Annotated in this window: 39 protein-coding genes and 1 rRNA gene (1 of these 40 running past the window's edge); 6 read left to right on the plus strand and 34 right to left on the minus strand. The window is 71.1% G+C overall.

Annotation, left to right across the window (positions count from 1 at the left end):
- The 8 genes from der to ACFYP5_RS35680 all read right to left on the minus strand — a co-directional run.
- Positions 1–1149: the 5' portion of a ribosome biogenesis GTPase Der gene (der, locus tag ACFYP5_RS35645; protein ID WP_389043547.1), read on the minus strand. The gene continues 321 nt to the left of window position 1, outside the view; the window shows 1149 of its 1470 coding nt (coding positions 1–1149); the start codon lies at positions 1147–1149; the stop codon falls past the left edge of the window.
- A 67-nt stretch (positions 1150–1216) separates the two neighbouring features.
- Positions 1217–1804, minus strand: a complete 588-nt coding sequence (locus ACFYP5_RS35650; RefSeq protein ID WP_389043624.1) for a lysophospholipid acyltransferase family protein — start codon at positions 1802–1804, stop codon at positions 1217–1219.
- A 65-nt stretch (positions 1805–1869) separates the two neighbouring features.
- Positions 1870–2586, minus strand: a complete 717-nt coding sequence (cmk, locus tag ACFYP5_RS35655) for a (d)CMP kinase (protein ID WP_389043550.1) — start codon at positions 2584–2586, stop codon at positions 1870–1872.
- A gap of 125 nt (positions 2587–2711) precedes the next feature.
- Positions 2712–3797: a prephenate dehydrogenase gene (locus tag ACFYP5_RS35660; RefSeq protein WP_389043552.1), complete on the minus strand. Its 1086-nt coding sequence runs from the start codon at positions 3795–3797 to the stop codon at positions 2712–2714.
- Positions 3794–4156 (minus strand): chorismate mutase, encoded by a 363-nt coding sequence (aroH, locus tag ACFYP5_RS35665; protein ID WP_389043553.1) that lies wholly within the window; start codon positions 4154–4156, stop codon positions 3794–3796. The genes ACFYP5_RS35660 and aroH overlap by 4 nt, the downstream gene beginning before the upstream one ends.
- A gap of 140 nt (positions 4157–4296) precedes the next feature.
- Positions 4297–4887: a TetR/AcrR family transcriptional regulator gene (locus ACFYP5_RS35670; protein WP_389043556.1), complete on the minus strand. Its 591-nt coding sequence runs from the start codon at positions 4885–4887 to the stop codon at positions 4297–4299.
- A gap of 4 nt (positions 4888–4891) precedes the next feature.
- Positions 4892–5254 carry a DUF1304 domain-containing protein gene (locus ACFYP5_RS35675; protein ID WP_389043558.1) on the minus strand — a complete coding sequence of 121 codons (363 nt, stop codon included), beginning with the start codon at positions 5252–5254 and terminating at the stop codon, positions 4892–4894.
- 77 nt (positions 5255–5331) lie between these two features.
- Positions 5332–5529, minus strand: a complete 198-nt coding sequence (locus tag ACFYP5_RS35680) for a YidB family protein (protein ID WP_389043559.1) — start codon at positions 5527–5529, stop codon at positions 5332–5334.
- Positions 5530–5708: 179 nt separating this feature from the next.
- Between ACFYP5_RS35680 and ACFYP5_RS35685 the strand changes: the two genes are divergently transcribed.
- The gene (locus ACFYP5_RS35685) at positions 5709–6413 is read left to right on the plus strand and encodes a DNA polymerase beta superfamily protein (RefSeq protein WP_389043562.1); all 705 of its coding nucleotides are present in this window, start codon (positions 5709–5711) and stop codon (positions 6411–6413) included.
- A 25-nt stretch (positions 6414–6438) separates the two neighbouring features.
- Here the strand turns inward: ACFYP5_RS35685 and ACFYP5_RS35690 are convergent, their stop codons facing one another.
- From ACFYP5_RS35690 to ACFYP5_RS35755, 14 genes are all read right to left on the minus strand, one after another.
- Positions 6439–7251 carry a DNA polymerase beta superfamily protein gene (locus ACFYP5_RS35690; RefSeq protein ID WP_389043564.1) on the minus strand — a complete coding sequence of 271 codons (813 nt, stop codon included), beginning with the start codon at positions 7249–7251 and terminating at the stop codon, positions 6439–6441.
- Positions 7252–7254: 3 nt separating this feature from the next.
- Positions 7255–8277, minus strand: a complete 1023-nt coding sequence (locus ACFYP5_RS35695) for an ADP-ribosylglycohydrolase family protein (protein ID WP_389043566.1) — start codon at positions 8275–8277, stop codon at positions 7255–7257.
- Entirely contained in the window at positions 8274–9008 is a 735-nt protein-coding gene (locus tag ACFYP5_RS35700) for an NUDIX domain-containing protein (RefSeq protein WP_389043568.1), read from the minus strand. Before ACFYP5_RS35700 ends, ACFYP5_RS35695 begins: the two co-directional genes overlap by 4 nt.
- A complete protein-coding gene (locus tag ACFYP5_RS35705; RefSeq protein WP_389043571.1) occupies positions 9005–10084 on the minus strand; it encodes an AAA family ATPase in 1080 nt (359 codons plus the stop codon). The genes ACFYP5_RS35700 and ACFYP5_RS35705 overlap by 4 nt, the downstream gene beginning before the upstream one ends.
- On the minus strand, positions 10081–10734 hold the full coding sequence (gene pnuC, locus ACFYP5_RS35710; RefSeq protein ID WP_389043573.1) for a nicotinamide riboside transporter PnuC: 654 nt from the start codon (positions 10732–10734) through the stop codon (positions 10081–10083). The genes ACFYP5_RS35705 and pnuC overlap by 4 nt, the downstream gene beginning before the upstream one ends.
- Positions 10735–10865: 131 nt before the next feature.
- Entirely contained in the window at positions 10866–11981 is a 1116-nt protein-coding gene (locus tag ACFYP5_RS35715) for a pseudouridine synthase (RefSeq protein WP_389043576.1), read from the minus strand.
- A complete protein-coding gene (scpB, locus tag ACFYP5_RS35720) occupies positions 11981–12631 on the minus strand; it encodes an SMC-Scp complex subunit ScpB (protein ID WP_389043578.1) in 651 nt (216 codons plus the stop codon). Before scpB ends, ACFYP5_RS35715 begins: the two co-directional genes overlap by 1 nt.
- A complete protein-coding gene (locus ACFYP5_RS35725; protein WP_389043580.1) occupies positions 12628–13887 on the minus strand; it encodes a segregation and condensation protein A in 1260 nt (419 codons plus the stop codon). Before ACFYP5_RS35725 ends, scpB begins: the two co-directional genes overlap by 4 nt.
- Before the next feature lie 105 nt (positions 13888–13992).
- Positions 13993–14586 carry a hypothetical protein gene (locus tag ACFYP5_RS35730; protein ID WP_389043627.1) on the minus strand — a complete coding sequence of 198 codons (594 nt, stop codon included), beginning with the start codon at positions 14584–14586 and terminating at the stop codon, positions 13993–13995.
- Entirely contained in the window at positions 14583–15701 is a 1119-nt protein-coding gene (locus ACFYP5_RS35735) for a ParA family protein (RefSeq protein ID WP_313936586.1), read from the minus strand. The genes ACFYP5_RS35730 and ACFYP5_RS35735 overlap by 4 nt, the downstream gene beginning before the upstream one ends.
- 369 nt (positions 15702–16070) lie before the next feature.
- The gene (gene ald, locus ACFYP5_RS35740; RefSeq protein WP_389043629.1) at positions 16071–17186 is read right to left on the minus strand and encodes an alanine dehydrogenase; all 1116 of its coding nucleotides are present in this window, start codon (positions 17184–17186) and stop codon (positions 16071–16073) included.
- 144 nt (positions 17187–17330) lie between these two features.
- Positions 17331–19394 carry a tetratricopeptide repeat protein gene (locus tag ACFYP5_RS35745; protein WP_389043581.1) on the minus strand — a complete coding sequence of 688 codons (2064 nt, stop codon included), beginning with the start codon at positions 19392–19394 and terminating at the stop codon, positions 17331–17333.
- 200 nt (positions 19395–19594) lie between these two features.
- A complete protein-coding gene (locus tag ACFYP5_RS35750) occupies positions 19595–20221 on the minus strand; it encodes an NUDIX domain-containing protein (RefSeq protein WP_389043584.1) in 627 nt (208 codons plus the stop codon).
- Positions 20222–20310: 89 nt separating this feature from the next.
- Entirely contained in the window at positions 20311–21984 is a 1674-nt protein-coding gene (locus tag ACFYP5_RS35755) for a CTP synthase (protein WP_389043586.1), read from the minus strand.
- A gap of 409 nt (positions 21985–22393) precedes the next feature.
- Here ACFYP5_RS35755 and ACFYP5_RS35760 point away from each other — a divergent pair, with 409 nt between their 5' ends.
- From ACFYP5_RS35760 to ACFYP5_RS35770, 3 genes are all read left to right on the plus strand, one after another.
- Complete coding sequence (locus ACFYP5_RS35760; protein ID WP_389043588.1) at positions 22394–24196, plus strand: glycoside hydrolase family 15 protein; 1803 nt, start codon at positions 22394–22396, stop codon at positions 24194–24196.
- A gap of 129 nt (positions 24197–24325) precedes the next feature.
- Entirely contained in the window at positions 24326–25735 is a 1410-nt protein-coding gene (locus tag ACFYP5_RS35765; protein WP_389043589.1) for an FAD-binding oxidoreductase, read from the plus strand.
- A 95-nt stretch (positions 25736–25830) separates the two neighbouring features.
- Positions 25831–27474: a PucR family transcriptional regulator gene (locus tag ACFYP5_RS35770; protein ID WP_389043592.1), complete on the plus strand. Its 1644-nt coding sequence runs from the start codon at positions 25831–25833 to the stop codon at positions 27472–27474.
- Between the two features lie 74 nt (positions 27475–27548).
- Here ACFYP5_RS35770 and ACFYP5_RS35775 read toward each other — a convergent pair whose 3' ends face one another.
- From ACFYP5_RS35775 to ACFYP5_RS35795, 5 genes are all read right to left on the minus strand, one after another.
- Entirely contained in the window at positions 27549–28646 is a 1098-nt protein-coding gene (locus tag ACFYP5_RS35775) for a glycosyltransferase family 4 protein (RefSeq protein WP_389043595.1), read from the minus strand.
- Positions 28647–29122: 476 nt separating this feature from the next.
- Complete coding sequence (gene recN, locus ACFYP5_RS35780; RefSeq protein ID WP_389043597.1) at positions 29123–30868, minus strand: DNA repair protein RecN; 1746 nt, start codon at positions 30866–30868, stop codon at positions 29123–29125.
- A gap of 118 nt (positions 30869–30986) precedes the next feature.
- Positions 30987–31892, minus strand: coding sequence for an NAD kinase (locus ACFYP5_RS35785; protein WP_389043600.1), 906 nt, complete (start codon positions 31890–31892; stop codon positions 30987–30989).
- A complete protein-coding gene (locus ACFYP5_RS35790; RefSeq protein ID WP_389043601.1) occupies positions 31889–32704 on the minus strand; it encodes a TlyA family RNA methyltransferase in 816 nt (271 codons plus the stop codon). The genes ACFYP5_RS35785 and ACFYP5_RS35790 overlap by 4 nt, the downstream gene beginning before the upstream one ends.
- Before the next feature lie 7 nt (positions 32705–32711).
- A complete protein-coding gene (locus ACFYP5_RS35795) occupies positions 32712–33011 on the minus strand; it encodes a hypothetical protein (protein ID WP_389043602.1) in 300 nt (99 codons plus the stop codon).
- A 42-nt stretch (positions 33012–33053) separates the two neighbouring features.
- On the opposite strand from ACFYP5_RS35795, the gene ACFYP5_RS35800 reads away from it, so the two are divergent.
- On the plus strand, positions 33054–33401 hold the full coding sequence (locus ACFYP5_RS35800) for an SCP2 sterol-binding domain-containing protein (protein WP_389043604.1): 348 nt from the start codon (positions 33054–33056) through the stop codon (positions 33399–33401).
- Positions 33402–33546: 145 nt separating this feature from the next.
- Here ACFYP5_RS35800 and ACFYP5_RS35805 read toward each other — a convergent pair whose 3' ends face one another.
- From ACFYP5_RS35805 to ACFYP5_RS35820, 4 genes are all read right to left on the minus strand, one after another.
- Entirely contained in the window at positions 33547–34365 is an 819-nt protein-coding gene (locus tag ACFYP5_RS35805; protein ID WP_389043606.1) for an ABC transporter ATP-binding protein, read from the minus strand.
- 77 nt (positions 34366–34442) lie between these two features.
- The gene (locus tag ACFYP5_RS35810) at positions 34443–35480 is read right to left on the minus strand and encodes a FecCD family ABC transporter permease (protein ID WP_389043631.1); all 1038 of its coding nucleotides are present in this window, start codon (positions 35478–35480) and stop codon (positions 34443–34445) included.
- A gap of 65 nt (positions 35481–35545) precedes the next feature.
- A complete protein-coding gene (locus tag ACFYP5_RS35815; protein ID WP_389043609.1) occupies positions 35546–36556 on the minus strand; it encodes a FecCD family ABC transporter permease in 1011 nt (336 codons plus the stop codon).
- A gap of 202 nt (positions 36557–36758) precedes the next feature.
- Positions 36759–37787, minus strand: coding sequence for an HAD-IIA family hydrolase (locus ACFYP5_RS35820; RefSeq protein WP_389043612.1), 1029 nt, complete (start codon positions 37785–37787; stop codon positions 36759–36761).
- A gap of 72 nt (positions 37788–37859) precedes the next feature.
- On the opposite strand from ACFYP5_RS35820, the gene ACFYP5_RS35825 reads away from it, so the two are divergent.
- Entirely contained in the window at positions 37860–39137 is a 1278-nt protein-coding gene (locus tag ACFYP5_RS35825; protein WP_389043615.1) for a DUF1015 domain-containing protein, read from the plus strand.
- 58 nt (positions 39138–39195) lie between these two features.
- Here ACFYP5_RS35825 and ACFYP5_RS35830 read toward each other — a convergent pair whose 3' ends face one another.
- The 3 genes from ACFYP5_RS35830 to rrf form a co-directional block, all read right to left on the minus strand.
- The gene (locus ACFYP5_RS35830; RefSeq protein ID WP_389043633.1) at positions 39196–39882 is read right to left on the minus strand and encodes a tetratricopeptide repeat protein; all 687 of its coding nucleotides are present in this window, start codon (positions 39880–39882) and stop codon (positions 39196–39198) included.
- Positions 39879–41207: a hypothetical protein gene (locus ACFYP5_RS35835; protein ID WP_389043616.1), complete on the minus strand. Its 1329-nt coding sequence runs from the start codon at positions 41205–41207 to the stop codon at positions 39879–39881. The genes ACFYP5_RS35830 and ACFYP5_RS35835 overlap by 4 nt, the downstream gene beginning before the upstream one ends.
- A gap of 252 nt (positions 41208–41459) precedes the next feature.
- Positions 41460–41551 (minus strand): 5S ribosomal RNA (gene rrf / locus ACFYP5_RS35840); the annotation flags it as partial.

The following is a 41551-nucleotide window of genomic DNA, read 5'->3' on the forward strand; positions in this document are numbered from 1 at the left end:
GCGGCCGGTGAGGGCCGAGACGTTGACCCGGGGGGCCCACGCGATCTGCGCGAGCTCGGTCTCGATCTCGCGCTCCAGGTAGTAGCGGCGCTCCTCGTCGAGGGTGTCCCACTTGTTGTACGCGACCACGAGCGCGCGCCCGGCCTCCACGGCCATGGTGATGATGCGCTGGTCCTGGACGCTGATGGACTCGCTGGCGTCGATCAGGACGACGGCGACCTCGGCCTTCTCGACGGCGGCCGCGGTACGCAGCGAGGCGTAGTAGTCCGCGCCCTCCTGGAGGTGGACGCGGCGGCGGATACCGGCCGTGTCGATGAACTTCCAGGTGATGCCACCGAGCTGGATCAGCTCGTCGACCGGGTCACGGGTGGTGCCGGCCATTTCGTTGACGACGACCCGGTCCTCGTTCGCCACCTTGTTCAGCAGTGACGACTTGCCGACGTTCGGACGTCCGATGAGCGCGATGCGGCGCGGGCCGCCGAGCGCGGTGCCGAAGCTCTGGGCCGGGGCCTCGGGCAGTGCTTCGAGGACGGCGTCGAGCAGGTCGCCGGTGCCACGGCCGTGCAGCGAGGAGACCGGGTGCGGCTCGCCGAGACCGAGCGACCAGAGCGCGGTGGCGTCGGCCTCGCCGCTCTGGCCGTCGACCTTGTTGGCGCACAGCACGACGGGCTTGCCGGCCCGCCGCAGCAGCTTGACGACGGCCTCGTCGGTGTCGGTCGCGCCGACGGTCGAGTCGACGACGAAGACGACCGCGTCGGCGGCCTCGATCGCGTACTCCGCCTGGGCGGCGACGGAGGCGTCGATGCCCAGCACGTCCTGCTCCCAGCCGCCGGTGTCGACGACCTTGAAGCGGCGGCCGGCCCATTCGGCCTCGTACGTGACACGGTCCCGGGTGACACCGGGCTTGTCCTCGACGACCGCCTCGCGGCGGCCGATGATCCGGTTCACCAGGGTCGACTTGCCGACGTTGGGGCGGCCGACGACGGCAAGGACGGGCAGCGGGCCGTGACCCGCTTCGTCGATCGCGCCCTCGACGTCCTCGACGTCGAAGCCCTCCTGCGCGGCGAGCTCCATGAACTCCGCGTACTCGGCGTCGCCAAGCGCTCCGTGCTCGTGGTCCGAGCCGTCGGAGTGAATCTGGTCGTTCATGAAGTCCGTTCCTCTTTGCATCATCATCGATGGACCACGATCACGCGGCCCACTACTCAAGTCTTACCTAGCGCCCGGTGAAACGCCTGGCGTTCTCCAGGTGCGAGGTCAGCCGTGCCTGGATCCGCACGGTCGCCTCGTCCAGCGCCTTCCGGGTCCGCAGGCCACTTCCGTCGCCCGCGTCGAAGGCATCACCGAAGACGACATCGACCCCGCTGCGCAACGGCGGCAGTGCCGGTATCAACCGTCCACGGCGCTCGGTGCTTCCCATGACGGCCACGGGCACGATCGGCGCCCCACTGCGCACCGCGAAGTACGCGAGCCCGGCCCGCAGCGAGGCGAAGTCTCCTTCGCCCCGGGTGCCCTCCGGGAAGATCCCGAGCACCCCGCCGTTCTCCAGTACACCGAGGGCCTGGGTGATGGCGGTGCGGTCGGCGCTCGTACGGTCCACCTTCAGCTGCCCGATTCCGCGCAGGAACGGGTCGAGGGGGCCGACGAACGCCTCTTTCTTGATCAGGAAGTGGACGGGCCGGGGCGCGGTGCCCATCAGCATCGGCCCGTCGATGTTGTGTGAGTGGTTCACCGCGAGTATGACGGGTCCGGAGGCGGGTACCCGCCATGCGCCGAGGACGCGGGGCTTCCACAGCCCGTACATCAGCCCGATGCCGATCCCGCGCCCGACCGCCGCTCCGCGCAGCGTGGGCGTGCCCGAGGCTGCGGTCACTTCGCGGCCCGCTTCTCCTCGACAAGGGTGACGACGCACTCGATGACCTGGTGCAGGGTCAGGTCGGTCGTGTCCACCTCGACCGCGTCGTCCGCCTTGGCGAGCGGCGAGGTCTTACGGCTGGAGTCCGCGGTGTCCCGCTTTATCAGCGCCTCCTTGGTGGTGGCGAGATCGGAGCCCTTCAGCTCTCCGCTGCGGCGGGCCGCTCGGGCCTCCGGCGAGGCGGTCAGGAAGATCTTGAGGTCGGCGTCGGGCAGCACGGTCGTGCCGATGTCACGGCCCTCGACGACGATGCCGATCTCGGCGGCCGCGGCGATGGACCGCTGCAGCTCGGTGATCCGGGCACGCACCTCGGGGACCGCGCTGACGGCGCTGACCTTCGAGGTGACCTCCTGCGTACGGATCGGGCCCGCGGCATCCTCGCCGTCGACCGTGATCGTCGGGGCGGCCGGGTCCGTGCCGGAGACGATGACCGGCTTCGCCGCGGCGGTCGCGACCTCCACGGCGTCCCGCACGTCGATGCCGTTGTTCAGCATCCACCAGGTGATCGCCCGGTACTGGGCGCCGGTGTCCAGGTAGCTCAGGCCGAGCTTGGCGGCGACGGCCTTCGACGTGCTCGACTTGCCGGTGCCGGAGGGCCCGTCGATGGCGACGATCACTGCGGCCGGGGCCGTCCGGGCTGCGGCGCTTACGGTTTCCACGGTGGTGGACACCTTCCTGGTACACGGGGTGGGCGGGACAAGGGCGCGCGAACCCGCCCCGCACAAGGTTACCGAGTGTCGGGACGGTCCTTTGCACCCCTGTGGACAACTCCCGCGGACCCCGGCCGCCGGGGGGTCTACTGGCGGATCGACCAGCCCCGCTCGCGAAGCGCCGCGGCGAGTGCCGGGGCCACGCTCGGCTCGACCATCAGCTGCACCAGGCCGGCCTGCTGCCCGGTGGCGTGCTCGATACGGACGTCCTCGACGTTGACCCCGGCCTTGCCCGCGTCCGCGAAGATCCCGGCCAGCTCGCCCGGCCTGTCGCTGATGAGCACAGCCACGATGTCGTACGCCGCCGGGGCCGCGCCGTGCTTGCCGGGGACCCTTACCTGGCCCGCGTTACCGCGGCGCAGGACGTCCTCGATGGAGTCGGTGCCCTCGCGGCGCTTGTCGTCGTCGCCGGACTGGAGGCTGCGCAGCGCCCGGACCGTCCCCTCGAGATCGGCGGCGACCCCGGCGAGCACGTCCGCGACCGGTCCGGGGTTGGCGGAGAGGATCTCCACCCACATCCGGGGGTCGGAGGCCGCGATCCGGGTGACGTCCCTTATGCCCTGGCCACAGAGGCGTACGGCCGTCTCGTCGGCCTCCTCCAGTCGGGCGGCGACCATCGACGAGATCAGCTGCGGTGTGTGGGAGACGAGGGCGACGGCCCGGTCGTGGGCGTCGGCGTCCATGACGACCGGGACGGCGCGGCAGAGCGCGACCAGCTCCAGGGCGAGGTTGAGAACCTCGGTGTCGGTGTCCCGGGTCGGCGTGAGGACCCACGGACGGCCCTCGAAGAGGTCGGCGGTGGCGGCGAGCGGGCCGGAACGCTCCTTGCCCGCCATCGGGTGCGTACCGATGTACGGCGTGAGGTCGACGCCGAGGGCTTCCAGCTCGCGGCGGGGGCCGCCCTTGACGCTGGCGACGTCGAGGTATCCGCGGGCGATGCCGTCCTGCATGGCGGTGGCGAGCACCGAGGCCACGTGGGCGGGCGGTACGGCGACGATCGCGAGGTCGACGCGCCCCGCGGGCGCCTCGTCCGTACCGGCGCCGAGCGCGGCCGCCGTGCGGGCCGACGCCGGGTCGTGGTCGACGAGGTGGACATGGACGCCACGCCCGGCGAGGGCGAGGGCTGCGGAGGTGCCGACCAGGCCGGTTCCGATGACGACGGCGGTTCTCACTGGGCAATGTCCTTGCGGAGGGCGGCGGTGGCGCCGAGGTAGACATGCTGTATCTCGGACTTGGCAAGGTACGTCTCGACATGGGCGAGGATGCGCACCACGCGGGGCATCGCCCCCACGATGTCGAGTTCCTGGGCGCAGATCAGCGGTACGTCGACGATGCCGATGCCCCGGGCGGCGGCGGCCGGGAAGTCGCTGTGCAGATCGGGGGTGGCGGTGAACCAGATGCTGATCAGGTCGTCGGCAACGAAGCCGTTGCGCGCCAGGACGGCGGTGAGCAGGGCGCTGACCTGCTCGTCCATGTGTCCGGCCTCGTCCCGCTCCAGCTGGACCGCTCCACGGACCGCTCGTACCGCCACGTCTGGCTCCTCACTTCTTCGTGCGCTTCTCTTCATGCCGCTTCGTGCTTGTCGCGCCTGCTCTGTGCCCGCCTGCGCGATTTCAGCCTAGAGGGGCGGGGCGACGGGCGGCCGCGGTGCTCTGTGGGTGAGACGCGAGGTCAGCGGGGAGCGGCGGCGGTGTGCACGGCCAGCAGCATCCGCCAGATCCCGCCCGCCAGCTGCGCCGGGGTGGCGTCGGTCCGGCCGTGCACCCAGTCGGCCAGGACGCCGGTGAACAGTCCGGCGACGGCGCTCGCGATCAGGTCCTCCGCGGAGCCCGGGGGCCGGCGACGGCGCAGCTCGCTGATGCTGCGCTGCCGCAACTCCTGGTGCAGCAGCTCGCCGAGCGGTCCGCCACCGCCCGCGCGCAGCAGGCTCCGGTAGACCTCGGCCCGGGTGCGGACTGCCTCCAGCAGGACGACGAGCTCGGCGGGGGGCGCCTCGGGACCGGGCGGCACCTCGTCCCAGGCGTGCAGGGCGTCGACCGCCTGCCGGACGATCTCGGCGCAGGCGTCCACGGCCAGGGCGCGCAGATCGTCGTAGTGCAGATAGAAGGTGGCCCGGCCGACTCCGGCCCGGCGGACCACGTCGGAGACGCTGACCTGGTCGAGTGGCCGTTCCTCGCAGGCCGCGAGGAGTGCCTCGCGGAGCTTGCCGCGGGTGCGTGCGGTACGGGGGTCTCCGCTGCCGTCCGTCGCTGCGGGCGTCACGGGCTCAGCCCGCGAGCAGGACGAGGACGAGTGCCGCGGCGGCGGGGACCGCCTGGACGAGCAGGATCCTGCGGTTCACGGTGGCCGCTCCGTACACCCCGGCGACGATCAGGCAGCCGAGGAAGAAGATCTGCGCCTGGTACGCGACAGGGTCGCCCGCGATCAGACTCCAGACGAGTCCGGCGGCCATGAACCCGTTGTACAGGCCCTGGTTCGCGGCGAGCGGGGCGCTCTCGCGGGAGAACGCCGGGGTGGTGGCGAAGACCTTCCGGCCGCGCGCGGTGTCCCACAGGAACATCTCGAGCACCAGGAAATAGGCGTGGATCAGCGCGACCAGCGCGACCAGCGCCTGGGCTGCGATGTGCATGGCGGACGGCCTCCCGTATCGATTTCCTGGACAACTGTACAGGAAATCGATACGGGAATTCGGCCGGCGCCGGACGCTCAGAGCGCCTGCGCCCGGATCAGGTCCTCCAACGAGCCGCCCTTCGGGACCTCGCCCGCGGGGGTCAGCCTGTCGACCGCCTGGGGCAGCGACCTGGCGATGTCGTCGGCCGCCTGCTCCGTCGACACCCCCGCGTCCCGGGCGACCTTCTGCAGGGTTTCGTCCGGCAGCGCCTGGGCGATCTGCGCGCCGCTCACCGGCTTGTTCTCACCGGTCCCGGGCGACAGACATCTGCCGGCGACGCGGCCTCGGCGACCTCCGCGCGTACGCGCCTCCCCGCAGCGCGCCCGGCCGGGCCGGCCACGGTTGCCCAGCCCGTGCTGTGCCCTGCCTGGAGGACGAGGCACACGAGGCCCCCTCGCGTACCCTCACCCGCATGATCACCCCCGACGCCGAGACTCTCGTACGCGATCACACCGTCTACTCCTGTGTGATGGGCTCACGTGCGTTCGGGCTGGCCACGGACGGCAGCGACACCGACCGGCGGGGTGTCTTCCTGGCACCGACCCCGCTGTTCTGGCGGTTCGACAAGCCGCCGACGCACGTCGAGGGCCCGGCGCCGGAGCAGTTCTCCTGGGAGCTGGAGCGTTTCTGCGAACTGGCGCTGCGCGCCAACCCCAACGTGCTGGAGTGCCTCCACTCGCCGCTGGTGGAACAGGCCGATGCGGTCGGCCATGAACTCCTCTCCCTGCGCGGCGCGTTCCTGTCCCGGCTCGCCCACGAGACCTTTGTCCGCTACGCGCTGGGACAGCGCAAGAAGCTGGAGGCGGATGTCCGGCAGTACGGTGCGCCGCGCTGGAAGCACGCCATGCATCTGCTGCGGTTGCTGGCGAGCGGCCGGGATCTGCTGCGTACGGGCCGGCTGAGGATCGAGGTGGGCGAGGCCAGGGAGGACCTGCTCGCGGTGAAGCGGGGCGAGATCCCGTGGCCGGAGGTGGAGCGTCGCATGACGCGGCTGGCCGAGGAGAACGACGAGTCGGCACCGGGCTCCCCGCTCCCACCGGAGCCGGACCGGGCCCGGGTGGAGGACTTCCTGATCCGCACCCGCCGGGCGTCCGCGTCGTTGCCCGAGAGGGAGTGACCGGCCGCCCTGGCCAACGCAGACGTCAAGCCCGTTCGGAGCTCGAGGACAGCAACCCGAGCCCCTTCAACCGCGCGCGCACCACGAGTTCGTGCAGCCCGTCGAACCCTCCCGCCCTGTCCTGCAGCCCGGACTCCTCCTGCGCCTCGTCCAGCACCCTGTGCAGCGCCTCGACGTCCCGGGGCACCACCGCGCCGTCGACGCCCCCCGCTCCCCCGTGTTCGGCTTCCGCCTTCGCCTCGATCAGCTCAGGGAGATACGCGGGCGCCGCCACCTGCCCCAGAAGCGTCGGCAGATGTGCGAGCACCTCGCCGCTGCGCATCAGATGGATGCCGGTCAGCAGCGCCCGGAACGTGTAGAGCAGCGGTTTCAGTTCGCCGCTCCTCCCGAACAGCCGCCACTGCGTGTTGGCGAACCCCCGGTAGTGGTGCGCATGGTTGCGCGTCACCACCGCGGGCGCCAGCGCGACCAGTTCCGCGTGCAGCTCACTCGTGTGCACGACCAGCGGCGACAACAGCTGCTCCAGCACATAGCCGTTCGGCTTCAGCATCAGCCGGACGAACTTCCGCAGGTCGTGGGTGACGAGGTCCATCTCGACCCCTTCCCGGTCCCACATCCGCGAGCGCGTCTCGTCCGGTTCGCGCAGCCCCACCAGGTCCTCGGCGGGCAGGAGGTGGACCCCCCGCAGGTCCACGTCCGAGTCACGGGACGGAAACCCGTACAGATGCGCCCCGGAGACCGTGGCGAACAGCAGCGGGCCCGGCTCTTCGGCGAGGACCGGACCGAAGTCCGTGACCGGCAGCCCGGCCTCGTGGAGGTGGATCGTTTCCGTACGCATGGGTCAAGAGTCCCAGAGCGCCCCCAGCGACAGCAGGTCGCTCCGGTACTCGATCCGCTCCGACCACTCCTTGGGCCACGCCCCGGCCCCCAGATGCGCGCCCGCCAGTGCCCCGGTCAGGCAGCCGATCGAGTCCGAGTCGCCGCGGGTGCAGGCGGCCCGGCGCAGTGCGGTGACCGGTTCGTCGGGGAAGAGCAGGAAGCAGTGCAGGGCCGTGGCGAGGGCGTCCTCGGCGATCCAGCCGTCGCCGGTCGCCTCGCACGGGTCGGTCTCCGGTGACGGGTCGCGCAGGGCGTCCTGGACGCGGACCAGTGCGGTCAGGCACTCGTCCCAGCCACGCTGGATGTAGCTCTCGCCCGAGTCGTCACCCGCGTACCGCCACAGGTCGCCGAGCCAGCGCGTGAGGTAGCGGCTGCTGTTCTCGTACGCGTACGAACGCAGCTGCCCGATCAGCCCCGTCGGCTCCGCACCCTGCGCCAGCAGATACACCGCGCGCGCCATCAGGTCCGAGGCCGCGAGCGCCGTGGGATGGCCGTGCGTGAGGGCGGCCTGCAACTGCGCCGCACCGGAGCGCTGTTCCTCGCTCAGCCCCGGTACGAGCCCGACCGGCGCCACCCGCATATTGGCGCCGCAGCCCTTGGAGCCGGTCTGGCTCGCCTCCTGCCAGGGCCGGTCGCCGTCGAGCAGCCGGCAGGCGCTCATGCAGGTGCGACCGGGGGCACGGTTGTTGTCCGGCGAGTGGTACCAGTCGACGAACTCCTCGCGTACCGGCCGGACCAGCCGCAGCGGGGTGAGCAGTCCGCGGTCCATGGCGGTGCGGATGCCCCGCGCGAGGGCCAGTGTCATCTGGGTGTCGTCGCTGACGAACGCGGGGTTCGGCAGCCGCATCTGCCGCCACGGCCCGCACTTGGCGAGGATCGACGGGACATTGTTGAACTCGGTCGGGAAGCCCAGCGCGTCGCCGAGCGCGAGCCCGGTCAGCGCGCCGGTGGCGGCCTGTTTGGTGATGGTGCGGGTCACGATCATGTGCTTCGTCCTTCCGGTCGCAGAAGTGGAGGGTGCAGGGCGGTGGCGGCACCCGCCCGGTACAGAGCAGCCGGCTTCCCCCGTCCGCCGGTGCGGCGCGGTGATCCCTCCACGGCCTGGACGAAGCCGGGCGTGGTGAGGACCTTGCGCCGGAAGTTGGGCCGGTCCAGCTCGACGCCCCAGACCGTCTCGTACACCTGCTGGAGCTCACCCAGGGTGAACTCTGCCGGGCAGAAGGCCGTCGCCAGGCAGGTGTACTCGAGTCTGGCGCCGATCCGGTCGTGCGCGTCGGTGAGGATGCGGTCGTGGTCGAAGGCGAGCGCGCCGAGTGCTCCGGCGTCCCACCAGCGGGCGCTGGCCGCATCCCCGCCGCCACGCGGCTCGGGCAGATCGGGAACGAGTGCGGTGTACGCGACGGAGACGACCCGCATCCTGGGGTCGCGGTCCGGATCGCTGTAGGTGCGCAACTGCTCCAGGTGTAGTGCGGAGACGGTTGCCTCGGTCAGTCCGGTCTCCTCGGCGAGTTCCCGGCGGGCGGCGTCCTCGGCGGACTCTCGGGGAAGCACGAAACCGCCCGGCAGGGCCCAGTGGCCCTTGTACGGGTCTTCACCGCGCTCGACGAGCAGGACGTGCAGCCGTCCGTCGCGGACCGTGAAGACGGCGAGGTCGACGGTGACCGCGAACGGCTCGAAGGCGTGCGGGTCGTAGCCCTCGGGGGCGCCGGCGCTCATCGTCGCTCCGGGAGGGGTGCCGCGAAGTCCCAGCCCGCCGCGAGCAGAGCGTCGACGGCGTCGACCGCGCTGTCCAGGCGTTGCCGGTGCGGGCCGGTGAGTTCGATGAACCGGCGCCCGGTGCGGGTGAGTTCGGACCGGAAGCGGTCGGTCATCCAGGGCCGCAGCTCCTCGCCGTCGCGCAGCCCGTCGTCCTCGAAGGCGACGCCCTCGTGGTCGGTGAGCAGCCACAGGTGGTGGGCGATCTGGTCGGCGGTCTCCTCCACGCGCGGGTTGCGACCCCCGATGTACCGCTCGTGCCAGACGGTGGTGGCGAAGGAGTCGGTGTCACAGAAGAGCACCGGGGACCCGGTCCGGGCGGCCGCCTCCTCCTTGGCGTTCTGGGCCGCGGCGATCAGCGGGAAGTCGTCGGTGGTGAACGCCACGTCCTCCCACTGGGCCCGGGGCCACCGGGTGCGCAGAGCGGCCAGCTTCTGTTCGCTGAACTCCCGGCCGTACTCGGCGACATACCGGGTCTGCGCCCAGACACCACCGCGCCGGCGGTAGTGCTCGGCGAGGGCGCGAGCCATCGTGGTGGTGCCGGTGGACTCGGCGCCGAGCACGACGACACGGCGGGTGAGCGCGGCCCGTACGGGCGGTTCGAGGAAGTCCCAGCAGCCGACCGGGTCCTTGCGGACGGCGGTGCCGGACACCGGGAAGACCGTACGGTCGGGATCGACGCAGACGGATTCGGCACCGAACCGGCGGGCCAGTTCGTCCCCGTACGGCTCCGAGGTGAAGACGGCGTCGACCGTCTCCGGGACGGCCTCTTCGAAGACGGCCATATGGGCATCCCAGATCGCCGGGTCCTGGAGATCCATCCGGGTGTCGTCGACGGCGCCGACGACCCGTACGTCCGGGTGCACCTCCCGCATCCAGTCCACCCGGTCGGCGAGCGGGACGGACTCGACGGAGGCGGCGCAGACCAGGACGGTCAGCCGCTCGCAGCGGTCCTGGGCGGTGCGGACGAGGTGGTGATGGCCGGCGTGCGGCGGGTAGAACTTGCCGAGCACGAGCCCGTGCCTGAACCGCTTCACCCTGCCACCCCCGCCAACTCCCGCTGCGGGACCTGGAGATCACGCTTCCAGTTGCGCAGCCCGACCAGGCACAGTGCCAGGAAACCGGCGTACAGCAGGGAGGTCGGATAGAGCTCCTTGTACGCGTACAGCGGGATGTACACGACATCGGCGGCGATCCACAGCCACCACGACTCGATGAGTTTTCGGCACTGCCCGTACGTCGCAGCCAAGGACAGCACAGTCGTCAGGGCATCCCAGAACGGCACGGTGGAGTCGGTGGCGTGGTCGAGGAGAACGGTCAGACCGACGGTCCCCAGCACCCCTGCCGCGCACAGCCGGATCCATTCGGTGCGGCCGGTGTTCCGCACCGGCAGGTCCGGCGAGCCCGGTCCACCCCCGTGGGTCCAGGTCCACCAGCCGTACGCGGCAAGGGTGATGAAGACGATCTGCAGCCCGGCGTCGGCGTACAGACCGGACTGGGTGAACAGCAGGACGAAGAAGAGGTTGTTGGCGATGCCGATCGGCCAGTTGGCCAGATGCTGGCGGGCCACGAGCCAGACGCACAGCGCCCCACTGCCGAAGCCGAGCACCTCGGTCCAGCCGACCGGGGCGTCCCAGACCGTCACCAGAGGTTGCCGCAGGGGATCGAGGACGTCCGCGAGACTCACATCCACCTCCTTAATAGTCACCTTGACTATAAAGGTGATTCGGTGGCAGCAAAAGGCCCGCGGCCGGTTTCCTGTTCGAAAATCGAAACCAGGAACCGGCCGCGGGCCGTACAGCGGACGCCAGAGGCGGACTACAGACCGACCTCGCCCATCAGCATGCCCACCTCGGTGTTGGTGAGGCGGCGCAGCCAGCCGGACTTCTGGTCGCCCAGCGGGATCGGCCCGAAGGACGTCCGCACCAGCCGCTCGACCGGGAAGCCGGCCTCGGCCAGCATCCGGCGGACGATGTGCTTGCGGCCCTCGTGGAGGGTCACCTCGACCAGGTAGTTCTTGCCGGTGTTCTCGACGACGCGGAAGTGGTCGGCGCGGGCGTACCCGTCCTCCAGCTGGATGCCGTCCTTGAGGTGCTTGCCCAGGTCGCGCGGGAGCGGTCCCTGGATGGCGGCCAGGTAGGTCTTCTTCACCCCGTACTTCGGGTGGGTCAGCCGGTGGGCCAGCTCGCCGTGGTTGGTGAGCAGGATGATGCCCTCGGTCTCGGTGTCCAGCCGGCCGACGTGGAAGAGCCGCGTCTCACGGTTGGTCACGTAGTCGCCGAGGCACTGGCGGCCGTCCGGGTCCTCCATCGAGGAGACGACACCGGCGGGCTTGTTCAGCGCGAAGAAGAGGTACGACTGGGCGGCGACGGTCAGACCGTCGACCTTGATCTCGTCCTTGTGCACATCGACGCGCATGCCCTGCTCGACGACGATCTCGCCGTTGACCTCGACGCGGGACTGCTCGATCAGCTCCTCGCACGCACGGCGCGAGCCCATACCGGCCCTGGCCAGGACCTTCTGCAGACGCTCGCCCTCCTGCTCGGCGCCCGGGTGCGTCTTGGGCGTCTTGATGTCGGGCTTGTTCGCGTACCTGTCCCGGTTGCGCTGCTCGATCTTGGCGTCGAGCTCGCGCGAGCGGGACGGGGCACCCTGCGGGCCACGCCGCGGGCCGCCGCTCCGCGCGCCGCCCTGCGGGGGCTTCGGACCGCCCTTGGCGCCACCGCGGGCCGCGGCGCCGCGGCCCTTGCGGGGGCCTTCGCCGCTCTTCTCGCCGGCCCCGGTGCCGCCCACGTCGTAGCGGCGCTCCTCGGGGCGGGGCCGGCGGGGACGCTTGTCCTGCCTGTCGTCGCGCCCGGCGCCGCCACCCCGGGGGTTCCGGTTGCCGCCGCTCTTGCCGCTGCCGCTTCCGCTGTTCCTGCCACTGCTTCGCATCAAAATTCCGTCTTGTCGTCTGCGTGAGTATCCGGGGTGTCCGGTGCGTCCGGATCGAACGACGGCACACCCTCTAGCGTCTCAGCCTCGATCGCGTCCGCCTCGGGGAGGAAGGGCGCGAGCTCCGGGAGCTCATCCAGGCCGCGCAGGCCCATCCGCTCCAGAAAGTAGTTCGTCGTCCTGTACAGGATCGCACCTGTTTCGGGTTCCGCGCCCGCTTCCTCGACCAGGCCCCTCTGCAGCAGGGTCCGCATCACGCCGTCACAGTTCACGCCGCGTACCGCGGAGACCCTCGAGCGGCTGACCGGCTGGCGGTACGCGACCACTGCGAGGGTCTCCAGAGCCGCCTGGGTGAGGCGGGCCTGCTGGCCGTCCAGCACGAAGCCCTCGACGGCCTCCGCGTACTCCGGGCGCGTGTAGAAGCGCCAGCCGCCGGCAACCAGTCGGAGATCGAAACCGCGGCGCTGCACGGTGTACTCGTCGGCCAGCTCCCGCAGTGCGTCGGCAACGGCCCGCCGGGGCCGCTCCAGCACCTTGGCGAGGTGTTCCTCGGTGGCGGGTTCGTCGACGACCATGAGAACGGCCTCGAGGGCGGGCTTGAGCTCAAGACCCGCGACGGTGCTCGCACCGGTGGGGCGCTGCTCGCTCATGCCTGCACATCCTCTTGTACGTCCATGTCCTGCACCTCTTGATCGAACTCGTCCGTCACCGCGGGCTCCGCCCCCTCGCCCCCGGCCCAGCGCACCATGAGCTCGCCGAGCGCCTCCTCCTGGTCGAGGGTGACGGCCTTCTCCCGGTACAGCTCCAGCAGCGCCAGGAACCGGGCGACGACGGTGAGGGTGTCCGGGGCGTCCTCGGTGAGCTCGCGGAAAGTGATCCCCGCCGCTTCCCGCAGCCGCGCCACGACGATCTCGGCCTGCTCACGCACGCTGACCAGCGGGGCGTGGATGTGATCGACATACACCTGCGGCTTGGGCTTCGGCTGCATCGCCTTCACGGCGAGCCGGGCGAACCCCTCGGCGCCGATGCTGATCACCACCTCGGGCAGCAGCTCGGCATGGTGCGGCTCCAGCCCCACGGTCCGGGGGAAGCGCCGCCCCTCGGACTCCAGCCGGGCGCTGAAGATCTCCGCGATGCGTTTGTACGCGCGGTACTGCAGAAGCCTCGCGAAGAGCAGGTCCCGCGCTTCGAGCAGCGCGAGATCGGCCTCGTCCTCCACCTCGGCGGCGGGCAGCAGCCGGGCGGCCTTGAGATCGAGCAGGGTCGCGGCGACGACGAGGAACTCGGTGGTCTGGTCGAGATCCCAGTCCACCCCCATGGCGCGGATGTGGGCCATGAACTCGTCGGTGACCTTGGAGAGGGCGACCTCGGTCACATCAAGCTTGTGCTTGGAGATGAGTTGCAGGAGAAGATCGAACGGGCCCTCGAAGTTGGCCAGCCGAACGGTGAACCGTCCGTCGTCGGCGGGTGCCCCGGCGGCGTCGGCGGGGGCCGCAGGACCGGCGGTCCCGGCCGGGGCGGCGGCGATGGCATCGGCGGGGGCCACGGACGCCGCGGCGGCGTCCGTGAGGTCGGGGGCCGCGGAACCGGCGGAGGCGGCGGTATCAGCGGCGCCGACGGGCGCTGCAGGACCGGCGGTGTCGACGTGCACCGCAGGACCGGCGGTCCCGACCGGGGTGACAGCGACGGCATCAACGGCATCCGCAGGAGCCGCAGGCTCGGCGGCGTCCGTGACGGCGGCCGAGGGGGCCGAGGGCTCCTCGCCGGTTTCGGGATGGGGCGGGGTGGGGGACACACCGACGGCGGCGCCCTCGGCCTCCGCGGCCGCGGACGGCGCAGGCCGACCCCCCGGACCGCGCCCCAGGGGGCGCCGGGGCGTGCGGGCGGGCTCGTCGGTCGTCGGCATGGGGGTCCAGGGTGCGGCGCGGATACGGGCAGGCGGTGTGCCGTACGGAGACGGCCGGGCCGCTCGGCGGCGGCCCCCGGGCAGGCTACCGGCCCGCCGTACCGGTCAGCGGCCGCGCAGCCGCCGCACGAGGATGCTCGCGTCGCCCCGCGACTCCAGGTCGGCGAGGACCACGGCGACCGCCTCGCGGACGATCCGCCCACGGTCGACGGCGAGCCCGTGCTCGCCGCGCAGGACGAGCCGCGCGTGTTCGAGGTCCATCAGTTCCTCGGCCGAGACATAGACGGTGATCTTCTCGTCGTGGCGTTCCCGGCCGCTCGGCCGCCGGTTCGCCCCGCGCCCGCCTCCGCGCCTGCGCTGCTGCTGGACGGCCGGAGCCGCCTCCTGCTGCGTCCCGGACGAGGGCTGGGGCCGACGGGCCGCCTGTGCGGCCGCCGCCGCACGGTCGTTCTCCCCGCCCCGGCTGCGGGAGTCCCCCGCGTCGGCGTCCGCCGCAGAATGTTCCTCCCCGGACGTCAGGGTCCCGGACCCACCGGCCTCGGCCGCACCGGACCCGTCCGCCGCGGAATCTCTCTCACCGGCCGGAGCCGGAACCCGCACCTCGCCGTTCGCCTTGCGCCGCCGGTCCGCGGGGGACGAGGACTGCAGCCCCATCCCCCCGGTGGTACGGAACAGTTCGTCGGCCCCGGGCAGACTCACTCGGCGTGACACCGGGCGAGCACCTCCCTGGCGAGCTGGCGATAGGCGGCTGCACCGACCGAGTTGGAGGCGTACGTGGTGATGGGCTCGCCGGCGACCGTGGTCTCCGGGAAGCGCACCGTGCGCCCGATCACCGTGTGGTAGACGTGCTCGTCGAAGGCCTCCACGACCCGTGCGAGGACCTCCCGGCTATGCACCGTACGGGAGTCGTACATGGTGGCGAGAATGCCGTCGAGCTCCAGCTCCGGATTGAGCCGCTCCTGGACCTTCTCGATGGTCTCGGTGAGCAGTGCCACACCACGGAGTGCGAAGAACTCGCACTCGAGCGGCACTATCACCTTGTGAGCAGCCGTCAGGGCGTTCACCGTGAGCAGGCCCAGCGAGGGCTGACAGTCGATCACGATGTAGTCGTAGTCGGCCATCAGCGGCTTCAGGGCACGCTGCAGCGTGGACTCCCGGGCCACCTCACTGACCAGCTGCACCTCGGCGGCCGACAGGTCGATGTTGCTCGGCAGCAGGTCCATGTTGGGCACGGCGGTCTTCAGGAGGACCTCGTCGGCCGCCATGCCCCGCTCCATGAGCAGGTTGTAGACCGTGAGGTCGAGCTCCATCGGGTTGACACCGAGGCCGACGGACAGGGCTCCCTGCGGGTCGAAGTCGACGAGCAGGACACGGCGTCCGTACTCCGCGAGCGCGGCACCGAGGTTGATGGTCGACGTGGTCTTGCCGACGCCGCCCTTCTGGTTGCACATCGCGATGATCTTCGCGGGACCGTGGTCGGTCAGCGGGCCCGGGATCGGGAAGTAGGGCAGGGGCCGGCCGGTCGGGCCGATCCGCTCGCGGCGCTGGCGGGCAGCGTCGGGCGCGAGGGTGGCCGCGTACTCCGGATCGGGCTCGTACTCGGCGTCGGGGTCGTAGAAGTGCCCCTGGGGCACCTCGTCGAAGTCGGCGAAGTGGGCGGTCTCTCGGCCACTCTCGTTGCCGGCCATGGCGTTCACGTTTAGGCCGTCCATCATCTGGGGGGCTGTCGTCATGTGCTGGTGGGTGGCGAAGGTGCGGACAGCGACGGAGCCGACAGCCTCCAGCCCGATCGGGCTCTGGCCCCGTGCAGGCATCCCTGGTTGAACACCCCCGGGAGTAAATGTCGACTCATTCACAAGTCGTCTTACCTCCTTGGACGTGACCAGGAAACTTATCGATAGGTCAGCGTGACACCATGCCGACGATTGGCGACTCTATGGCGTGTCACCGGTTCGCAGCAACACAATCCGCCGGACCCGGCCCGATGTGTCGGCAATCGAACACCCCCCTGTCAAGGGTGCACGGTCACTCCGGCGCACATTTCACCGGTGCGCAAAACGGGTAAAGCGTTACGTTCAAGGCAAGTTGCGCAAGGCTCTCACAGTGGCCCGACATGCGTCCGGCCGGACCTTGCTCGACAAGGTCCGGCCGGACGCGTGAGGTTGACGAAAGATGTTGACCCGTCAGCCGAGAAGCGTGCTCAGCTCGACGTGCTCCAGACCGTGCGCCTCCGCCACCTCGCGGTAAACGACCTGGCCCTCATGGGTGTTGAGGCCCTTGGCGAGTGCGGCGTCGCGACGAAGCGCCTCGGTCCAGCCGCGGTTGGCGAGCTCCAGGATGTACGGCAGCGTGGCGTTGGTGAGCGCGTACGTGGAGGTGTTCGGCACCGCGCCCGGCATGTTGGCGACGCAGTAGAAGACCGAGTTGTGGACCATGAAGGTCGGCTCGGCGTGCGTCGTCGCGTGCGAGTCCTCGAAGCAACCGCCCTGGTCGATTGCAATGTCGACAAGTACACTTCCGGGCTTCATCTTGGCGACGAGCTCGTTGGTGACCAGCTTCGGGGCCTTCGCACCGGGGATCAGCACGGCACCGACGACGAGGTCGGCCTCGATGACCGCCTTCTCCAGCTCGAAGGCGTTGGAGACGACCGTCTTCACCTTGGTGCCGAAGACCTTGTCGGCCTCGCGCAGCTTGTTGATGTCCCGGTCGAGCAGCGTGACGTGGAAGCCGAGACCGACGGCGATCTGCGTGGCGTTCCAGCCGGAGACACCGCCACCGATGACGACGGCCTCGGCGGGCGCAGTACCCGGGACGCCACCCGGCAGCACGCCACGGCCACCGACCGAGCGCATCAGGTGGTACGCGCCGACCTGCGGGGCCAGCCGGCCCGCGACCTCGGACATCGGGGCGAGCAGCGGCAGCGCGCGGTTCGCGGTCTCGACGGTCTCGTACGCGATCGCCGTGGTGCCGGACTCCAGCAGCGCGTCCGTGCACTCGCGGGAGGCGGCGAGGTGCAGGTAGGTGAAGAGCGTCTGGTCCTTGCGGAGGCGGTGGTACTCCTCGGCGACCGGCTCCTTGACCTTCAGGAGCAGGTCGGCGGTGGCCCAGACCTCGTCGGCGGTGGGGAGGATACGCGCCCCCGCGGCGATGTACTCCTCGTCCATGATCGAGGACCCGGCACCGGCGTTCTGCTCGACGACGACCTGGTGGCCGTTGCGGACGAGCTCATGCACACCGGCGGGCGTGATGGCCACGCGGAACTCGTTGTTCTTGACTTCGCGGGGGATGCCGACCTTCACGTCGATCACGGTCCTTGACTCAGAGGGTTACTCCGGGCATAGAGGCGCATACCCGGATACACACAGTGTAAATGGAGACACCGCGAACGTACGCGGCAGAGCCAGTTTAATGAAGGGCTTCTCGCTGTCTAGCCTTACAAAGCATTAATTTTCAGTCGACCCACTACGGATTTCGCAGGCTGGCTCATCCTTGCCCAGCAGTCTCTGCGCCATGCCGCGGCGCAACCCGGCCGCAGCCGGGTCGCCGAGCCGGTCGAGCGTGTCGGCGAGCCGGAGCTCCAGCGCGGCCTGCAGCCGTACGTCCTTGGCCTGCCGTGCCCACTCGACGGCCTCCTGACAGGTGCGCAGCGACTCCTGCGGCCGTCCCGCGTACTCCTGCACCCTCGCGGCCTCGCTGAGCGCCCGCGCCTGGGCGGCGAGGTCGCCGATCCTGCGGTGTACGGCCGCCGCGGCCCGCCAGTTCCGCAGCGCCTCGCCGTACTGCCCGGCATAGGTGTGGACGGAGCCGAGCCGCCCGTACAGCCGCGCCTCGTCGGCGAGCTCGCCGTGGGTGAGCCGCTGCGCGAGCGCCCGGCCGTACCAGTCGGAGGCCCGGTGGAAGTCCCCCAGCTCGGCGTAGGCGCCGCCTACGGATTCCATCGCCCTGCCCGTCGCGTACGGATCCTTCGCCGCCCGTCCGGCGTCCAGGGCCGCCCGATAGCGGGTCAGCGCCTCCTGCGTACGACCGGTCCTGGCATCCAGATCGGCGAGATTGAGCAGTGCGGCGGCGCGCTCGCGGGGCAGCTCGCGTCGCTCGGCGACGGCCAGGACCAGTCCGTGCAGTCCGTACAGGTCGGATGCCGCGGCCTCGGTGCCCTGGTGCACGGCCAGCGCCCGCACCAGCGCGGCCACCAGCCTCCGTGCCAGGGTGTCGAGTTCACCGTCCTCCACGGCGATCCGGGCGGAGGCGAGCAGGGCCGGCCGGCGGATCCGCAGCCAGGCGGCGGCCGCTTCGGGGTGCGGAAAGCGCAGCGAGCGCGGTAGTCCGGCGAGCTTCCGGCGGGCCTCGGAACCCTCCGGGTCGGTGATCGCCCGGCAGGACTGGAGCTGGCGCACGGTCCGCTCCAGCAACCGGGCCCTGGCCAGCTGGATCTCGGCCGGCCGGTCCCGGTCGGCCAGCAGGGCCTGCATCAGCGGGGCGAGGCAGCCGGGCACCTCGTACTGCGGCAGCTCCGCGCCGTTGGTACGGAGCAGGCCCAGCCGGACGAAGTCGTCGAGGGTCGACTGGGCGGCCGAGACGGAGCAGCCGGCCAGCGCGGACGCGGTGTGGGCGTCGGCGAGCCCGGCGGGGGCGAGCGCGAGCAGTCGCAGTATCCGGCCGGCGGTCTGCGGCAGGGACTCATGGACCAGCCGGAAGGCGCGGGCCAGCGGGCGGGCACCGGCGGGCTGCTCGGCGTCGTCCGGCAGCTCGCGCAGCTGCTTGGTGACATCGGCGACCGATGCCATGGGGTGGGCGGCGAGCCAGCCGCCGATCATGACCAGGGCAGCAGGCTGTCCAGCGCACTCCTCGGCGAGGCTCTCGGCGGTCAGCGGGTCGACCGTGATCCTGACCTGGCCGATGGCGCCGGCCAGCAGCTGGACGGCAGAGCCCTTGTCGAGGCCACCGATGGTGCACGGGCGGACGCCAGGGATGCCGGTGAGCGGGCCCTGGGCGGTGGCGACCACCAGGCAGCCGGGGTTGTCCGGCAGCAGCGGATCGACCTGTTCGGCGTCTGCCGCGTCGTCGAGCAGCAGCAGGACGTGCCGGTCGGCGAGGGCCTCGCGGACCAGCTGGGACAGTTCGTCCCCGTCCGCGCCGGGCGGCCCGGCGACCTCCAGCTGGTCGAGGAGGTCCAGCGCGGTGCGTTCGGTGGGGACGCGGGCGCCGCCGAGGTCGGTGAGCCTGACCCGGAGCAGCCCGTCGGGGTAGTCGCCGGTGTCCAGCAGTGCGCGGGTGAGTTCCTCGGCGAGTGCGGTGCGCCCGGAGCCGGGGCGTCCGGCAATCAGCAGGACCCTGGCACGGGCCGCTTTGCGACCGGCCAGGGTGTCCAGTCCGGCCCGTTCGATGTCGGCCTTCAGCTCCTTCAACTCGCGTTCGCGGCCGAAGAATTGGCGTGGTGCGGCGCCGGACGGCCCCTCGGTCCCCGCCGCCGATGCCGGGCCGCTGGTGTCCACCACCTGATCCGTCACGGGCCACGCTCCACTTCGCTGCACGCGTTGCCCGCCGGGACTCCGGCCAGGGCATTCCGAGCGTAGTTCAGGCGGGTACGCGAACACGGTGGAGCGCGGCGGGGAGGTCCCCCGATCGGATCAGCATTTTGTCCGATCAAAGGACCTCTGTTCGCCGCAACAGACCGTCAGGACCGACGAACGGCCGGAGCGACGGGGCCTCAGACCTCGAACGGCCTGGCCGGCCACGGCGCCTCCGCCGGCCGCAACGAGTCGATCCCGTCGCCGGCGAGCACCGCCGCGAGCGAAAGGACGCCCACCACGAGGCAGTTGTTGTGCAGCTCCCCGGCGAGCACTCCCCGCACGAGCTCATCGAGCTCCACCCGGGCCAGCTCCATGTCGGCCTCCTCTTCGGAGACCTCGAAGCGCTCGCCGTCGGCCTCGGAGAGATTCCGGGCGAGGAAGATCCGGACCGCTTCGTCGCAGCCGCCTGGCGTGGTGTAGACGTCGGTGAGCACCCGCCAGTCCTCGGCCTTGACGTACGCCTCCTCGTAGAGCTCGCGCTGCGCCGCGTGCAGCGGGTTCTCACCGGGGATGTCGAGCAGGCCTGCCGGGATCTCCCAGAGCTTCTGCCGCACGGGGTGCCGGTACTGCCGCAGCACGAGGACCCGGCCCGCGTCGTCGAGCGCGAGCACGGCGACCGATCCCGGGTGGACCTGGTAGTCGCGGCGCACGACGGAGCCATCGGGCATCACCACGTCGTCGGTGCGGACGCTGGTCTTGTTGCCCGTAAAGGGGGTCTCGGTCGCGGTGACCAACCACTCCTCGGGCGTGTCCTGGATACCCATCTACGTCCTCCCACAAAAAACAGAAACCGGGGTACGGATCCTCAGTGGATCCGTACCCCGGTCAACGGTAACGCCTGCCTGCCGTCGGACTACTTGCCCGACGTGCTGCCCTGCCTGCCGGCGGTCTTGCGCTCGACAGCCGCCTTGACCAGGCCCGCGAAGAGCGGGTGCGGGCGGGTCGGCCGGGACCGGAGTTCCGGGTGCGCCTGGGTGGCGACCAGGTAGGGGTGGACCTCGCGCGGGTACTCGACGTACTCGACGAGCTTGTTGTCCGGGGACGTGCCGGAGAAGACCAGACCGGCCTTCTTCTCCAGCTCGGCGCGGTAGGCGTTGTTGACCTCGTAGCGGTGGCGGTGACGCTCCTCCACGTACGGCTGGTCGTCGTACGCCTCACGGACCAGCGAACCCTCGGCGAGCTTCGCCGGGTACAGGCCGAGCCGCATGGTGCCGCCCAGGTCGCCGGCGCCCTCGACGTACGCGAGCTGCTCCTCCATCGTCGAGATGACGGGGTGGGAGGTGGCGGCGTCGAACTCGGTGGAGTTGGCGTCGGGGATCTCGGCGAGGTTGCGCGCCGCCTCGATCACGATGCACTGCAGGCCGAGACAGAGGCCGAGCAGCGGCACCTTGTTCTCACGGGCGTACTGGATGGCGCCGATCTTGCCGTTGACGCCACGGTCGCCGAACCCGCCGGGGACGCAGATCGCGTCGACGTCGGAGAGCTGCCCGGCGGCGCCGGCCGGGGTCTTGCAGTCGTCGGAGGCGACCCACTTGACCTTGACGCGGGCCTTGTTCGCGAAGCCGCCGGCCCGGATGGCCTCGGTGACCGAGAGATACGCGTCGGGCAGGTCGATGTACTTGCCGACGAGCGCGACGGTGATCTCGTGATCGGGGTTGTGGACGCGGTCCAGCAGGTCGTCCCAGGTGGTCCAGTCGACGTCGCGGAACGGCAGGTCGAGCTTGCGCACGACGTAGGCGTCCAGGCCCTCGGTGTGCAGCACCTTCGGGATGTCGTAGATCGACTTGGCGTCCACACAGGCCACCACGGCGGCCTCGTCCACGTCGCACATCAGCGAGATCTTGCGCTTGATGGCGGTCGGTACGTCACGGTCGGCGCGCAGCACGATCGCGTCCGGCTGAATACCGATGTTCCGCAGCGCCGCGACCGAGTGCTGGGTGGGCTTGGTCTTCAGCTCGCCGGACGGGCCGATGTACGGCAGCAGCGAGATGTGCACGACGAAGACGTTGTCCCGGCCGACCTCGTGGCGGACCTGGCGGACGGTCTCCAGGAACGGCAGCGACTCGATGTCGCCGACCGTGCCGCCGACCTCGGTGATGACGACGTCGACGTCATCGGTGGCCATGCGGCGGATGCGGTGCTTGATCTCGTTGGTGATGTGCGGGATGACCTGGACGGTGTCACCGAGGTACTCGCCACGCCGCTCCTTGGCGATGACCTGCGAGTACACCTGACCGGTCGTGACGTTGGCGGAGCCGTCGAGGTCGACGTCGAGGAAACGCTCGTAGTGGCCGATGTCCAGGTCGGTCTCGGCGCCGTCGTTGGTGACGAACACCTCGCCGTGCTGGAACGGGTTCATCGTGCCAGGGTCGACATTGAGGTACGGGTCGAGCTTCTGCATCGTGACCCGAAGGCCCCGCGCCTTGAGCAGGGCACCCAGGCTGGAGGCAGTCAGACCCTTGCCGAGGGAAGAGGCGACACCCCCGGTGACGAAGATGTGCTTGGTCGTCGTGGATGTGGGCTGCATAGCCAAAGGGGGCTCCCGTGGTCGCGGATCTTGAGGTGCGTACCGGCGTTGCCATTCGGAGAGTCCGAAGGTGCCGTCGCTGCGGTTCGGGGGCCTCGTCCGCTGTCGCTGACGACCACCGGTCCACGGGCTACCAGGGTATCAGCGACTGGGGGAGCCTGCTTCCGGCCACACCCGGCGCACCGGCCTCGCAAGATCACCACACCGTGTTCGGTCCCCCACCCGTTCGGCTCAGATGTGTTACCTGGACCGTCGCGCGGATCATGGACGTGCGTCGTATCCTGCTCGGACACTCGCAGCCGGGCGACCCACACAAGCCCTCGGCTCCCCACAACAACCCCTTGAAACGACCTTTTTACCCGCAGTAAGCGCCCCACGGGGCGACGTGGCCGTTCGACTGGAGATGCACGTGGCCGGGCGCATCGAGGATTACGCACTCATCGGAGACATGCAGACCGCCGCACTGGTCTGCCGGGACGGAACGGCGGACTGGCTGTGCCTGCCCCGGTTCGACTCGCATGCCGTCTTCGCGGGACTGCTGGGTACCGAGGAGCACGGCTTCTGGCGCCTCGGCCCCGCGCACGCGGAGGGGTCCGAACCACCCTCCGCGGACCGGCGGCGCTATCGCGGCGACTCCCTGATCCTGGAATCGGAGTGGGACACGCCGCGCGGCACGGTCCGGGTGACCGATTTCATGCCCCCGCGTGACAGCGCACCGCAGCTGATCCGGATCGTGGAAGGGATCAGCGGCCGGGTGTCGATGCGCTCCGAGCTGCGGATGCGGTTCAGTTACGGGCGGGTGATCCCGTGGGTGCACCGGGTCGACGGCCGTACCGTCGCGGTGGCCGGCCCGGACTCCGTCTGGCTCGACACACCCGCCGAGACGTTCGGCGAGAACCTGACGACGTACTCCGACTTCACCGTCGCACCGGGCGACCGGCTCGAGTTCACCCTCAGCTGGCAGCCCTCGCACGGTGAGCCGCCCGCGCTGCCTGACCCCGAGGGCGCGCTGGAGGCGACCGAGGACTTCTGGCGTGAGTGGGTCGAGCAGTGCACGTACCACGGCCCCTACCGGGAGGCGGTGGTGCGCTCGCTGATCACGCTGAAGGCCCTGACGTACGCCCCGACCGGCGGCATCGTCGCCGCGCCGACCACCTCGCTTCCGGAGGACATCGGCGGCTCACGCAACTGGGACTACCGCTACACCTGGCTGCGCGACGCCGCGATCACCCTCTCCTCCCTGCTGCGCACCGGCTACCGCGAGGAGGCCCGCGCGTGGCGTGAGTGGCTGCTGCGGGCGGTCGCGGGCGACCCGGAGAACCTGCAGATCATGTACGGCATCGCGGGCGAGCGCGAACTGGGCGAGGCCGAACTGGACTGGCTGCCGGGTTACGAGAGCTCCGGCCCGGTCCGGGTCGGCAACGGCGCGGCGAACCAGCTGCAGCTCGATGTGTACGGCGAGGTCGTCGAGGCGCTGCATCTCGCACACATGACGGGCCTGACCCGCAACGACTACGCGATGGGACTCCAGCTCAAGCTGATCGAGTACCTGGAGAACCACTGGGACGAGCCGGACGAGGGCATCTGGGAGGTGCGCGGGCCACGCCGCCACTTCGTCCACTCCAAGGTGATGGCCTGGGTCGCCGTCGACCGCACCATCAAGCTGATCGAGTCCGGGGACAGCGACGGGCCGTTGGAGCGGTGGCGCGAGCTGCGCGACGACATCCACCGCGACGTCTGCGAGAACGGCTACGACAAGGAACGGAACACCTTCACCCAGTCCTACGGGTCGAAGGAGCTGGACGCGTCACTGCTGCTGATCCCGCAGATGGGCTTCCTGCCGCCGGACGACAAGCGGGTGATCGGCACGATCGAGGCGATCCAGCGGGAGCTGTCCACCGAGGACGGGTTCGTGCTGCGCTATCCCACCTCGGGCGAGGCCGCGGGCGTCGACGGCCTGGAGGGCGACGAGGGCGCGTTCCTGGCGTGCTCGTTCTGGCTGGCGGACGACCTGGCGATGATCGGCCGGGTCGACGAGGCGCGCCAGCTGTTCGAGCGGCTGCTGTCGCTGCGCAACGATCTGGGGCTGTTGGCGGAGGAGTGGGATTCGCGGCTGCAGCGTCAGGTGGGAAACTTCCCGCAGGCGTTCAGCCACGTCCCTCTGATCGACACGGCACTGCGGCTGACCGCGAGCGGGGCGTACGTCGGCTGACCGGCGGATGGCGTGACAGGACCGTGTCCGACGGGCGGCCGGACCGGGCCGGGCGAGGCTTCGCGGACCCGGCCCGAGGGAGAGCCCTTAGGATGGAACTGACCTGTCACGCCCTCGGAAGGGGGCATCATGACGCCCCGCACCACCGGCATCAGCAGTGCGACGGACAGTGCCCTGGACGGTCTGCGCCAGGACTTCACCGGTGAGGTCTTCGCCCCCGGCGACTCCGCATACGACGAGTCGCGCACGGTCTTCAACAGCATGATCGACCGGCGGCCCGCGGTGGTCGCCCAGTGCGCGTCGGAGACCGACGTGGCGCGGTCCGTGCGGTTTGCACGCGAGCACGGTCTGGAGATCGCGGTCCGTGGTGGCGGCCACAGCGTCGCGGGCATGTCGTCCAGCGACGGCGGCCTGGTCGTCGACCTGCGCCGCATGAACGGGGTGACCGTCGCTCCGGCCGACCAGGCGGCACGTATCGGCGGTGGCGCCCTCATGAGGGATCTGGACCGGGCCACCCAGGCGTACGGCCTGGCGACCACCGGAGGCCGGGTCTCCACCACCGGCGTGGGCGGCTTCGTGCTCGGCGGCGGCTCCGGCTGGCTTGAGCGCTGCTTCGGCCTGGCCTGTGACAACCTGCTGGCCGCCGAACTGGTGACGGCGGACGGCAGCACCGTACACGCGAGCCTCGACGAGAATCCCGAGCTCTTCTGGGCCTTGCACGGCGGCGGCGGAAACTTCGGCGTCGTCACCTCGCTCACACTGAATCTGTACGAGCTGCCCGCCATGTCCTACGTGATGCTGTTGTACCGCCCCGAGGACGGGCCCGAAGTCATGTGCGCATACCGGGACTTGATGGCCTCCGCGCCGGACGGGGCGGGCGGCGCGTTCCTCTACTTCACCGCGCCGCCGGAGGACTTCGTACCGAAGCACCTGGTCTCCACGCTCGTCTGCGCGGTACTGGTCACCTGGACGGGTCCTCCCGGCGAGGCCGTCGACGTGGCCCGGCCGGCCCTCGCCATCGGTCACGAGGCGGAGGTGATCTCCGGCATTCCTTACGCGGAGCTGCAGTGCATGCTCGACGATCCGCCGGGACTGCGGAACTACTGGTCCGCCGAGCATCTCGACAGTCTCCCCGACAAGGCGGTCGACCTGTTCTGCGCCCGCGCCCCCGACATGCCGGTCCCCTCCAACTCGCAGCACGTCCTCTTCCCGATGGGCGGCGCGGTGGCCCGGGGCCCCGCCGACTACCCGCTGCCCTGGCGCGCCGCCCCCTGGGCGGTGCATCCCTTCGGCGCCTGGGAGAGCCCGTCCGACGACGAGCGCGGCAAACAGTGGGTGCGCCGGTTGCACGCCGATGTCCGCCCCTGGTCCAGCGGCGCCGTCTACCTCAACTTCATCGGGCGCGAGGGCGAGGACCGGGTCGTCGCCGGACTCGGCGCCGAGAACTGCGCCCGCCTCGCCGCGGTCAAGGCCACGTACGACCCCGACAACGTGTTCCGCCTCAACCACAACGTCGAACCTACCTCCGTCGCCCGATGAACTCCCCCGGCGAAGCCCCCTCTTCATCCGGCCGGTACCTTCCTGGTCAGGGTGACAGCCCGCCCCACGCGAACGGAAGCACGAGGCCCGAACCAGTGGAGAACCAAGGCGGCATCACCGTGCAGCGCGCCCTTGAGCTGCCGGGGCTGCGCAGCGGACTCCCCGAGGTGGTGGCCGGCGCGGACCGGCTGGGCCGCACGGTGCGCTGGGTGCACGCGGGCGAGGTCCCGAACATCGCCTCGCTGCTCAAAGGCGGGGAACTGCTGCTCACCACCGGCCTGGGGCTCGGCACCCGGCCCGCCGAACAGCGCGCCTTCGTGCGCAGGCTCGCCGACCGGGGCATCGCCGCCGTGGTGGTGGAGCTCGGGCCGCGGTTCAGCAGGCTGCCCGCCTCGATCGTGGATGCCGCGCGGACCGCCGGTCTGCCGCTGGTACAGCTTCACCGGGAGGTGCCGTTCGTGACGGTCACCGAGGAGATCCACACCGAGATCGTCAACGGTCACTACGCACTGCTGCGGCAGGCCGAGGACGTGCACCGGCGGTGTACGGAGGCGCTGCTCGGGGGTGGCGGGATCCCGCAGGTGCTGGGCATCCTGGCGGACTTCACCGCCAACCCGGTCTTCCTGGAGACGGCGGACGGTCAGCTGCTGTACGCGGCGGGCCCCGGCTCCGGTCCGGTCTCCGCCGATCCGCTCCAGGTCTGGGACGGGATGCGCGGCGGCCGGGCGGCCCGCGAGACACCGCCCACGGGCGCGGTGCTGGTGGATGTGCCGGGCGGCGGTCCCGGAACCGGTGCGGTACGGGCCAGGCTGGTCCTGCTCGCCGTGTCCGGGCCGCTGGTGACCGTGCACCGGATGGCGGCCGAGCGGGCGGCGGGCATTCTCGCCGTGGTGCTGATGCAGGCCCGTCAGGAGGAGGAGCTCGCCGCCCGCGGCCGCGGCGACTTCCTGACGGATCTCGCGGAGGGCCGGATCACGCCGGAGGACGCGCCCGCGCAGGCGCGCGTACTGGGCTTCAGACCGGGCGAGGCGCCGTTGCTGCCCGTGGTGATGCGGCTGGCCCCCGAGCTGTCCCCGTCGGGCAACTGGGCGCTTCTCGCACGCGCGGTCCTGGAGGAGCTGTCATCGGTGGGGGTGCCGGTGCTGCTGGGCGTACGGCCGGTGGAGGGCCGAGTTCCGCTGCTGCTGGGGCTGCGGTCGGAGACGGAGCGCACGGCGGTGGCCGACCGGGTGACGGCGGCGCTGCGGGCAGGCGTGGAACGGGCCGGTCTGGAACGGGCCGGGTCACATCCGCCGGTCGTGGTGGTCGGGGTCGCGGGCGGCTGGGCGGCAGCCGGAGCGGGGCTGCGACACGCCGCGGAGACGGCGACCGCCGCGCAGGGCCTCGATGACCGGCCCTGGTACGACGCCCGACGGCTCGACATCGATCTGCTGCTGTGGCGGCTGCGGAACCACCCGGACCTGGCGGCGTTCGTGGACCGGGCGATCGGCCCGCTGCGCGACCACGACCGCATGTCGCGCCCACCGCTGCTGCCCACGCTGGAGTCGTATCTCGCCCACGCGGGCCGCAAGGCGGAGACGGCACGCGACCTGCACCTGAACCGCCAGACGCTCTACAACCGTCTGGCCCGCATCGGCGAACTGCTCGGCACGGACCTGGACGACCCCCAGACGGTGCTGGCCCTGAGCCTGGCCCTGAGAGCCCGCCGACACGCCACATCGGGCCCGTCCGGCAGTTGAGAACGGAACGATTCAGGCCTGTCCGGCGAGCGAGGACGAGGCGGCCGACGGGCGCTCCTGGTGACGCCCCCACGTCACCTCCCGCGCGCACTCGCCGACGGCTGAACCAACTCGTCGTAGACACTCAGCACTTGTGCGATCGTGTCGTCCTCCGTGGGCCAACTCGCCGCCTGCACCCGCCCCGCAGCAGCCATCCGCTTCCGCGCCGCCGGATCTCCGAGCAGCCGCACGACGACCCGCGCCAGCGCCTCCGCGTTCCCGTACGGCACAAGTTCCGCAGCGTCACCTACGAGTTCGGGCACACCGCCCACCGCGGTGGCGACCAGCGGCACCCCCAGCCGCAGCGCCTCCTGTGCCGGCACCGACCGCGCCTCCCAGCGGCTCGGCAGCACGGCCAGATCCGCTGCGGCGAGGAGTTCGGCGATGTCCTCCCGGCTGCCGATCAGTCTGACGGGCAGGTCCTCGTTCCGGATCCGCCGCTGCAGAGCACCCCGCTCCCGCCCCTCCCCCGCGATGACCAGCAGGGGTACGGGGTCGAGTTGGCGCCACATCCGTGCCGCGTCGAGCAGCGTGTCGTACCCGCGATGCGGTACGAGGCTGCCTACCGAGATCAGTAACGGCCGTCCCACCGAACCGAGTTCGGCGCGCACCTTGCCGCCGTGAAGCCCAGTGGGACTGCGCGGCGCGGGAACGGCGACCGGAGCGAGACGTGCGTCACGCGCACCTCTGTGCCGCGCCCGGTCGACCAGATCCGACGACGTTCCGAGCACAACGGCCGCAGCCCGGGCGGCCCTTCGCTCCAGCAGGTGGAGCAACCGGCTGCGGGCGCCTTCGGCATGAGCCCGGGTGTGCCAGGTCAGAACCAGCGGTGTGCGCCGTCCACCGAGCGCAAGACCGGCGCGTACGGCGGCGTGCAGCCCGTGCGCATGGACCACGTCCGCCCCCGCGCACCCCGCCCGCAGCGCGGCGACGGCGGCCGGGTCACTGCGTCGCGGTACCGGGACGAAGCGGGCCCCGGTACCGGAGAAGTCGTAGGCGCGGTCCAGCTCGGCCGGGGCGCAGACGGTGACCTGCACGCCTCTCGCCACCAGCCCTGCGGCCAGCGAGCCGACGTGAGCGCTGCTGCCGGCACTGCCGCCGCCCAGGACTTGGACCGTACGCAGCTGTGACACGTTGAATGGCTCCCGGAGCTCCCGAGTCGGCGGTATGTGCACCGCCAAGGATGCCAGTCCGTACGCACGTTCCGGGACCGTCGGCCCGTCGTTCCGGCGTGGGCGGCGACGACCAGGCATGCGTTACCACCCGGACGGGTGAGTACAGCGGTGCGATATTGCCGCGTCAGCGACCCGACAGCGCCCGGGCGAACCCGCTGAGCCGCCCCCGCGCACAGCCGCTGCCACAACCCCTGCCGCATGGGCGGCGAGCCCGGCCCGGCCGTTGCCCGCGACGACCGCGACGCCGACGGCTGCGCCCAGGGCGTGCGCCCCGGTGTCGCCGATCATGGTGCGTTCCCGGCGACCCCGGCGGCAACGGCAGCGGCGACGGTCCTGCTGATCATTGCTCCGACAGGGGCCAGGCTACGAACCCGGCCCCGGACCGAGGCACGGGGGCATCAGGACGCAGCGCTCCAGGGAGTCGCGCCGCCGCCCTACCCGTCCGTCCGCGCCGCGGCCAGCAGCTCCTCCGCGTGCGCCCGGGCCGTCTCCGAGTCCTCCTGCCCCGCAAGCATCCGGGACAGTTCCCGTACCCGCTCCTCGCCCTCCAGGACCTTGACACCGCTGCTGGTCACCGATCCGTCGACCGTCTTCTCGACCAGCAGCTGACGGTCGGCGAAAGCCGCCACCTGCGGCAGGTGCGTGACGACGACCACCTGTGCGGACCTGGCGAGCTTCGCCAGCCGCCGCCCCACCTCTACGGCCGCCTTGCCGCCGACACCCGCGTCGACCTCGTCGAATAGATAGGTGGGTACGGGGTCGGAGCCCGCGAACACCACCTCGACGGCCAGCATCACCCGGGAAAGCTCACCGCCCGAAGCTCCCTTGGCGATCGGCCGGGGCTGGGCACCGGGGTGCGGTGCCAGCAGCAGCTCGACCTCGTCGGCGCCGGACGGACCGTAGACGACGCTCCGGCCGCCGATCTCGATGCCGGACGCGTCGTCCACCGCGTCGGTCTGCCGGATGTCGAAGGAGACCCGGGCGTGCGGCATGGCGAGCGAGGCCAGTTCCGCGGTCACCGCTTCGGCGAAGAGTGCCGCCGCCGCCGTCCGCGCATCGGTCAACGCCTGCCCGAGGTCGGAGAGTTCGGCCCGCAGCGCGTCCCGTTCCGCGGTCAGCTCGCCGATCCGGTCGTCGTCGCCCTCCAGCTCGGTGAGCCGGGCGGCCCCGTCCTCGGCCCAGGCGAGGACGGCGGCGATGTCCTCGCCGTACTTGCGGGTGAGCCCGGTGAGCGCGGCGCGCCGCTCCTCCACCGCGGCGAGCCGCAGCGGGTCGGCGTCCAGCTGATCGGCGTACCCGGCCAGTTCGCCCGCCACATCGGCGAGCAGGATGGAGATCTCACCGATCCGGTCGGCGAGCGCGGCCAGCGCCGGGTCGTGGGCACGGACGGCGTCCAGCGAACGTCCGGCGGCCGCGACGACAGTCGTCGCGTCGACGGCCTCCTGGTCCTCCGGGTTGCCGGCGAGCGCGGCGTGCGCGAGGGCCGCAGCGGAGGCGAGCGCTTCGGCGTGGCCGAGCCGCTCGGCTTCGGCTGCCAGATCGGTGTCCTCGCCGGGGAGCGGTTCGATCCCGGCGATCTCGTCGAGCCCGAAGCGCAGCAGATCCGCTTCCTGGGCGCGTTCGCGGGCGCGCGTGGTCAGCTCGTCGAGCTCCGTGACCACGGCCCGCAGCCGCCGGTACGCCGCCGCGTACTTGGCGTGCGGCACGGCGACCCCGTCGCCCGCGTACCGGTCCAGGGCCTGCCGCTGCCGGGCGGGCTTGAGCAGCCCCTGCTGGTCGGTCTGGCCGTGCACGGCCACGAGTTCGTCCGCGAGTTCGGCGAGCACGCCCACCGGCACGGACCTGCCGCCGAGGTGGGCGCGCGAGCGCCCCTCAGCGGAAACGGTACGGCTGATGAGCAGCGCGCCGTCGTCGAGCTCGGCCCCTGCCTCCTCGGCCCGCACCGCGGCCGTGTCACCGGCGGACACAGTGATCCGCCCTTCGACGACAGCAGCTTTGGCGCCGACCCGCACCAGGGCGGGGTCGGCGCGCCCGCCGAGCAGCAGTCCCAGGCTGGTGACGACCATGGTCTTGCCCGCGCCGGTCTCACCCGTCACCGCGGTGAAACCGGGTGACAGCTCCACCACCGCGTCGTCGATGACCCCGAGCGACCGTATCCGCATCTCCTCCAACACGGACACGACCTTACGAGGTCCGGGCCCCGCTGTGCGACGGGCCCCGGCCGCGGATTCACTCTCCCGTGCGCCGTGCGACCACGACCTGCGGTTCCGGAGCAGTCATCCGGGGCATCACGAGCGATCAGTGAGGGGCGCCCCGCCACCCCGAGACCGGCAGCGCGAACTTCGCCACCAGCCGGTCCGTGAACGAGGCGTGGTGCAGCCGCGCCAGCCGTACGGGCACCGTGCCGCGCCGCACCTCGACGCGCGCCCCGGCGGGCAGTTCCACGGTCCTGCGTCCGTCGCACCACAGCACACCGTGCGGCGTGTGCGGCTGGACCTCGACGGCGAGCACCGAGGTCGGCGACGTCACCAGCGGCTTGGCGAACAGGGCATGGGCGCTGATCGGTACCATCAGCAGCGCCTCGACCTCCGGCCACACCACCGGCCCGCCGGCCGAGAACGCGTACGCCGTCGACCCGGTCGGCGTCGCACAGACGATTCCGTCACAGCCGAATCCGGTGACCGGCCTGCCGTCGATCTCCAGGACGACTTCGAGCATCCGCTCGGGCGACACCTTCTGCACGGCCGCTTCGTTGAGCGCCCAGTCGCTGTGGACGATGTCGCCGTTGCTGTGCACCAGGACATCGATCGTCATGCGCTCCTCGACCGCGTACGCCCGGGTGACGACCCGGTCGACCACCTTGTCCAGGTCGTCGCGCTCGGCCTCGGCGAGGAAGCCGACCCGTCCGAGGTTGACGCCGAGCATCGGCACCCCGGAGGCCCGGGAGATTTCCGCGCCACGCAGCAGCGTGCCGTCCCCGCCGAGCACGACCAGCAGCTCACAGCCGTCCACGGCCCCGGGTGTGGCGTCCTCGACCGTCTCCACGGACGGTGGGAGCGGCAGATCGGCGGCCTCCGCGGCAAGGACCCTTACACCGAGTCCACTGCGCAGCAGCCCTTGTACGACGAGCTCGGCGCTGCGGATCGCGGCCGGCCTGCCGGTATGCGCCAAAAGAAAGACAGTTCGTGCCGCATTCGTCGTCAACGAGGCCCCTCCGCCACTGCACGGTCGACATCCGCGGGATCCAGTTCCGGTGCTCCGGCCCGCAGCCACAGAAAGTACTCGACGTTGCCGGACGGCCCGGGCAGCGGGCTCGCGGTCACGCCGCGCACTCCGAGCCCCAGCGCCCAGGCCCGGCGCGCCACCTCCCGTACCGCTTCGGCCCGCAGCTCCGGGCTGCGCACCACACCACCGCTACCGAGCCGCTCCTTGCCGACCTCGAACTGCGGCTTGACCATCAGGACCAGGTCCGCATCGGAGGCAGCACAGCGGGCCAGAGCGGGCAGTACGAGCCCCAGCGGGATGAACGACAGATCGCCGACCACCAGGTCCACCGCCTTCCCGTCGATCGCCTCCAGCGTCAGTTCCCGCACGTTGGTACGGTCCTTGACGGTGACGCGTTCATCGGACTGCAGCGACCACGCGAGCTGCCCGTAGCCGACGTCGACAGCGACGACATGGCCGGCTCCGGCCCGCAGCAGCACGTCGGTGAAGCCGCCGGTCGACGCCCCGGCGTCCAGCGCCCGCCGCCCCTCGACCGTCAGCCCGAGCGGTACGAAGGCGGCGAGTGCGCCCGCGAGCTTGTGCCCGCCGCGCGAGACGTACTCGGGGTCGCTGTCGTCCTTGATGACGACGACAGCGGCGCTGGTCTCGACCTGGGTGGCGGGTTTGGTCGCGGTGTTGCCGCCGACGGTCACCCGCCCTGCGGCGATCAGCTGGCTCGCGTGCTCGCGAGAGCGGGCGAGATTACGGCGTACCAGCTCGGCGTCGAGGCGGCGACGTGCCACTCCTGCCACGTTCGGTTCAGCTCCTGTTGTTGTACGAGGGCATCGGTGCGGGTACCGGTGCGGGTGCGGGCCGGGCGTCCAGCGCGGTCAGCGCATCGCGCAGCCCACGGTGTACATCCTCGTACACCTCGATGTGTCCGTCCGCCGGGAGGTGGTCCGCATCCGCCAGCCGTTCCAGCCGTGCGTCCACCTCGGCGTTTCCGGTGGGGGTACGCACGACGCCGAGGGGCGCGGGGGCGGCGGGTTCGGGAGCCGGCCCGGCCGTCCCCTCCTGCTCCCCGGTCACCGCTGCGGGCTCCGGCATCAAGTCGCTCATGCGGAAACGCTACCGCGAAGCGCTGAGGTACCGTCGATCACGATGGCGACCATGGCGGAGTGCCGCAGCGCACTCGAGAGACTTTCCGACAACCTCACGACGGCCCAGGGTGACGTGCGCAGCGCGGCCGCCCTGGACCGCTCCCTGAGCTGTCACATCAAGGACCTCGCGATCACCTTCACCGGCCGTCTCAAGGACGGCCGGATCGAGGTACTGGACACGGTCGAGGGCCCACCGGCGGAGAAGGCGGAGATCTGTCTCACCATGACCGGCGACGATCTGGTGGCCATGGTGAACGGCGAGCTGAACTTCGCGCGGGCCTGGGGCTCGGGAAGAGTCCGGCTGGAAGCAGGCTTCCGAGACCTTCTGCGCCTCAGAGCACTGCTGTAACCCAGACGCCGGCGGTCGAGGGCAGCACGCCCCCGCCGGTATCGACCCCCCCGCTCCGACGGCACACGCCGAGCCCGTCCGGCGATCGAGGACGAAGCACGCCCGCAGGTCGCGCGAACCACCGCGGCTCCACGCCCGCCGCCGTTCAGGCGCCCACCGAATCGACCACCCGCGCGCGCCGCGCGCCGCGCGCGGCCGGCACCACCAAGGGCGTCCCCGTCTCCGGATCATCGATCACCTGGCACCGCAGCCCGAACACCCGCTCCACGAGCTCCGCCGTGACCACGTCCCCCGGCGCCCCCTCGGCGATGATCTCGCCTTGGCGCATGGCGATCAGGTGCGTGGCATAGCGCGCGGCATGGTTCAGATCGTGCAGCACGGCGACCAGGGTGCGCCCCCGCGTCTCGTGCAGTTCCGCGCACAGGTCGAGGACGTCTATCTGGTGCTGGATATCGAGGTACGTCGTCGGCTCGTCGAGCAGCAGCAGCGGCGTCTCCTGAGCGAGCGCCATCGCGATCCAGACCCGCTGTCGCTGCCCACCGGACAATTCGTCGACATAGCGATCCGCAAGCTCTGCCACACCGGTGGACATCATCGATTCCTCGACAATGCGTTCGTCCTCCGGTGACCACTGCCGCAGCAGACCCTGGTGCGGGTACCGGCCACGCGCGACCAGGTCGGCGACGGTGATGCCGTCCGGCGCGATCGAGGACTGCGGCAGCAGCCCCAGGGTCTTCGCGACCTTCTTCGCCGGCATCCCATGGATCGTCCTGCCGTCCAGCAGCACCTGTCCCCGGCTCGGCTTGAGCATCCGGGACAGCGCCCGCAACAGCGTGGACTTCCCACAGGCGTTGGGTCCGACGATCACGGTGAACGAGTTGTCGGGGATCTCGACCGAGAGGTTCTCCGCGATGACCCGCTGGTCGTATCCGAGGGTCACCGAGTCCGCGGTGAGGCGCTGCATGGTCGTACTCCCGGAGTCGGTGGGAAGGGTCGTCGATGTACTGGCGTCACGGGGCGGATCCACTGTCCGGCGGGCTCTCATATCCGCCCCGCCCTGCGCTCGGAGACGAGCAGCCACAGCAGGTAGCAGCCACCGAGCACCCCGGTGACGACGCCGACCGGCAGCTGACGGTCGCCGAAGGCGTCCATCGCGATCCAGTCGGCGACGAGCAGAAGTGCGGCGCCCATGAAGGCGGCGGGCGCCAGATTGGGTCCGGGCGAGCGCGTGAGGCGACGGGCCAGCTGCGGGGCGCTCAGCGAAACGAAGGTGATGGGGCCGGCCGCGGCGGTGGCGACGGCGACGAGCAGTACGGCGCAGCCCATCAGGACGAGCCGGGTGCGTTCCACCCGTACACCCAGGGCGTACGCGGCGTCGTCGCCCATCTCCATCATGCGCAGCGCCCGACCGTGCCCGAGCACCAGCGGAATGAGCAGACCGCACACCACCAGCAGCGGCCAGACCTGCGCCCAGTCGCGCCCGTCGAGCGTGCCGGTCATCCAGACGACGGCGCGGGTCGCGTCGACCAGGTTCGCCTTGGTGATCAGATACTGGGCGGCGGCGGTGAGCATCGCGGCCGAGCCGATACCGACGAGCACCAGCCGGTAGCCGTGCATCCCGCGCTTCCAGGCGAGCAGGTAGACGACGACCCCGGTGACCAGCCCGCCGACCACGGCGCCACCCGCGACCGCGGCAGCGCCGCCCTGGAAGAGGACGATCACCGTAAGCGCCCCGACCGTGGCTCCCTGGCCGAAGCCGAGTACGTCGGGGCTGCCGAGCGGATTGCGGGAGACGGTCTGGAACACGGCTCCGCCGACCCCGAGCGCCGCGCCGACCAGCAGTCCGACGAGGACCCGTGGCAGCCGCAGGTCGGTGACGATGAACTCCTGCTGGAAGGTGCCGTGCCCGAACAGCGTGCTCACGACCTCGCCGGGCGTCATGGCGTAGTCGCCGCTGCCGATGAGCACGATCGCGGCGCCTGCCGCCACCGCGGCGAGCACCACGATCACCACGAGCGCCCGGATGTCCACCCGGAAGGAGAGCCCCCCGCCGGTCCGCACGGCCCGCACGGCCCGCACGGCCCGCACGGCCCGCACCGACCGGACCTCGCCGGTTCCGTCCTTCGTACGGGTCTTCACAGCCTTCACAGTTGGGCCATCCTCTTGCGACGTACGAGATGGATGAAGACGGGCCCGCCGAGCAGTGCGGTCACGATGCCGACCTGCAGCTCGGACGGCCGGGCGATCACCCGCCCCACCACGTCCGCGCCGAGCAGGAGCGCCGGCGAGAGCACGGCCGCGTACGGCAGGATCCACCGCATGTCGGGCCCGGTGATGGCGCGCACCAGGTGCGGGATCATCAGCCCGATGAAGACGATCGGCCCGCAGGCGGCGGTCGCGGCCCCGCACAGCAGGGTGACGGCGAGCATCGCGAGGACGCGGGTGCGGACCAGATGGGCGCCGAGCGCCATGGCGGTGTCGTCGCCCATCTCCAAGGCGTTCAGCGGCCGGGCGATGAGCAGCGAGAGCAGGACGCCGACTGCTATGAACGGCCACACCTTGCCGACGGTCTCCATGTTCGCCGAGGCCAGCGACCCGACGGTCCAGAACCGCAGCCGGTCGAGCGCCGCCGCGTCCAGCAGCTGTACGGCGTTGACATAGCCGAACAGTGCGGCGCTGGCCGCGGTACCGGCGAGCGCGAGCCGAACAGGTGTCGCGGACCGGCTGCCGCCGAGCAGGTACACCACCACCGACACGATCGCGGCACCGAGGAACGCGAACCAGACGTATCCGGTCAGCGAAGTGACACCGAAGAAGCTGATGGCGGATACGACGGCTGCCGACGCACCCGCGTTGACCCCCAGCAGCCCGGGCTCGGCCAGCGGGTTACGGGTCAGGGCCTGCATCACCGCACCGGCGAGGCCGAGCGCGGTACCGACGATCAGCCCGAGCACGGTCCGCGGGATGCGCACGTCACGTACGAGGACATCGCCATGGGTTCCGGACGCGTGGAACAGACCGTGCCAGACATCGCCGAGCGGCAGCGCCTTGGCTCCGATCGCGACACTCGCGAGGCATACCAGCACCAACGCGACCACAGCGAGCAGCAGTCCCACGGGACGTATCGCAGGGCGCCCTGGGGACGCGGATGTCACCGGCGCGGCTATCGGACCTGCGCTCGGCTCTGAGGGACTCTCGACCAACACGAGGTTAGGTTAGCCTACCCTCCAAAACCGTCGAACCGCCCTGCTCCCCGCGCGCAACGCGGCGCCGGTAAAGCCCGATTCGTCCCGCATGGATCCCGCTACTCGGCGAACTCCCCCACGTGCCTGCCGAGTAGCGGATCCGAACGGCGCTCTACAGCCCGAGCCTGGCGACGGCCTTCCCCGCGTCCAGCCCGCAGGTACCCTCACCCGCGAACGACCAGGCAGCCCCGCACAGCGCCCGCAGCCCGTCGAGCACGTCCCCGTCGCCTTCCAGCACCAGCTCGTCGCCGCGCACCGCGGCCGTCCAGCCACCGCAGCCGAACCCGCCGGCGGTCTCGGTCACCTCGGGCTGTCCGGTCAGCAACCCCCGCAGGTCCGCATCGACATAGGTCGGCCGGTGCCTCGGCTCGGCCGCCACCAGCTGCCTCGCGTCCGTGACCCCGGTGAGCACGAGGAGCGAGTCCACACCGCCGTTGAACGCACCTTCGATGTCCGTGTCCAGCCGGTCCCCGACCACCATCGGCCGCTTCGCTCCGGTCCGCAGCACGGTCTCCCGGTGCATCGGAGGCAACGGCTTCCCGGCGACCTGCGGCTCGGCACCGGTGGCGATCCGTACGACCTCGACCGCCGCGCCATTGCCCGGCGCGATCCCCCGCGCACTCGGAATCGTCAGATCGGTGTTGGAGGCGAACCACGGCACCCCCCGGGCAATCGCGTACGCAGCCTCCGCGAACCGCCCCCACGCCATGTCGGGGCCGCCGTACCCCTGCGCCACCGCCACCGGATCGTCGTCCGCCGACTCCACCGGCACCAGACCGCGCTCGACCAGCGCGGCCCTCAGCCCCTCTCCCCCGACCACGAGCACCCGAGCCCCGGCCGGCAGCTGATCTGCCATCAGCCGGGCCACCGCCTGCGCCGAGGTGATCACATCAGCGGGCTCCGCCGGTACCCCGAGTTCGGTCAGATGCTCCGCCACCGCGGCCGGTGTACGCAGCGCGTTGTTGGTGACGTACGCGAGATGCATCCCGCCGTCCCGCGCGGCACCCAGCGAGTCGACGGCATGGGCGATCGCAGCGCCGCCCGCGTACACCACCCCGTCAAGATCGAGCAGAGCCGTGTCGTACGCCTCGCTCAGCGCGGTGCTGCTCCCGCTCGGCCGGGTCCTGCTCGCCTGACTCATATTTTTACGCTCCTCATTGCATGCTTCTCCCCCGATCATCGCGCATCCCCGCAACGCACATACGATGCAGAAATGAACACACCAGGTCCCGCCGACCAGGGACTGCGCCTGATCCCGTTCCGTGGACTGCGCTACGTCCCCGAGCGGGTAGGCAGTCTCGCCGCGGTGACCTCGCCGCCGTACGACGTCGTCGTGCGCCCCGACGGGCTTCACCACCTGGAATCCGCGGACCCGTACAACATCGTCCGGCTGATACTGCCGCAGGCCGACACGGCCGCCGCGCGTAACGAGCAGGCCGCCGAGACCCTGAACCGCTGGCTCGACGAGGGCATACTCGCCCCCGAGCCCGAGCCCGCGCTCTATGTCTACGAGCAGCGCAACGGCGAAATCCTGCAACGCGGCATCGTCGGGGCACTGGCGCTCTCGGCCCCCGCCGCCGGCATCGTGCTGCCGCACGAGGACGTGATGGCGCATGTCGTCGAGGACCGGGCCGACCTGATGCGGACCACAGCCGCCCATCTCGAACCGCTCCTGCTGACCTACCGCAGCGAGGGTCACCCGATTGGCGCGACCGCCGTCATCGAGCGCACCATCCACCGGCCGCCACTGCTCTCCACCACCACGGAGGACGGGTACAGCCACCGGCTCTGGGCGGTCACCGACCCGGCCGACCGGGCCGAGATCGAAACCGATCTCGCCCGGCACCAGGCGCTCATCGCCGACGGCCACCACCGCTGGGCCACGTACCTGCGTCTCCAGCAGGAACACACGCTTCCCGGCCCCTGGGACTTCGGCCTGGTCCTCCTGGTCGACACGGCCCGCTACCCGCTACGGGTCCGCGCCATCCACCGGCTGCTGCACCGCCTCCCGGTCGCCGACGCACTGGCCGCTCTGAACGGCGCCTTCCGCATCCGCGACATCGAGGGGCCGCTTCCCGTGGCCCTCGACGCCCTCGCCCAGGCGGCCGCCGACGGCAACGCGTTCCTGCTCGCCGGCGACGGCCGCTTCCACCTCGTCGACCGCCCCGACAAGGAGCTGCTGGCCCGCACCGTCCCGGCCGACCGCCCACCCGCCTGGCGCGCCCTCGACGCGACGGTGCTGCACGCGACCCTTCTCGACCATGTGTGGCAGATCCCGGACACCCCGGAACACATCGCGTACATACACGACACCGAGGCGGCCGTGGACCAGGCCGAGCGCCACAACGCCACCGCGGTCCTGATGCATCCGGTACATGAAGAAGTCGTCCGGGACCTGGCCCGGCAGGGCGTCACCATGCCGCGCAAGTCCACCTCGTTCGGCCCCAAGCCGGCCTCGGGCCTGGTCCTGCGCAGCCTCACCCTCGACTGAGGCCGGAGACGGAGAAGAGGGCGGCACCCCTGTCGGGATGCCGCCCTCTTCTCATGTCCTAGGCCTTGTCCGCCGAGCCTTCGTCATCGGCATCGACATCGACCGCCTCATCGGCGTCGTCGTCCTCGCCGAGAGCATCGACGAACTCGACACCGTCCAGCTCGGCGAGCCGGTCCGACGCATCGGTGGAGCCGTCCTTGTCGGCCTCCACGGTCTTCGCGAACCACTCACGGGCCTCGTCCTCGCGCCCCGCCGCCAGCAGCGCATCCGCATACGCATACCGCAGCCGAGGCGTCCACGGGTGCACAGCGTTCGAGGCCAGCTCGGAGCTCTGCAGGGTGACGATGGCGGCATCGATCTGCCCCATGTCCCTACGGGCCCCGGCCGCCACCAGCCGCATCTCGACCTGTCCGGCCTTGTCCAGCTTCTGCACCTCGGGCTCGCCGGCCATGGCCATCGCCCGCTCGGGCCGCCCGAGTCCACGCTCGCAGTCGGCCATGACGGGCCACAGTTCCACGGAACCGGTCATCCGCTTCGCCGCACGGAACTCGGCCAGCGCCTCCGCGTACTTCTGCGTCGCGTACGCGGCAAAGCCGGCCGCCTCACGCACAGCAGCCACCCGCGAGGCCAGTCGCAGCGCGATACGCGAGTACGCGTACGCCTGCTCGGGGTCCTCGTCGATGAGCCGGGCAACCATGACGAGGTTCCTGGCCACATCCTCGGCCAGGGTCTTCGGCAGGCTCAGCAGCTCCTGCCGCACATCCGTGTCGATCTCGTCACCGGTGACGTCGTCGGGAATCGGAAGCCGCTTGATCGGCTCCCGGTCCCGGTCGTCGCGCCGGTCGAAGCCACCACGGTCGTCACGCCCGCGGAAGCCACCCCGGTCGCGGTCGTCCCGCTGCCCGCGGTATCCGCCGCCGCCACGGCTGTCGTCACGGCGGAAGCCGCCACCGCGGCTGTCGTCGTCGCGACGGGGCCCACGCGGCCGCTCGTCACGGCGCTCGAAGCCACCACCGGGACGCCCACCACGCTCATCATCACGACGCGGCCCGCGGTACCCACCACGGTCGTCGTCACGCCGCGGGGCACGATCATCACGGGGGAACCTGCCCGCACCGCCACCGCGGCTGTCATCGCGGCGGAAGCCGCCCCGGTCACCGCCGCTGGAGGGCCGACTGTCATCACGACGGAACCCACCACCGGAACCGCCGCCACGGCTGTCGTCACGGCGGAAGCCGCCCCGGTCACCGCCACTGGAGGGCCGGCTGTCATCGCGACGGAACCCGCCCCGGTCACCCCCACCACGGCTGTCGTCACGGCGGAAGCCGCCACCGCGGCTGTCGTCGTCGCGACGGGGCCCACGCGGCCGCTCGTCACGGCGCTCGAAGCCACCACCGGGACGCCCACCACGCTCATCATCACGACGCGGCGCACGATCATCACGACGGAAACCACCACCGGCACCGCCACCACGGCTGTCATCGCGACGGAACCCGCCCCGGTCACCCCCACCACGGCTGTCGTCACGGCGGAAGCCACCACCGGAGCCACCGCCACGGCTGTCGTCACGGCGGAAGCCACCACCGGAGCCACCGCCACGGCTGTCGTCGCGGCGGAAGCCGCCCCGGTCACCGCCGCCACGGCTGTCGTCACGGCGGAAGCCACCACCGGAGCCACCGCCACGGCTGTCGTCGCGACGGAAGCCGCCACCGCGGCTGTCGTCGTCGCGACGGGGCCCACGCGGCCGCTCGTCACGGCGCTCGAAGCCACCACCGGGACGCCCACCACGCTCATCATCACGACGCGGCGCACGATCATCACGACGGAAACCACCACCGGCACCGCCACCACGGCTGTCGTCACGGCGGAAGCCACCACCGGAACCGCCACCACGGTCGTCCCGGGGGAACCTGCCACCGCCACCGCGGCTGTCGTCGCGACGGAAGCCACCACCGGAGCCACCGCCACGGCTGTCGTCGCGACGCGGCCCACGATCACGGTCGTCGCGACGGAAGCCACCACCGGCACCGCCGGTCGTCGGCCGGCTGTCATCACGGCGGTAGCCACCACGATCGTTGTCCCGACGCGGGCTTCCTGACCGGTCGTCACGACCACCCCGGAAGCCGCCCCGGTCACCACCGTCCCGGCGTCGCGGCTCGCGCTCCGAACGATCGTCGGGAGAGTTGGTGGACATGGGTGGAACTCCTGTCTTCGGGTACTACACACATTCTCGCGCAGTCGGCCACCCGACGCGCTTCGACAAAACAAAAAAGGACCCTTGGTCCCAGCATGAACGCTGGGACCAAGGGTCCTTGAAAGATTGTTCGGCGGCGTCCTACTCTCCCACAGGGTCCCCCCTGCAGTACCATCGGCGCTGAAAGGCTTAGCTTCCGGGTTCGGAATGTAACCGGGCG

This window comes from Streptomyces sp. NPDC005262 (assembly GCF_042872425.1).
In the GTDB taxonomy this organism is placed as follows: Bacteria; Actinomycetota; Actinomycetes; order Streptomycetales; family Streptomycetaceae; genus Streptomyces.

Bases quoted from the DNA above. Each gene is read 5' to 3' on its own strand.
- ACFYP5_RS35700 (WP_389043568.1), bottom strand. From the start codon at position 9,008: ATGAGCGCCGGCGCCCCCGAGGGCTACGACCCGCACGCCTTCGAGCCG.
- ACFYP5_RS35805 (WP_389043606.1), bottom strand. From the start codon at position 34,365: ATGCAGCGCCTCACCGCGGACTCGGTGACCCTCGGATACGACCAGCGG.
- ACFYP5_RS35650 (WP_389043624.1), bottom strand. From the start codon at position 1,804: ATGTACGGGCTGTGGAAGCCCCGCGTCCTCGGCGCATGGCGGGTACCC.
- ACFYP5_RS35820 (WP_389043612.1), bottom strand. From the start codon at position 37,787: ATGAGTCAGGCGAGCAGGACCCGGCCGAGCGGGAGCAGCACCGCGCTG.
- ACFYP5_RS35685 (WP_389043562.1), top strand. From the start codon at position 5,709: ATGATCACCCCCGACGCCGAGACTCTCGTACGCGATCACACCGTCTAC.
- ACFYP5_RS35825 (WP_389043615.1), top strand. From the start codon at position 37,860: ATGAACACACCAGGTCCCGCCGACCAGGGACTGCGCCTGATCCCGTTC.
- scpB (WP_389043578.1), bottom strand. From the start codon at position 12,631: ATGAGCGAGCAGCGCCCCACCGGTGCGAGCACCGTCGCGGGTCTTGAG.
- ACFYP5_RS35750 (WP_389043584.1), bottom strand. From the start codon at position 20,221: ATGGGTATCCAGGACACGCCCGAGGAGTGGTTGGTCACCGCGACCGAG.
- ACFYP5_RS35765 (WP_389043589.1), top strand. From the start codon at position 24,326: ATGACGCCCCGCACCACCGGCATCAGCAGTGCGACGGACAGTGCCCTG.
- ACFYP5_RS35690 (WP_389043564.1), bottom strand. From the start codon at position 7,251: ATGCGTACGGAAACGATCCACCTCCACGAGGCCGGGCTGCCGGTCACG.
- ACFYP5_RS35800 (WP_389043604.1), top strand. From the start codon at position 33,054: ATGGCGACCATGGCGGAGTGCCGCAGCGCACTCGAGAGACTTTCCGAC.
- ACFYP5_RS35715 (WP_389043576.1), bottom strand. From the start codon at position 11,981: ATGCGAAGCAGTGGCAGGAACAGCGGAAGCGGCAGCGGCAAGAGCGGC.
- ACFYP5_RS35725 (WP_389043580.1), bottom strand. From the start codon at position 13,887: ATGCCGACGACCGACGAGCCCGCCCGCACGCCCCGGCGCCCCCTGGGG.
- ACFYP5_RS35795 (WP_389043602.1), bottom strand. From the start codon at position 33,011: ATGAGCGACTTGATGCCGGAGCCCGCAGCGGTGACCGGGGAGCAGGAG.
- ACFYP5_RS35695 (WP_389043566.1), bottom strand. From the start codon at position 8,277: ATGATCGTGACCCGCACCATCACCAAACAGGCCGCCACCGGCGCGCTG.
- ACFYP5_RS35735 (WP_313936586.1), bottom strand. From the start codon at position 15,701: ATGCCTGCACGGGGCCAGAGCCCGATCGGGCTGGAGGCTGTCGGCTCC.
- ACFYP5_RS35675 (WP_389043558.1), bottom strand. From the start codon at position 5,254: ATGCACATCGCAGCCCAGGCGCTGGTCGCGCTGGTCGCGCTGATCCAC.
- ACFYP5_RS35755 (WP_389043586.1), bottom strand. From the start codon at position 21,984: ATGCAGCCCACATCCACGACGACCAAGCACATCTTCGTCACCGGGGGT.